Consider the following 57,671-nt stretch of genomic DNA (forward strand, 5'->3'; position numbering starts at 1 on the left):
CCCTGCAAGCTGAGACTCCACAAAAATCTGAATGGCTTTACCGGTTGTAAGTTTGCGAGTGCGATGGTCGGCAAGCAGGCCGCGGTATTCTCCGACATTCAGCAAATTTAGGCATTTACAAATGACTGATTTTGAGTTATTGTTACCCATGCTATGGTCTCCTTCTGTTATGGAGTGGGTAACATGCCTACACCTTAACAATAGGAGATTTTTTTATGAGCAACCAGAAGAATACCAGTAATANCAACCATATTTAGGATATTTTACAAACAATTTTTCTGTAATTTCTCATGTCAGGTTTGGTGCAAGGCTAGTGGTGAAATGGGGCAAATCGGGTGTTTTAGCGCAAAAAGCCTGCACTTTTACAGTTATTTTACGCAAAACAGCAATTCGATTCCCAAATAACATTTTTGCAGGAATCGTATCAAAGGGCACACGCGTTGGATCCGAAAATGCTATGATATATAAAAATTCTGATCCTACCGCGTATCGTTCCTTCCGAAAAATACGTTTATACCGTTGAGTAAGCATTCAGCTTATTCCGGGTTGGTCGAAGGCTGGTTTGTAGGACATAACATAAGATGGCTCTTCGAAGAGAGTGCGATCTTACATTACAGAGGGAGGTGGGTTCCGGTGCCAATAGCAGCTAGAGAGCGAAATCCGCGGAGACCTGTGTCTGCACCGTCCCGTTCTGGAGAGGGCAACTTTCATTCATGGGTCCAATTGTATGGTAGCGAACTGCGTAACTACTGCCGTTCTATCACCGGTTCCGTGTGGGAAGGGGACGATTTGGCGCAGGATACGTGGCTCAAGATATGGTCGGCGACGCAAGGGAAAGGGGAAAACGTACAACTCACACGAACCTATCTCTACCGTGCAGCCCAACATGCTTGGATCGACTGCAATCGCAAAAGGAAGCTTCCGGCCGAATCGCTCCCCCTGGACGAATATCTGCAAGCGCCGGAACCAACCGATCCCGCTGCAGTGTGGGCTGCGATGGAGACGTTGGTCACCGAGCTTTCGCCTCTTCAGCGCACCACGCTGTTGATGATTGATATTTTAAAATATACAGCTGGCGAAACAGCGCAGTTGATCGGGTCGACTGAAGGGGCCGTCAAAGCATCTTTGCACAGAGCGCGGGTCCGACTGCGGAATGCAGTGGAGGGTTCCAGCCGAGCAGTTACAGCGCCCCGGCAGGATAAGGTTCAGTCCATGGAGGAGGACTTCTTACCAGGATCGTTAAGCGACGACGTACTGGTTCTTGCCTATATGGATGCGATTCGCCGAGAAGACGCCGCTGCGCTGGCGATGCTGTATAACGACGCGCGGCCTCAGGATGTGGTTCCGGTAGTCACGCTTCAATCGTACCGTCGCAGCTCTTTACGGAGCAAGGCAGTAGACACTTCTGCGGCCGTTCCGGTGCACAACCATCTGATGTTGATGTCTTACGGTCTTGCCGCCTGATTTTGAAGGAGGGTAAGCCATGAGTTCAGTTATTCCTTACGTCATTGAGCAAACTGCTCGGGGAGAGCGGTCATATGACATTTATTCACGTTTGCTGAAGGATCGGATTGTGTTCCTTGGTTCGGCGATTGATGATCAGGTAGCGAATAGTATAATGGCGCAAATGCTGTTTCTGGCAGCGGAAGATCCAGAGAAAGATATTTACTTCTACATCAACAGTCCAGGCGGTTCGACATCAGCGGGCTTCGCGATCTACGATACGATGCAGTATGTAAAACCTGATGTGCAGACGATCTGCTCCGGGATGGCAGCCTCTTTTGCTGCGATTCTGTTAATGGCCGGGGCCAAAGGCAAACGCTTCGCACTTCCGAACAGCGAAATTATGATTCACCAACCGCATGGTGGTGCCCAAGGGCAGGCCAGCGACATTGCGATCAGTGCCAATCGGATATTGCGAACCCGGTCTGTGCTGAATACCATTGCTGCGGATTGCACTGGTCAACCCTTGGAGCGGATTGAAAAAGACATGGACCGCGATTATTTCATGAGTGCAGACGAAGCGCGCGAGTACGGGATCATCGATCAGGTGATTACGCACAATAAGCGCGTTAGCTGATTGAAGTGCATACCAAGGAAAATCCAAGGACGGCAGAAGGCGCACAGCCCTCTCCGTCCTCTTTCTTTTTGCAGAATCAAACGAAGGGGATTGGGGCAGGATTAGCATCAGGATCCCTGCAAATTCTTAGTCAATGTACGCGTAATAAAGACACTCGTATCCGCTGGGAAGCCGCCTGTTTTTTTGCTTAAGCTTGTCCTTGACAGCCTAGAGGGGCTTTGCTAAGATGGGAACAATATATTTTCGTAAGCGGCTATACGGTCTTGATATATAGGGTTGTGTCTTCATAGGAATGACAGCGGTAGTCGTTTTTTTTAAGATATCAGAAAGTATAAACTGCGGGGGATTGGCATCCTGATATCGCAAGAAAAACATCCGCTAAACGCGGTCTGTCTACTTTGAATTTACGTCGATAGACGTTTTTCTTATACCCGGATTTCAGGAATGAAGCCCAACAAATCAACAAATTCGAAGGAGGATTCATCACGGTGTGGGAAAGTAAATTTGACAAGGAAGGCTTAACGTTTGACGATGTGCTTCTGATTCCCCGTAAATCGGAGGTATTGCCTAAAGAGGTGGATGTGTCCACTCGGCTTAGCGACAAGGTGAAGCTGAACATCCCATTGATCAGTGCGGGCATGGACACAGTCACAGAAGCGGCGTTGGCGATTGCCATCGCACGGGAAGGCGGCATTGGGATCATCCACAAAAATATGCCGGTCGAACAACAAGCTGAAGAGGTCGATCGGGTGAAACGCTCCGAGAGCGGCGTAATCACCAATCCTTTCTCGCTGACTCCAGATCATCTCGTATCCGACGCAGAGCAGGTTATGGCCAAGTTCCGTATTTCCGGCGTACCGATTGTAAATGAGGAGCAGAAGCTGGTGGGGATTTTGACCAACCGCGACCTGCGTTTTGTTCATGATTACAATATCAAAATCAGCGACGTCATGACGAGAGACAACCTGATTACCGCTCCGGTGGGAACCTCGTTGCAAGAAGCTGAAATTATTTTGCAGAAGCATAAAATCGAGAAGCTTCCGCTCGTTGACGAGAATAATATCCTGAAAGGCCTTATCACAATCAAAGATATTGAAAAAGCAATCCAATTCCCGAACGCCGCCAAGGATGCCCAAGGGCGCTTGCTTGTAGGCGCGGCGGTGGGGATCTCCAAGGATACGTTTGAACGGACGGAGGCTTTGGTGAAAGCCGGCGTTGACGTCATTACGGTGGATTCGGCGCATGGACACCACATTAACATTATTGATGCAGTGGCCGAGCTTCGCAGACGGTATCCGGATTTGACGATTATCGCAGGTAACGTAGCGACAGGTGAAGGAACGAGAGCTTTGATTGAAGCGGGAGCTTCCGTCGTGAAAGTAGGGATTGGACCGGGTTCGATCTGTACCACCCGCGTCGTTGCCGGGATCGGTGTACCGCAAATTACAGCGGTTTATGATTGTGCGACAGTTGCCCGTGAATACGGGATTCCGATCATCGCGGACGGCGGTATCAAATATTCTGGCGAAATCACCAAAGCAATCGCGGCTGGTGCGCATGCGGTCATGTTGGGCAGCTTGTTTGCCGGAACGGAAGAAAGCCCTGGGGACTCGGAAATCTATCAAGGGCGTCGGTATAAGGTATACAGAGGCATGGGCTCGATGGGGGCCATGAAGCAAGGTAGTAAGGACCGCTACTTCCAGGACGATGACAAGAAGCTCGTGCCGGAAGGGATTGAAGGTCGCGTAGCGTATAAGGGACCGCTCTCGGATACGATCCACCAACTTATTGGTGGTCTGCGTTCCGGGATGGGATATTGCGGCACGAAGACGCTCGACGAGTTGCGCAACGATACGCAATTTGTCCGCATTACGGGCGCCGGCCTGCGCGAAAGCCATCCGCATGACGTGCAAATCACCAAAGAAGCGCCTAACTACTCGATTCAATAAACTGATAAATTTTGATAGAAATGGGCTGACCATTTTATTCCATCACTGGCAGGGCGTTTTCCGCCCTGCTTGTCTTTTTTTACAGATACCCCTGTGATAGAATAGATAAAGCAAAATGAAAGAATATGAGGGGAGCTTTAAGGGCATTGAAACTCAAACAACCACAACGCAAATCGACAACTAAACGGCATGTCTTGCGCAAAAGCGTTGCTTCTGTGCTGCTGGTGAATGCGCTAGTATTCTCTCTTGCGCCGGCGATGGCGCTGGCAGAAGGGGAACAGACGGAATCTACTAATGCCGGAACAACATCAACCGAAACGACGACAGTGCAAACAACGGCTACCTCAATTCCTTCCGTGGAGTCTTTAGATTTGGAAGTCAGCGCTGCGATCTTGCTCGAGCCTGTCTCTGGCCAAATCTTATTGAACGTTAATGGGGAACAACCGCTGCCTCCGGCCAGCATGACCAAGATGATGACCGAATATATCGTAGCGGAACTTGTGAAACAAGGAAAGTTTAGCTGGGATGACGTAGTGACAGTACAGAAAAATGCAGCCCAAACAATCGGTTCACGGATTTTTCTGGCCGAAGGGGATCAACATACTGTAGAAGAACTCTATACGGCGATGGCGATTGCCTCTGCCAATGATGCGACGGTGGCTCTGGCGGAATACGTAGCCGGCTCCGAACAGGCTTTCGTGAAAATGATGAACGATGAAGCGAAGCGAATGGGGATGAAGACCGCTCACTTTGCCAACTCAACTGGTTTGGATATTGCAGATATGCCAGCGGAATTCCGGCCAACCGATGGGAAAGAGACCGTAATGTCCGCGCTGGATGCTGCGATTTTGGCCAAATATATTGTTACGGATCATCCTGACTTTGCTCGCTTTACCACAATTCAAAGCAAGAAGTTCCGTGAACGCGATGCCGCGCCGATGGTGAACTTGAACTGGATGCTGGAAGCGAATAAGAACGTCACGAATTTTAAACAATTTGCTTACGAGGGTCTGGACGGTCTGAAGACGGGACACACCTCCAATGCCGGAAACTGCTTTACAGGTACCGCGGTGCGTAACGGCATGCGTCTCATCAGCGTCGTTATGGGGACCGCCTCGGACAAAGCTCGCTTTGTGGAAACGCGGAAAGTCTTAGACTACGGGTTCAACAACTTTGAAACGAAGCAAATTGTACCGCCGAAGACGACAGTGACTGGAACCGAAACCGTTACGGTGAAGAAAGCGAAACATACGGAAGTTCCGGTGGTAACCGATCAAGCGGTTAGCTTCGTTGTGCCGAAAGGTGCAGATACCAACGCGGTTCAAGCTAAAGTGACACTGGCTGATGAAGGCACTCTGACAGCGCCGCTGAAGCAAGGAACGAAGGTTGGGACGGTAACTTATACATTTAAAGCGCCGGGTATGGACCAAACGCTGGAGAAGACGGTCAATCTGATCACAGCCGAGGATGCGGAGAAAGCCGGCTGGTTTACCTTGGTGATGCGTGCAATTGGCGATTTCTTCAGCGATCTGTTTAACGGGATCAAAAATCTTTTCTAAGGTCCATTCAAATCCGAGTAAACGGGTTGTGTATTTAAGTCGTATCTTGTAAAATATTTAGTTAGATTATTATCGGGAGGATTGGACATGGAAACAGGAACATCGCGTGTTAAAAGAGGTATGGCTGAGATGCAAAAAGGTGGCGTCATTATGGACGTCATGAATGCGGAACAAGCCAAAATTGCCGAAGCGGCCGGGGCTACCGCCGTTATGGCGCTGGAGCGTGTGCCTTCCGATATCCGGGCGGCTGGCGGCGTTGCCCGCATGGCGGATCCAACGATTATTGAGGAAGTCATGAAGGTTGTCTCCATCCCGGTTATGGCCAAAGCACGTATTGGTCATTACGTGGAAGCGAAAGTTCTGGAATCGCTTGGGGTAGACTATTTGGACGAGAGTGAAGTACTGACCCCGGCGGATGAAGTGTTCCATATCGATAAACGGGATTTCACGGTGCCGTTCGTGTGCGGCGCGAAGGACTTGGGTGAAGCGTTGCGCCGGATCAGCGAAGGTGCATCGATGATCCGGACGAAAGGCGAACCAGGAACGGGGAACATCGTTGAAGCGGTCCGCCATATGCGTCTGATCAACAGCCAAATCCGTAAAGTACAAAACATGTCGAAGGATGAACTGTACGCAGAAGCGAAGAACCTCGGCGTTTCTTACGATCTGCTGCTCGAAGTTCATGAGAAGGGTAAATTGCCAGTCGTTAACTTCGCGGCAGGCGGGGTAGCGACGCCGGCGGATGCTGCCCTGATGATGCATTTGGGTGCAGACGGGGTGTTCGTGGGATCCGGTATTTTTAAATCGGATAATCCAGAGAAATTTGCCCGGGCGATCGTTGAAGCGACGACGCACTACACGGATTACAAACTGATTGCTGAAGTATCCAAGAACTTGGGTACACCGATGAAAGGCATTGAAATTTCCAAGTTGGCCGCTGCCGAGCGGATGTCGGATCGCGGCTGGTAATCCAGATCGCGGAATAACCGCTGGAATCAAAGGCAAGTCTTTCACCCCGGCTGTCCCTTGGGATGGTCGGGGTACATCTTAGTAAACTGGGGTTTTGCCTGAATGTTCGAAGCCCTCTAGAGAAAGAAGGTTTGTCATGAGAGTAGGGGTGTTGGCGCTGCAAGGCGCAGTTGCGGAGCATATCCGCAGCCTGGAGAAGACCGGAGTTGAAGGCGTAACCGTAAAGCATGTCGAGCAGCTTGCTGACTTGGATGGATTGATTATCCCTGGCGGCGAGAGCACGACGATCGGCAAGCTCATGCGGAAATACGGCTTTATTGAAGCTATTCGCGATTTTTCTGGACAAGGGAAACCGATCTTTGGGACCTGTGCAGGATTGATCGTCATGGCGAAGGAGATCGAGGGCGGCGAGGAGCCTCATCTCGCTCTGATGGATATTAAAGTATCGCGTAATGCGTTTGGACGTCAGCGTGAAAGCTTCGAGACCGACCTTGACGTGAAGGGACTTGAGGCACCGTTGCGGGCCGTATTTATTCGTGCTCCGCTGATTACGGCGGTTGGAGACGGAGTCGAGGTGTTGTCGACCTACAAGGACGAGATCGTGACCGCACGACAAGGGCACTTGCTCGTATCGTCGTTTCACCCGGAACTGACCGACGACTTCTCGCTACATACGTATTTTGTGGAGATGATCAAGCAAGCCAAGCAGCCGTAAGCAGGCCTTGACTCCTTTGCGGGTTGAGGTTTTGTCTGTTTTACCGGCGTTTTGAAATTCCGTTATGCAGCCTTTCCGTCCGCGGGTCTCCCCAGATGAAGGTCGGCAGGTCTGTGCGGGATCATTCTAGGAGGGACTACTCATGTTAGATGTGAAAATCTTACGAAATGACTATGCGCGTGTTGAGGAAGCGCTGAAAAATCGGGGGAAATCGTTGGAGCTGATCTCCGGTTTTGCCCCGCTGGATGAGAAACGCCGGGAGCTGCTTCAAGAGAGCGAAGCGCTTAAGAACCGTCGGAACACGGTGTCTGCAGAAGTGGCCAAGCGTAAGAAAAATAAAGAGGACGCCGACGAGCTGATCGTGGAGATGCGCGAAGTCGGGGATCGCATCAAGGAGCTGGACGAAGAGGTACGGACGTTGGAAGCCCAAATTGACCAGCTGATGCTCTCGATTCCAAACATTCCGCACGAAAGTGTACCGGTGGGGGCTTCTGAAGAAGATAACGTTGAAGTCCGCCGCTGGAGCGAACCGCGTAAATTTGATTTTACACCGAAGGCGCATTGGGATATTGCCGCTGACCTCGGCATCCTTGACTTCGAGGCTGCCGCTAAGGTAACCGGCTCGCGGTTTACGTTTTACAAAGGGCTGGGAGCCCGTCTTGAGCGTGCGCTCATCAACTTTATGATGGATCTGCACAGCAACGAGCACGGCTATGAGGAAATGCTTCCACCATACATCGTGAATCAAGACAGCTTATACGGTACAGGACAACTTCCGAAGTTCGAAGAGGATTTGTTCAAGCTCACCGGCAGCAACGACTACTATCTGATCCCAACCGCTGAGGTTCCGGTGACCAACTATCATCGTGACGAAATTTTAACTGCGGAAGATTTGCCGCGTTATTATGTGGCATACAGCTCCTGCTTCCGTTCGGAAGCCGGTGCAGCGGGCCGCGATACCCGTGGTTTGATTCGTCAGCACCAGTTCAATAAGGTGGAAATGATCAAAATTGTGCATCCGGACACTTCCTATGACGAGCTGGAGAAAATGACGGAGAACGCGGAACGCGTGCTGCAGCTGTTGGGCCTGCCTTACCGTGTACTTGCCTTGTGTACGGGGGATATGGGCTTTACGGCGGCCAAAACCTATGACCTAGAGGTGTGGCTCCCGGAAAGCGGCGTCTATCGCGAAATCTCCTCTTGCTCGAACGTGGAGGACTTCCAAGCTCGCCGGGCCAACATTCGCTTCCGTCCGGAGCCGAAGGCGAAGCCGGAGTTCGTGCATACGCTGAATGGTTCAGGGCTGGCTGTCGGTCGGACCGTCGCGGCCATTCTTGAGAATTACCAACAAGAGGACGGCAGTGTAGTTATTCCAGAAGTTCTGCGTCCGTATATGGGCAATTTACAGAAGATTACCAAGCGGAATTAACTTGCACGCTTGCGGACGATATGGTAGAATCTGATTTGTTACGCGAATCGGATTTTTCCTTGGAGAGGTACCGAAGCGGTCATAACGGGGCGGTCTTGAAAACCGTTAGGGTGCAAGCCCACGTGGGTTCGAATCCCACCCTCTCCGCCATACATATTGCACATTTAGAGAGCAGAGATGCTCTCTTTTTTCGTGTATAAGGCCAGCTATTTCTTCGCAAATTAACCTTGTTGATTAAATCAAGGGAGGCTTTATCTGTTATGACGAAACCGCAGACCTATCAAACCTCTGGATCCGATAATATCCAAGACCAGGATCATCGGCGTGATAAGGGGAAAAGAGGCCCAGAACCGTTATCCGGGTCCAAAAAGGTGAAAATGCGTAAACAAGATGGTCATTACAATCCGGAAGGGTAAGCCTAATCCATTGAAAACATTCGCTGTTCCGCAGCCCCAGCTTCTGCTGGGGCTTTTGTATTGAAGGGACTTATGAATTAGAACAAGACAACAAGACAAGAAAATGTCATAATAAAGGTAAGGGTATGTCCTTTAAAGGGGAGCATGAATACTAGAGAAAGCCTGGTGAGAGGGAAGAATTGAGCAAACCAACTTGAAAGGATCGTGATGCCATTTGAACGCAGTTAATCCAAACCATCTGATTCCACCGAATGCAACCCAAGTACGCCAACATAAACAGCGGACGCTGAAAAGTACTTTATTCAGATCGATGTTTATTGTCATTGGAGCGGTGATCGTCTCTGTTGCACTGGAGCTGTTCTTGGTACCAAATAAAATTACGGACGGCGGGATAACCGGTATTTCCGTAATGACCTCTTATTTATCGGGACTCCCGCTTGGGGTATTCCTCTTCCTTTTCAACCTCCCGTTTCTAATTGTCGGTTATAAACAAATCGGCAAGACTTTTGCAATATCCACCCTTTTGGGCATTACTGTTATGTCGGCCGGTACAACACTGCTGCACCATGCTGAACCGTTTGTAACGGATACCTTGCTGGCTTTCGTGTTTGGCGGTATTTTGTTAGGGTTAGGTACCGGTTTAGTCATCCGCTTTGGAGGCTCTTTGGATGGTACCGAAATTGTAGCCATTCTGATTTCGCGCAGAACTCCGTTTTCGGTTGGCGAGATCATTATGTTTTTTAACTTCTTTATTTTGCTTAGCGCAGGCTTTGTGTTTGGCTGGGAGCGCGCCTTATTTTCGCTGTTAGCTTATTATATTGCCTACAAATCGATTGATATCGTGGTAGATGGCTTAAACGAGTCGAAATCGGTATGGATCATCAGCGATCAAATCGATGAGATCGGAGATGCTATTCTAAGCCGTTTGGGCCGCGGCGTTACGTACTTAACTGGAGAAGGCGGTTTTTCCGGGGATCCGAAGAAAGTTATCTTCTGTGTAATTACCCGCTTGGAAGAAGCTAAGCTGAAGGAAATCGTTAATCATTACGATGAAAATGCATTTTTGGCAGTCGGAAACATTCATGACGTCAAAGGCGGACGTTTCAAGAAAAAGGCGATCCATTAATTTGGAGAAATGAATTCCGTCCTATTGGCGTATGGTTTATGATATGTGAGAAGTGTTCAGAAAAAGGAATGCTTTAGAATGAGGTTAGGGCAGGAGAGAGGAGACTGTAATGTCTAGGAAATGGTTCACGTCGATGATGCTGGTGATGCTGTCTGTCGTGCTGGTATTGTCCGGCTGCAGCAGTAAGAAAGAACCGAAGGAAGCCTTGAGCAGCGCAGCGATGAAGGCGCTGGAGATGGATTCCTACGTGGTGGAGAATCAAATTAAGATCTTGGATTTCTCCGTAGAAGGGACAGAAGAGGCAGAGTCTGCGGAAGTAGGCGCGGTGTTTTCCATGCTCAAGAACGCAGAGATCAACATCAAGCAAATTTACCAGAAGGAACCGATGCAAACGGAAGCAACGCTGGAAGTCAAACTGACAGGGGATATGACAACCACCATTACTATCCCGTTGGTGATGACAGCCGAGAAGCTGTATGTGAAAATCCCAAGCATTCCGTTCTTGCCATTGCCGGAGTCAGTGACAGGGAAATTCCTGGTACTGGACTTGAAAGAGCTGGCAGAGCAAGCGGGCGAGGAATTTAATCCGGATCTATTCAACCCGGAGAAGAGTCAGAAGCTGAGTATGGAATTGATGGGGGCATTATTTGCCGAATATGAGTCGGGGGCTTACTTCAGCAACATCGATCCTAAGGAGGCATCGCTGCCGGCGGGCTTCAAGGCGAAGCAAGTTGTGCAGTTTGCCATTACGAATGACAATGTAAAAGAAGCGGTGACCATTCTGGTAAACCAGGCATTGCCGAAGATGCTGGATATCCTGGCGAAAGAAGAATACCGTTCGATGCTGCAGCTGACGCCGGAGGAAATCGAGCAGGCGAAGCAGGAGCTGCAGGAAGGCAACCAGGATGAATTGGGCGAGGCGCTGGATGAGATGAAGAATCATCTGCAAATCAACAAGTTCACTGTGGATACCGCCATCGACGAGAACAATTACCCAGCGTACTACAATGTTCAGGTGGACGTCGCCGTGAACGATCCGGATACGCAGACGAACGTTAAGGCAGCGGTGCAAATGACCAGCCACTTTACCCAAATCAACGAGAAGCCAGCCTTTGAAATTGGCATCCCGACAGACACGTTGACTTTGGAACAGCTGCAAGAGGAAATGAGCCAGTTTGGCTATTAGGCGTTAGGACTTATCCAACAGTTTATACTTACACTCGAAAAAAACCTCCAGTCCCATGTTTCTTAAGGGGCTGGAGGTTTTAATGTTTTATGAGAAGTTATTTCTTGCGAAGCCGGCGGAAGAACTCGGTTAACAGCGAGGCGCATTCCTCTTGAAGTATGCCAGAGGTAATATCGGTCCGGTGGTTAAACCGCGGCTCCTGCAGCAGGTTCATCAGCGTGCCGGCACATCCTGCCTTTGGGTCCGGTGCTCCGTAGATCACATGGGGGACACGACACTGTACGATCGCTCCGGCGCACATGGGGCAAGGCTCTAGCGTGACATAGAGTCGACAGTGGAGAAGCCGCCAGGCACCCAGCCGCTCGCTCGCTTCGCGGATGGCAATCATCTCGGCATGGGCGGTTCCATCGAGCGAGCTTTCCCGCAGGTTGTGGCCGCGTCCAACGATTTCGTCGCCTCGGACGATCACCGCACCGATGGGGACTTCGCCGATGGCTTCTGCTTTTCGAGCTTCCCGAATTGCCTCGGCCATCCAATATTCATGGGGATAAGTTGAGGCAGGAGGTTCGGGGATCAAAGGGGATGAAGAAGGCATAGATCAAATCAACTCCTTAATGAACGTAACCATTCGTTTTGTCCAACGAACAGGCATTCGTTGTTAACATGTTGTGAATAACATTGTGTATAACTGCAAGAATATCCCCATTTTTATACACATATTATCCAGAACATTGTGAGTATGTTGATAATTTGTGGATAACTCAACAGAACATCACGTCTCATAGATAAGACTCAAGAACTGGCTTTGTAGGCATTTCTACATATTGTAAGGATACGATCTGGGAAATTCAACGTCTTTGCAAAACATGTCGTAAAAGGTATGATGTATGTAGAAATTGTGAATCCCATAAATATCCATAAATTAGTTCCAGAGGTGGGATAAACACTTGACTATAAAAACCAAGCTCGCTTTGATTATATCTTGTTTTGCGCTGATTATCCTCTCTCTGAATATCGTTTTAAGTTATTTTACGGTACGGGACAATCTGCGCAGGGACAGCGAAGCGAACATGATGCTGACCGCGAATCAAATTGCTATTGCTGTCGAACAAAGTCGTTCGTTGTATAATTATGTCAAGCTCACGTTGGGCGGAAAAATGAGCAGCGACATGACGGATGCGATCCTGATCATGACCAGCCCGGATCGTATTGCGCAAAAATCGATGAGTACGAACCGCAGTCTGTTGGAGATTACAGGAATTGACCCGAATCATTTTGATGAGAACCATCGGCTGTTCGGTACCTATAACTATAAAAATGATGAAGGCTTGAGACAATCGGTCGCAGAGGCCATTTCGCAAAATCGCAGCCTGGTAGTGGATACTCGGATTAACGGCGAACGTGTGCTGGAGTGCTATGTTCCCATTTCGAATTACAGGGAGAATCCTTACGTCATTCGTGTTGTGTCTAGTTATTCCCCGATTGCCGATGCGATCAACAAGCAGATGATCGGTCAGCTTATCGTTTCCGTTAGTCTGTTGGCATTAATGGTGACGGGGAGCTATTGGATGGCTGGCGGGCTGATCCGACCGATTCGCCATATTTTAGACCAGGTGAATGTGTTGGCTTCAGGCCGGCTGGATACTCGTTTAAAAGTCAGCAGCTTTGACGAGCTTGGACTCCTTGCCCACAAAATTAACATCATGGCGGACAACTTGGGCCGGTATACGACCGAGCTGAGGCAAAAAAGCGAAGAGAACCGGTCCATGAAGGAGTATCTGGAATCGATCATAAGCCAGACGGCGGATGCGATCCATATTACGGATGTCAAAGGGCGGGTGTTGCAAGTCAATGCCGCCTTCGAAAGGCTGTACGGCTGGAGCAGCGAAGAAATTGTCGGGAAGTATCTCGAGTATCTTCCGGAGTTCGAGTTAGATGGGCGGACCATTTGGCGTCCGGAGGCGGAAGTGATTGAAACCGCTGAATCGGTATTGGCGGAGACGGTTCGATTGCGCAAGGACGGCAGCCAAGTTGAGGTGAGTATCAGCGTATCACCGATCTTCGACCAAGCGGGCAAAATTACCGCATTGATCAGCATTTCCCGCGACATGACGGAGCACAATAAAATGGAAGACCTGTTGCGTCGGTCTGAGAAGCTCACCACGGTAGGGCAGCTCGCCGCCGGGGTTGCACATGAAATCCGCAATCCGTTGACGACGCTTCGCGGGTTTCTGCAAATGCAGCAGCGCACCCGGACGGTGAACGTGATGCATACCGATGTGATGCTGGCGGAGCTGGACCGAATTAATCTGATCGTCAGCGAATTTCTGATTTTAGCCAAGCCTCAGGCAGTGCAGTTTCAGATCAAGGACGTCCGCTTCACGATGGGGGACGTCGTCTCTTTGTTGGATAGCGAAGCCCATTTACATAATATTGAATTTGAAGTGCATTTCTCGCCAAGCCCGGTTCTGGTACACTGTGAAGAGAACCAATTGAAGCAGGTATTCATCAACTTGTTGAAAAATGCCATGGAGGCCATGCCCAAAGGAGGTAAGATCCTGCTTCAAGTGGAAGAGGACGACAGTGGCTTTGCTGTGCTCCGCGTCATCGACGAAGGCGAAGGGATTGCTAAAGATCGGCTTCAGAAGTTGGGCGAGCCTTTTTACACGAACAAGGAGAAAGGAACCGGTCTCGGTCTCATGATCAGCCAGCGGATCATTGAGGGACACCGCGGGACGCTGAAGATCGAAAGCGAGCTTGGCAAAGGAACGGCTGTAACTATTACCCTCCCGCTTGTACAGGAGGAAGAAGAACATAACAAAGGGCAAGCGGATCTCGCGAATTAAAGCGAACTGCTAGGCTATGCGGAGGGACCAAAGACAGCACCATGAGAATTAATAAATTCATTAGTGAAACGGGATTTTGCTCCCGACGAGAGGCGGACAAGCTGGTCGAGTCGGGCCAAGTGACCATTAACGGCGTCAAGGCGATTCTAGGCAGCCAGGCGGAGCCAGGAGACGATGTCCGGGTCAACGGGAGGGCGATTGCGGCCAAGCGTTCTAAACACGTGTACATCGCTTTAAATAAGCCGGTGGGGATCACCTGCACAACGGAAACGCATGTGAAAGGCAATATTGTGGATTTCGTTGGGCATTCGGAGCGGATTTTTCCGATTGGGCGCTTGGATAAAGATTCCGAGGGATTGATCCTGCTCACCAGCGATGGCGATATCGTCAATAAAATTTTGCGGGCGGAAGGCAAGCACGAGAAGGAATATATCGTGACCGTGGATCGGCCGATTACCCCTAGCTTTGTGAAAGCGATGAGCGAAGGCGTCAAAATTCTCGGGGAGATGACGTTGCCGTGCAAGGTGACGCGGGTTTCGGATCGGGTGTTCCGAATTATTCTGACCGAGGGGAAGAACCGGCAGATTCGCCGGATGTGCAGCGCTCTCGGCTATGAAGTACGCAGATTGCAGCGCATCCGGATTATGAACATTCATCTCGGTCAGCAGAAGGTAGGCACTTGGCGCGACTTAACTGAACAAGAGAAGCGGGAGTTGGGCTTGGCCCTGAATTACCAGCTTTCCTAACGTAACATGGACAAAAGATAAAGGACAGGTTGCCTTACATCTAAGGCGCCTGTCCTTTGCTTCTTTATTCATGGGCAGCTGTTACACCAAGCTGCTCGGTGCTATCCGTGTACTTGCGGATGATTGACACTTCGACCCGGCGGTTCTGTGCGCGGCCCACAGCCGTATCGTTGCTGGCAACGGGGTGATATTCCCCGTATCCGATGGCGCTGAACTTCTTCGGATCCAAGTTCGTGTTCAGCAGGAGAATTTTCATGAAATTGAGCGCCCGTACCGAGCTTAAATCCCAGTTCGACGGGAATTCATAGGTTGAGATCGGCACGTTGTCGGTATGGCCGGATACGATAACCTCATAATCCGGAAATTGCTGAAGCATGTTGGAGATCGCCTTAGCTAACTGACGAGCTTCCGGTTTCACCACGGCTTCTCCTGAAGCGAAAAGCGCCTTGTCGCTAATCGTGATCATCAGCTGGGATTGATTGAGTTTCGTTTCCAGGTCATCCGTTAATCCATTTTCCTTGATATAGGTGTCTAGCTGCTTCTTCAAAGCTTCCAGGTTCTGCTGTTCTTGACGCTTCAGCTCGTTCTTCTTCGTCATTAAGCCATCCTGGGTGGATTTTGGCGTCTCGATTTCGCTGAGCGAAGTCTTGTTGTTGCTGATCATGGCGTTTTGATCGAGGACACTGGTGCCTCCGGTCAGCACGCTCTTAAATGCTTCGCTCATCTCTTGGAACTTCATCGCATCCACTGTGCTCATCCCATAGAGGACGATAAACAGCGCCAGCATCAGCGTCATCAGGTCAGAATAAGGGAGCAGCCAGCTCTCGTCGGCATGTTCCTCGTGATCTTGGTGTTTCTTATTCTTTTTGCTCACCATCACCGGCCCCCTTTTCAAAGATTTCCGCACGTTCCGCAGGGGTTAAGAACACGGCAAGTTTCTGTTGAATTGCAATCGTAGACACACCCGATTGAATGGACAGCAGGCCTTCCACCATCATCAACCGGATCTCCATCTCTTTCTTCGAGAGACGTTTCAGTTTATTGGCGATCGGGTGCCACAGCACATAACCGGTGAAAATACCGAATACCGTCGCAATAAATGCACCTGAAATGGCATGAGCCAGAATCTCCATATCGCTCATGTCGGACAGTGCGGCGATCAGACCGACAACCGCACCAAGCACCCCGAGTGTCGGAGCGTACATCCCCGCCTGAGAGAACATCAGAGCACCTGCTTTGTGGCGCTCCTCGGTGGCCGCAATATCCTCAGTCAGGACATCCTGCACGAATTCTTGATCGTTGCCGTCGATGATCATCCGCATCCCACCGCGCAGGAAGTCATCGTTGATCTCTTCAACCTTCGCTTCCAGCGCCAGCAAGCCTTCGCGGCGGGTAATGGTCGCCCATTCCGTAAACAGGGTGATCAACTCCGCTTTGCTGATCATTTTCGGTTTGACGATCGTCATTTTGATCAAGGTCGGAAACTTCTTCAACTCCGATAACGGGAAGCCCATAAACAGCGTTGCCGCCGTTCCGACAAAGATGATGACGAAGGCCGCAGGGTTCTGGACCAAGCTTTCTACGGGTGCGCCTTTTAGGAACATACCTAAAATCAGGGCAATCAATCCGAGAATCAAACCAATAATTGTTGAAAATTCCATTGTACACCTCGTCCTTGAGAGAAATTGATACCAACTTGCCCTTCCGCGTCCTTGCGGAAGAGGCTGACACACCAGTCTGAAACGATTAACTATTTTATCGACAGATTTCCCTTTTTTTTTAAGTGGTTTTTTCCGGTATAATAAGATTACGGTCAGAATGGAGAAGACCGAAAGGGAGGATATCGCAGTGGGCGTAAAACACGGCAGGGATTATGAATTTATTTTGGCTGATTTGACGAACGCGGTTGGCCGGATTCAAGATAGCTATCTTTTCTTCGAAATGGAGCCCTCGGAATGGGAAGGGTTATCGGATACGGATCGAGGCGAGGTGCTTGAAGCTCTGGCGGAGGATTTATTCTTTGGGTTGGGCTCGGAGCCGATGATTGAGGTAGGCAGTGCGATCGTGATCTATGATCCCGAAGGACATCGCATCAATATCCTGATCGGGGATTCCGAATTAACCTCCGTATCCTTGATATAACCGCATCTGTTGCTGCCGCTGTACCGTCCAATGGCGATAAGCATGAAGGCAGGGGTTCGAGAATACAATAGTTGGAGACGAGGCTAGGACAAATCAAACTTCAGATCCTGGTGCGTGACGAGGAAACTTACATATACAGGAGTTCTTGAAGAGAACGGGAGGAAGAATAATGCCGTTTACACCGCAAGAAGTAGAAGCGCATTTGGAAAAACTGGAAGGATGGGAACTAGAGGAAGGACGATGGATTTTTCGTAAATATACGTTTTCCAACTTTATGAAGGGGATCGCATTTGTAGATGAGGTAGCTGCGATCTCGGAAGCATTTAACCACCATCCCTTTATCACAATCGACTATAAAACGGTAACGCTCCGTTTGACCTCTTGGGAGGAAGGCGGCATTACAGCCGTTGACATCAAGGAGGCGCAGCAATATAACGAGGCCTACGAAAAGATGCGGTCAGGGGATTAGCCAAGTCAGCTCATGATCGGATTTATAGAGGTATCAAAACAACCGCCGGGAATTTACATTCCCGGCGGTTGTGCTTTTTTCGCGTGTTTNTTTTTNCNCCGCAAGCCATAAGGCGACGTTCGCAATTTCCTCTTCCTTTAAGCGATCCTTAAAAGAAGGCATCATGCCGCCCTTCCCTTTGGTGATAATGGAGAACAGTTGGTCTGCCGTCAATTCCGATCCAATCTTCTGCAGATTTGGGCCCGCGCCGCCTTGCAATGTATCACCGTGGCAGGAGATGCAATTTGCTTTGACGATGGCTTCGGCTTGTTCTGCGTTCATGGTGATTTCAGGCATTTGCGGCTTGGCTTCTTGCGCAGCCTCTTCCCGGCTTGGCAAGGTGAACATCAATACAAGGGCTAAAGCGCCTGCGATGACGAACAAACCGCTCATGATCCACTTTTGCATTTCAATCGCCCCTCCTATGTATGCTACCTATCCATTATAACGGAACACACGGGTTGATCATAGTCTTTGTGTCCAAATTAGGAACAAAAATTATCCGTTTCCATTAAATTGTGTGCCATAAGTCATAGTCTTAATCAAAACAAGACATAAAAAAGAGCGTGCCCTTATTCAGGCAGCCCTTTATGAACCATACAATAGAACGGTTTGGACACCCCGCCAGGTGTCATCTTCTCATACAGATCGGTAATGACAAACCCCGCCTTCTGGTAAGCCCGGATCGCTCGGGTGTTCCAGGTCAGCACTTCCAGGTCAATCTGATGATCCGGCTTACGACGCCAGGCTTCCTCCACGATGGTCCTCACAAACAGCTTGCCCAGCCCGTGGCCGCATAGCTCGGGCTTCATACCGATGCCAAGCCGGGTGACTCCTTCCATCGGGAAGTACTGAGCGAAGCCGGCAAGCTCCCCCTTCTCATCCAACACGGAGACATACTGTTCGGCGCGGATCGCCGGGTTCCCAAACTCCACGTCGAGCGCTTTCATTTGCTCCCATGGCAGCCAACTGTAGATGTCATAAGGAGAATCGTAACGCCAGGTGCAAATTTCCGCGCCATGGGCTTCTTCCATCGGTACGATACGAAACGGAGACATCGTTTGGTCCATATTGCCCCCTCCTTAATTAAAGGAAAGTCCGTCGTAATTGTTCCATTATCCTCACAATAGCCGGAATTACGCAGCTTGTAAAGGTTTTTGCCTACCCTTCGGGAAATTAAAATTGTGGGATTTCTCCTGGATATTTAGCTTTGCGGCAACCTTTTTCCCGGTTGTTTCGTTATATAGATAAGAGTACAGATAAAAAAAGACCGCAAGGCGGTTCCAACGAGAACCCGGCCCAGCGGCGAATTAGTGATGATGAACAGGATGAAACCGATAGATCAATGGATTACGATTCCGCAGCGTAGACGGAATAACCGTACTTACTGAGAACACGCTTCGCGCCAACGTAGCGGTTCTGGTAATAACTGTTGCTTAGCTTGTCGATCCGGATGCCCTTGGATGAGGATGCATGGGCGAATTCACCGTCGCCGACGTAAACACCAACATGGGATACTTTGCCCGTCCCCGTCGTCTTGAAGAAGACGAGATCCCCAGCTTGAAGCTCGCTCTTCGGTACCGGTGTGCCTTGCTTATACTGAGCGGCAGACACACGTGCTAACTTGATACCCATCTTGCTGAAGACGTACCGGGTAAATCCAGAGCAATCAAATCCCGCTGTCGTGGTGCCGCCAAATTTATAAGGCGTCCCGTACACGGAATCGACGATACTGGATAGCGTCGTTGTCTCGGCTTTTGCGGAGTCGGCAAAGGCGCTACCTGCCCCCAAGGTGAATAGGAGGGCTAAACTCGTTACCGCTGCTGTCAAAGTCTTTCTCAAGATGTCTTACTCCTTCCAAGGCCTACGAGGTTAGCTTATGGATTCGGTTGAAGGTTCCCTATGATCTGCTATAGCGGTAAGTTAAAAAGTCATCTTCGGATCACGAAGTAACTCAGGATGGAGATTCTAACCTTGATTGAAATGGTAAGTTAAAAAGTCATCTTCGGATCACGAAGGATGAGACTGTTACCTTTTATAGCGAAATCAATTCACCCTTTGGTGGGTCCCCCGCTTCCCGGGTGCGTGGGAATTCGGCAGTTTCATTGTAGATGGCACCCAAGATCTTGCATAGAAATAGTTACAACAATAATTACAAAGTTGTTACCATTTACGTTCTTCATTTTACCAAAGCCGTCCAGAGATGACAAGTTTGTCGAAAAAAACGCTTCTATTGGCCTGTGTTCGCGAAGGGATTCGTGGGTAATGGTTCCTAAGAGACTAGGGCTAAAGAAAAGAGTAGGAGAAAGAAAGGGGATCCAAGGAAAAAACCCGCAGAGACGTTGTAATCAACATCCCCACGGGCTTCGTAGCGAGTTCTTATTGAACATCATCGTGATCAGCAATTTCACCGGTTACATCTTCATACTTGTCGTTGCTCATGATTCGTTTCGCGCCAACGTAACGCTCGACGTAGTACTTCTCGCTTAATTTGCTGATGACTACACCTTTGGAGGAGGAGGCATGAGCAAATTTGCCGTCGCCGACATAGATGCCGACATGAGAAACGCCTTTGCCGGAAGTATTAAAGAAGACCAAATCGCCTTCGATCAGTTCGCTCTTGTCAACCTCCGTACCCATTTTGTATTGGGATGCGGACTGATGAGGCAGCTTGATGCCGATCTTCGAGAAGACGTACATCGTAAATCCAGAACAGTCGAATCCGGAGGTTGTGGTTCCGCCTGCAACGTAGCTGCTACCAAGCGCGCCGTCGATGACACTGTCCAGTTTGGAATCGGCGAAAACGCTGCCAGTTCCAATGGTGAAAAGCATGGCAAAACTTACTGCTGCTACCGTCAAACGCTTCTTCAAGAAGTTATGCTCCTTCCAATGCCTACGAGGTTAGCTTAAGGATTCGGTTGAAGGTTCCCTATGATCCCTCTCAAACGAGATCAATTCACCCAAAGTGGTTCCCCCGTTTCCCTGGTGAAGGGAATTCGGCTTTGTTTTTCACACCTGTCATTTCTAATTTGACATCCGGCACGAATCTCCTGCCAAAGATGACAAAAATAATTACAAAACTGTTACTGAAATTGCGTTGCTGTTATTGTAACAAAGGTAGGTATCTTTTGGCAATGCTTAATTCACAAGATTAAGAGGGGAAATAGGACGGAAGGCCTTCGCCGAACGGCGAAGGCCTTGATGTTACAGGGTTTTGAGGAGTTAAAAAATTTTAACTTTTTTGTGCCTTGGACTGCCAAAGATGAAATTGAGAGGCGATCTTCCAGACCTTAAATGTGCAGCGAAAGAGAGGATAAGCCTGCTGCAGGATGAGGGCCAGCATCCCCGTCCAAATCCAAGATGCGGTGCCGAAGAGAAGGAAGAGGATCAGGCCAAAAGCCCCGAGAATTAGCGAGATAGAGATGCCCTGCAACAGGGTTCGGAAGCAAGCTAGCAGGGAATTCCAAACTCCGGCTTTAAACAAGTAGCCGAACTGGACAAACAATAGGCATTGCCGGATAAACCAACCGTAAATGAACCAGCCCAGGATCAGCCCAAGCCCAGTGAGCCAGGTTGCCATCGGAAGTTCCATCCCGGTCAACCCCGGCCAAAGCGACAGTAGTCTCGGCACAATCCAGAAGGCGGGCAACAAGGTAAGCACGAGCTCCATCGCGTAGAACAAAATTACCGGTTTACCAAATTCCTTCATTCCTCGGAACAGGGGGAAGCCGGGGTTGCGATTTTCCGCCGGTGTGAAGCCGTAGAAGATTCCCGCCTGGATCAACGGAGTCAAGATCATGCGCAGGACGATCATCCCTGCCAGCAGCCAGCAATACAACCGAACCTCGGGATTGCTCCATAAATTCATCTGTCCCTCAAGCAAGAACAGGAGTTTCGATAGCGCCGTGGGCGGCGGGTCAGGATATCTTTGCAGCAGCGCCGTTACGGCAGTATCGACCAACCGGTACAAGAACAATCCCCACAGCAGCTGGTACAGGAACAAGATGATGACCGAGGGAAATTGGCTTTTCAGGGCAGTCCACCCTAAACGAACGAAACTCATTTCTTTCCCTCCTTATAGAAGTATGGACCTAGGGTTACCACAGAAGTCCTCCAAGGATCGCTTCAAGCAGCTTGGTGACGCTCATATTGGAGCGAGACAACGTGGTTTCAGGGACTTCTGCTTTCAGATAGTTGTTGATGTGAAGGTTCTCCACCGTTAAGGTGTAGTCCGGGTCGATCTGAACCCATGCCAGCGGTGCTTTATATTGCAGCTTGATCTCGAGGCGAGAATCTTCCCCGTTCCATTGCTTGCGTACGGTGTGCCCATCGGTGAAGGTGAACAGCAGCGGAACCTTCGGATGGGTTGCCCCTTTGCGGGTAAAGACCACTTTCGACTCGTATATCTGACCGCTTTCCTGGTTGATTGGAGTGATTTGAATGTTGTCTACTGCAAAATCCGCCATTTTCCCATCATAGACGTATTGTTGAAAATACGCTTTCCAACTGCGGCCGGTCACTTGCTCAACTACCCGTTGGAAATCAGCGGTCGTTGGGTGCTTAAACCGATATTTCTGGCTGTATGTGCTCAGAATCCGCCTCATCGTCTTGCTGCCGACCTGCCGCTCGATATCCAGCAGGATTAATTTGCCGCGGTAGTACGCATTCTTGGCATAGCCATCCCCGGGACCGTATTTCCAGGCGTTCTGGGTCAAGGAAGCCGGTGAAGTAATCATGGCCGATTGGATCGGCAAATTCGGGGTGATGCCGAACTCCTGCTCCATGAGCTTATCCTCTGCATAGGAGGCAAAGGCTTCATCCAACCAAGCTTCCTCGAGTTCATTGTTGGCGATCATCCCGTAGAAGAACTGATGGGCGATTTCGTGGATGACCGTGCGCTCCAGATCATCGTATCCAGGGGAATCGCTGACGGCCCCAAACGCGGTAACTAGAGTCGGATATTCCATGCCGCCGGCCCCGTTTGCGTTCGCCGGTGGAACGACCACGGACAGCGTGGAATACGGGTACCGGCCATACCACTTACTGTAGTTTGCCAGAGCGACCTTGGCGGCATAGAAGTAGCGTTCCTTCAGATCCTTATGTGCGGGATCGAGATACAGCTTAATGCGCACGCCGGGAACTTCTGCTGAGGAGAAGGGCTCTTCCATGTAGATGAAGTTCGGCGAAGCCGCCCAAGCGAAATCGTGGACATCGTCGGCGTAGAATTGCAAGGTTTTCCGTCCGTTCTTCAAGACTGCCTTTTTGGTCTGAAAACCAGTGGCTGCCACGGTGTACGTCTCGGGCACATTGATCCTTACACTGTAAATCCCGAAGTCGGAGTAAAATTCCGAGTTCCCGTGATACTGATGGAGGTTCCAGCCTTCGGACGTCCGCCCCCGAGTCCCCACCGGCTCGTACACACTCATCTTAGGAAACCATTGCCCTGCCATGACGAAATCGTCGGCAATGCCCATACGGGCAAAAATCTTCGGCAGCTTGACGGTGAATTTCATCCGCAGCGTCAGGCTTTCACCGCCCTGGACCGGCACGGGCAGCCGAACCTTGGCTAAGGTTTGATCTTTCGTATTGCCATCGTCAGGCTGAACGTACTGGATCCGATGCAGTAAGGAGATGCCGTCGGTCGTTTTCAGTTCGGTGATCTCCATGGATCCCCAGCCGTCCTTAGGCATGACGTCGTTCCGCAGTTTTCCGCCCGATTCTTTCATAAACGTCGTATCCTCGGAAGCAAACGCGTTCGGATATAAGTGCAAGTACACCTCGTTGATCGTCTTCTTGCCGGGATGGGTCCAAGTCAGCGTCTCTGAGCCGGTTAACGTCCCCTCTTGCTCGTTCAGCGTGACGTCGATGTGATATTCGGCGACCCGATTGCTGAGCACTTCGGCGGTCGGTTGCTGAATGGTTTCAGTTTGCGGCGGCGTTGGGGTTTGTCCGGTTTTTTGGACCGCTTTAGGCTCCGCCTTGGCCGGGACGAACGAAGCCAGCGATTCCCCACCTTCCCGCAGGGTCACCCAGGCGGCTCCGAGGGTGAGGCACAAGGCAAGGATAGAAATGCCGTAGACAATAGTACGTCGGGTCATACAATGGATACCTCCCGTTGACAAGCATCTACAGCATGTATATGTTTGCATTTGGAAGATTATTAGTTAAAATTGAGAGGTAGTTAAAAAGCCATTTTTTGAACTAGGATTGAGATGTAAGGATAACGATAGAAGCTGCCTTGCTTATGAGAACGAGGCGGCAGGTATGCGAAATATGGAGGGAATTATGGATCAGACACCGAAATCGGGTAAAAAGATTTTTGCCCTCAACATTATCAGCAACGATGAGAAGAGCAAACATAAAGGCTTTGGTGCAGGTTCCATCGATTTGAACAGCATGTCTCCGGTCATCATCGACGGGGATGAGGTGTACATTGATGTTGGTGCCATGCATGCGAAAAGCAAGGTGGAGAAAGGCATCAAATTCTCGACCAACCGGGAGGACGTACCCAATGGCCGGCAGGTCTGGATCGTTTGGGTTGCGGTAGACCGCGGGCCGGAAGGCCAATTTTACGGCGGCATGACGGCTTGCGAAATGTTGATTGACACGGAAGCACGCCGCGGCTGGAAAATTCTTGCCGACCATGTCAACAAAATGGATTATGCGTTAAAACGCAGAGTGATTTTGGACGGGTTGAGCAAAGAGCAGAAGGCTGGGCTGAAGCAGCTGCTGATCGAGACCAACGCGGAATGGTGGGATCGCTCGCCGGAAGAGCTGAAGGCGGCCTTGGACGCGTGAACTGAAGAAATGAGGCATAAAAGAAACGCCCCTATCCGGTTGAACTCCCGGAAGGGGCGTTTTGCTTGGCAAGGGAAGTTAGCGCTGGGGGCTGACTTGAATCTTCGGCGAACCCGCCGCCGTTTGCGGGTCCTTACCGAGTAAAATGGTCAGTCCGAGCAGCGTGACGAGAATGGTCGCGCCCATATCGGACATGACGGCGACCCACAAGGTGAGCCAGCCGGGGATCGTCAGCAGCAGGGCGATCAGCTTCAGCGCAAGCGAGAGGCTGATATTCCAGGCGACGATCCGTTTGGCCTGCCTTGCGATGCGGATGGCGCGGGGAAGATGACCGAGATGATCCTGCATCAGGACGATGTCGGCGGTCTCTACGGCGCTGTCCGTGCCTTGGCCCATGGCGATCCCGAGATCGGCGGCAGCCAAGGCCGGAGCGTCGTTGATCCCGTCGCCGACCATCGCCACGCTCCCGCGGCCGGCCAGTGCTTGGATCTGCGCGACCTTCTGCTCTGGCAGCAGGCCGGCATGCCATTCGCTGACACCGCTGCGGTCAGCGATCGCTTGGGCCGCCGCGGCGTGGTCGCCCGTCAGCATGACGGTGCGGGCGACTCCGGCGCGGTGCAAGGCGCGGACGACGTCCGGAGCTTCCGGACGGAGTTCATCGGCGAGGCCGAACAGGCCCAACACGCGCGCGGATTCCGCGGCGAGCACCACGGTGAGGCCCTCCGCCTTCAGGCGCGCGAGGTCTGCGGCAACGCGCGCCCGCTCCTCGCCGCCGAGGGAGAGCTGCGCGAGCAGCGCTTCGCTGCCGACATAGCAGCGAACGCCGTCGACCTCGGCGCTCACGCCCACGCCGGGCAAGGTCGTGAGCCCGGCGGGATGCGCCCAGCCGTCATCGCGCTGGGCGCCATCGGCGCGAGCTCCGTGAGCGCCGCGGCCATGCCCGCTGCTGGCGGGTTCGCAGTAGCAAGCCACGTCGCTGTTGCCGCCGGTGCGGGCGGCAACGTAACGCACCACCGCAGCGGCCAGCGGGTGCAGGGAGCCGCGCTCCAGTGCGGCGGCTACCGTGTAAAACCGCTGCGGCACATACGCGATCTCGCGCTGCACCTCCGGCTGCCCCTTCGTCAGGGTGCCGGTCTTATCGAACGCGATCGCGTTCAGCTTCCCGAGCTGCTCCAGATGTACACCGCCCTTGACGAGTACGCCGAGCCGCGCGCAGCGGGTCATTCCGCTGACCAGCGCGATCGGCGAGCTCAGCACAAGGGCGCACGGGCAGCCAACGATCAGAATGGCTAGACCTTCGTAGATCCATTTCATCCACGGCTGCCCGAACAGCAGCGGCGGAGCCAGCATCACCAGCGCCGCCAGAATCATGATGGCCGGCGTGTACCATTTAGCGAACTGATCGATGAACAGTTCGGTTGGCGTTTTCTTATCCTGCGCCTCCTGGACAAGATGCATGATTTTGGCCAGCGACGAGTCCTCGTACGGTTTATCGATCCGGACTTGAAGCAGGCCTTCCGTATTGATGCTGCCGCCGAATACCGGCATGCCGGGCTGTTTCGTGACCGGAATCGATTCGCCGGTAATGGCTGCTTCGTTGACGGCGCTCGTCCCTTCCAGGACCGTGCCGTCTGAAGGGATCTTCTCCCCGGCTCGGACGAGCACAATATCGTTTGCCTTCAACCGCGCGATCGGGACGATCATTTCCCGTCCGTCTTGAATGACAATCGCTTCCTTTGGAGCAGCATCCAATAGCGCCGATAGCGAGCGGCGGGCGCGGTTCATGCCATAACCCTCCAATAGCTCGTTCAGACCAAACAATATCGCGACCAACGTCGCCTCTTTCCATTCCCCGATCATCACCGCACCGGTTAAGGCTACGGTCATCAACGTATCCATGTTGAATTTCAATCGGAGCAAGTTCCGCAAACCGCGCAGGAACGTAGTGTACCCACTGAGGACAATGGCTGTCAGATAACTTGCAATCTGTACGGCATTGGGTACGTCGAGCAGAAACGTCCCCCCGTAGAGCACGGCGGAAATGACCAGTAGCCAGATCCCCAGGCGACTTTCATGTTCATGCGGTTCACTGGAGTTTCCGAGTTCTGCCGACTTCTGGGAGACGGCTTTCGAAGCAGCCTTAGCAGCCGTACCGTCAGCGGAGCTGGGACCCGGTAAGATTAGGGTGGCTCCGTCTCTTTTCAAAATCCGCTCCACCTGCTTCAAATCCACTGCAGGATGGAGGAGCAGGCGCCCGCTATTATATAGAAGAGAGGCATCCTCCCCGTAATCCAGGCGCTGAATTTCCTCCTGCATCTCCCGGGCACAGTTCGCACAGGACAATCCCAGCACACGATACTCGATGCGATGGCTCTCGCCGGACGTTTGATTTTTTGCCACTGTTGAGTTCATTCGTTCATCTGCTCCTTCTGATGCTCCAGCGTCATGGCTACCAGCGTCTGAATATGATGGTCGCTTAACGCATAGTAGACGTTCTTGCCTTCCTTGCGCGATTTGGCGATATGCAGTGCCTTCAGCTGGCGCAGATGATGGGAAGCCGTCGCCACGGAGACATCGAGTAAATCGGCGATATCGCAGACGCATAGCTCTTGGTGTTGCAAATAATAAGCAATCTTCACCCGATTCGGATCGGACAAAGCCTTAAAGATCTGGACCATCCCGTTCACGTCCCGTTCCTCCAGACTTTCTCGAAGCCTGTTCGTACGTGTAGGTTCGGTGCAATACTGCTCGCACACATCTGCGGTCTCTACCGTGTCGGCCATGGAACGTCGACCTCCTTTATTCAAATCAACGTTTGAATGATATAGTTCAAGTATAAGCGATCTTATAGCATATTCAAAGGTACTTTTGAATGTGTATGGCAACGATTTAGAGGCTCTGCTGCCCCTTCGGGCTCTTGTCGTGCCTTTTTGCGGGATTATCCCTTTCATTCAGATGGGTGTAGGGGAAGGAATGCTAAGAAGGTCTCCCTAGAAAGTGATCTTGTAAGGAGACCCCATGCTTGAACGGAGTCATTAGGCAAAATAGACAGGAGCACGGATTTTCATCCCATGCTTCTAAAGTGAGGCGGGCTGCATCGAGAGAGAAGCGGATATACTGTCGTCATCGCTGACTGCATCGAAGCGAACTGAAGCGAACTATTGAAGCGAACAACTGGGCTCGCAAACCGCAGCCAAACCGCTTCGTCTCTTCCTGATGCAACGGGATAATGGTCTAAAAGGATCGGACAGCAGCCTAGATATCGGCAACGCCGGCGTCTCCTGACCAAACCTTGGCTTGCTTGTCAATGACCGACACATAGGGGTTGCCGCGAATATAAAACCGCCACGGCTTTGCCGCATATTCCTCCGCATACGCAATGCCGATACGCGGTGCCTGGACGATCACTTCATCCGCTCCAGATCCCTCCGACATCGATCCGCCTTCGATCCAAAGCGGACCACCGGGATGTTCGAGCGGCAAACCGTTCAGCGCTTTCGTGATGTCCAGTGCACGGCACAGCTTGCCGGGGCCGCCTGATACATCCGCGGGCTTGCGGGCAGCCGTCCCACGATAGCGGCGCATCGCCGCTTCGTCTGCCGAGGATAGAGGCTCGACCGCGCGGATTAGCACGGCTTGCGGGTCGCCTTCCGTACCGGTGACGACGTTCAGGCAGTTATACATGCCATAAATCAGATAGATGTAAGCCGTTCCGCCGGGTCCAAACATAATATCCGTCCGCGCGGTACGGCGTCCTCCGTAGGCGTGGCTGCCTTTGTCCTCTATGCCGCCGTAGCTTTCCGTTTCGACGATGCGGCAGCGGATGTCGCCTTCTTCCGTACGTCGGACCAGCGTCTGTCCGAGCAGACGGGGGGCGGCCTCCAGGGCCGTCAATCGATAAAAAGCCGGGGGCAACGGCGCCCCCGGTTTGATTTGCTTCAAGATCGGGTCCATTGATAAGGAAGTCTCCTTGAACATTTTTTACTAGCGATTGCTTCCTTTATCGTAAGAACTTTTTCATGTCTTGTCCAACTCCCAACCCCAAACTCCAACTCCAGCCACAGCCAGCCTCTAATCCATCCACCAGCGTTTCAGATCTTCCCACCAGGAGTGGCTCTCCTTCTTCTCCACCTCGGCTGGAGGCGGTACGGGTTCGACTTCGCCTTCTCCATGCGTGGTGCAGTACTCTGTGGGCTCCGTGCCCTCAATGAACACCTCCAGTTTCTTGTCTGGGCAATCCTTCGTGGCGAGCAGCCCCGTATCCGGATCGATGTATACGCTGACCACCCCGTCCGGGATGGGAAAAATCTTCGGAGGTACTTTTTCCAACGCCTTTTCCGTGTATTTGGCGAAGATCGGGGCGGCTTTTCGCGACTCCGTGGTGCCAAGCGTCTTGCCCTTGTCATAGCCAACCCAAACGGCTGTCGACAGCTCCGGCGTAAAGCCGACAAGCCAGGCGTCCGTACTAGTCGTTCCGGTTTTCCCGGCGACTGGTCGTTTGATTTCGTTGGAGACGCGGTTGCCCGTCCCTCCGGTCTCAAATACGCTCTCCATCAAATGCGTCAGTACGTAGGCGGCAGAAGCTTCTACCACTTGTTCGCTTTTGGCCGGTTTGGCCTCGTATAACACGCGCCCGCTGGCATCGGTAATTTTTAGCACCGCCACGGGTTCCACGCTGCGGCCCTGGTTGCTGATCACCGCAAACGCCGTAGCCATTTCGAACGGGCTGACCGGAGACGTCCCCAGCGCCAGCGAAGGAACGGCTTGCAACGGGCTGGTAATGCCCATTTTTCGCCCCATTTCGATGACCTGCTCGGCTCCTACTGTGAGAATCGTATTGACCGCATAGATATTGTCCGAAGCCGCTATCGCTTGTCGCATATCGATGTCGCCCAAGTATTTGTCACCGAAGTTTTTCGGGCTATAGGTTTTGCGGTTGTCGTCGTAATGGAACAGCGTTGGTTGACTGCTGAACTTGCTGGCACTGGTTAATTTTCTCGAAGACAGCGCGGTGAGATACATGATCGGCTTAAAGCTGGAGCCGGGCTGCCGCGTTGTGGCGAAGACATGGTTATACTGACTCTTCTTGTAATTGACACCGCCAACCATCGCTTTGATGTAGCCGTTGCGCGGATCGATGGAAATGAGAGCAGCTTCCAGATCCGGCGAGTTTGCGAGCTCCGCAGCCACCGCCTCTTCGGCTGCTTTCTGCGCATCCGGATCCAGTGTCGTGTAGATGTTCAGCCCGCCGTGCTCAAGCAGCGTCTCGTCAAAGCCAAGCTCGCCGACTACCACATTGCGAATATAATCGCGGAAATAAGGAGCTTTATCGGTGGGACTTGGCTGCTTCGGCGATTGGAAATTCAGGATCGCCTCATATGCCTCATCGGCTTCCTGCTGCGTGATCTCGCCCGTGGCGACCATCGCCGACAGCACGGTACGCTGACGATCTTTGGCGTTCTTCATATGATTAAACGGCGAATAATAGGTGGGGCCTTTCGGAACCCCGGCTAACATCGCACTTTCGGCCAGACTTAACTCCTTTGCGGGTTTTCCGAAATACATCTGAGCGGCGGCTTCAATTCCGTACGCGCCATGCCCGTAATAAATTTCGTTAAGGTACATTCGCAAAATATCATCTTTGGAGTACTTCATCTCCAGCTGGGCGGTGTACATCGCCTCCTTAATTTTGCGAGACCAGGTCCGTTCATGCGACAGATACAAATTCCGCGCCAGCTGCTGGGTTAAGGTGCTCGCTCCTTGGACGGTGCCCATTTCTTTGATATTCACCAGGGTTGCTCGGGCCATCCCTTTCAAATCAAAGCCAAAATGGTTGTAAAACTGCCGGTCTTCGGTCGCCAGCGTCGCCTTGATCAGCCAAGGCGAGATCTCTTGCAGCTCCACGCTTTCCCGGTTCTTCCCGCCATCCGAAAACACCGCGAACGTCTCTCCCCGGCTGTTGATCAGCTGCGAGTTCCGATCTGATCCGGCGAGGGGCAGTTCGGCTTGGGACAAGTAGAGGAGCAGGAGGCCGACAGCGCATAGACCAAGGAGCCCCGTGCCGACCATCAGCTTGAACAGCAAAAGCCACGGACGGCGAGGTTTACGTTTATGATAATGTCGATCACTGCGAACGAGTTTCTGCACGAGAGGACTCTCCTTTCCGATCCTATAGCAAATCCGTGCTGCGAACGTCTAAAGTTCAGTATGGGAAAGTTTGGGAGAGATCATTCACGTCAGAAGCTGTGCTTGCGCCGTTAATTTGGGAGATGTGTTATTATTTTTTCGTTTGGTACAATATAGGAAATGATGTTTTGGGCTGACCTGCACGATTTGATCATAAGGAAAGAAGGTTGATCGCATGGAATTATGGTTTACGGAGAAGCAAACCCCCGTGTTTGGGATTACGGCAAAAATACGCGAAACGCTGGTTACGGAAAAAACGGAGTTCCAGGACTTGGCGATGTTAGATACGGAGGAATTTGGCCGGATGCTCGTCTTGGACGGCATGGTGATGACCACCATCAAAGATGAGTTCGTTTATCACGAAATGGTGGCGCATCCAGCGCTGTTCACCCATCCGAATCCGAAGCGGGTGCTCGTTGTAGGCGGCGGGGACGGCGGGGTTATTCGCGAGGTGATCAAGCATCCCGAAGTGGAGCAGGCAGTGCTGGTCGAGATCGACGGCAAGGTTATTGAATATTCCAAGAAATACTTGCCGGAGATTGCCGGGGAGCTGGATAATCCGCGGGTGGACGTGCAGGTCGCAGACGGCTATATGCATATTATTGAAAGCAAAAATCAATACGACGTCATCATGGTCGATTCTACCGAACCAGTGGGGCCGGCGGCGCCTTTATTTGAGCGCGGATTTTATCAAGGGATTTATGAGGCGTTAAAAGACGATGGCATCTTCGTTGCCCAGACTGATAACCCTTGGTTCAAAGCGGATTTGATTCAAAAGGTGAACAAAGACGTGAAAGAGATCTTCCCCATCGTTCGCGTTTACGGTGCGAACATCCCAACTTATCCAAGCGGGTTGTGGACGTTCACAATGGGCAGCAAAGTTTATGATCCACTGCAGGTGGACGAGACGAACATCCCTGAACTGGACACCAAGTACTACACGCCGCGTCTTCATAAGGCCGCATTTGTGCTGCCCAAGTTCGTGGAAGACCTCGTGAAGTAAAATACGTCGTTCGGACTATAAATGGCCTGTCTAAAGTGTGATAGTATGATTTATATCACCACTTTCACATGGGACAAGGCGGGATTTTTATCAGAAGAAATAACCCAGCCCGAAGCATGCTTGCGGGCCTTACGATGATTGTTGTAGTGATGGTAGTCGGCTGGATCTTTTACGGCCGTCCGGATGCACCACCTTCTGGCGACTCCATTGAAACGCCGGTACAAGCTCCGACGACGGTTACAGGAGAAGCTTCAGACGTTGCGAATAACGATCTTGCTGTCGAGTCGCCGTATTTGCTAGACCATCTTCCTTTCAAGGATGAGGAGGTTCTTGCGATCACGGTTGGCGGAAACGGGAAAAATACCCGCATTCCAGCGCAGCGGCAATTTGTCCTGTTGGAATCGCTGCGTTATACGGATATGAAAAGTGCGCTTGCGGGTTCGGTACCGGCGGCTTCCCGGAAGCCGGTTGTTCTGCAGTTTAAGTTGGCAAACACGCACTATGAGCTAACCTATGATTTAACCAGTAACGCTTTTGAGTATCAAGGGAATTATTACTACGCTGACGACCGGGTGCTGCTGTTGATGCAAGGTCTGTTCCGCGAGCGGGAGGAGCTGGCTTCGTTGGATGCCCTGCAGGAGCAAGCAAGGGTGGAGCAAGAGAAGGAATCCTCCGTGAACCTGGATACGGCTCCTGCAGCTCCGTTGGACGGGGAAGCCGCGCAGGTGGATGGCCTGGACTTCGATGGATGGGAGCAGCGGCTAACCCAATATCCGCCCGAGGAGATCGTTTGGGCCAAGCCATACTATGATGACGGTACCGGTCAGGTGAAGGAAGCCCGTTTATTTAGAGACGGGGTGCTGGAGCTGAATCGGATGATCGTTTTTACGCGGCCGGTTCACCAGTGCGCAGCTGGCGTAAAGACGGGGATCAGCACGGCTGACGTTACGGAGAAATTAGGGACAAAGGCACTGAAGCTGGATAGCCGCTGGAGCTATAAAGTCGGGGATTATTTCCGGTTTCATGTGTATTTCCAGGATGACAAAGTGAAATACCTCGCATTAAGTCAACCCTTGTAGGCCGTATCTGGTCATGAAGGGAGGGAAGGAGCCGCTGAAGCAACGGCTCCTTTTTTTGCCTATGGGGGGCGTTGTACCGTATATGTATTGAATTGCCGGGGCGAACTGGCTATAGTAGTACAGTAAGGATCGATGTCGGAAGGAGTTTTGACCTATGCCGGAAACCAAGCCGGTAAGCCTTGTGCTGACAAGCCGACAGGGAACGGAAGAAACGGTGCAGCACCTGCGGGGAGATCTCATCCGCCGGAGCGACACCTTATATATCCGCTACGAAGAACCAGACCCGGGACCGGATGGTGCGAAGACGCGAACGATGATCAAACTATCTAGGAACGAGCTGAAAATCATCCGCCACGGAGGCGTAGAAGCCGAGCAAACCTTCCGCAGCGGCAGTCGAACACCAGGGTTTTACCGCTCACCCTTTACTCGGTTTAATCTTTCTACCGACACGGTGAAGCTGGAATCCCGATGGGACGGGGCGGTTGGTCAGGTGATCTGGGAGTATGATTTGTACGTATTTGAAGAACTATCAGGACGTTTTGAACTCAGTCTACATATACAGGAGGACGTTTAAATGCCACACAATCCGTTGGAACAAATGAACCAGGCGCTGAAGGAAGCGATCCTGGATGCGATCGTATCCGCTGGTCTTGCGCAGCGTGAGGAAATCCCGGCGATCGTCTTAGAAGTGCCGAAGGACAAGGCACACGGGGATTTTGCGACCAATGCGGCAATGCAACTGACGCGAATCGCCAAGAAGAATCCGCGCCAAATCGCGGAAGAAATTCTCGGGCAACTGGACTATGGAAAGGCTGGGATCGAGAAGGCAGAGGTTGCCGGTCCCGGGTTTATCAATTTTACGTTAAGCAAGAGTTATTTGTATCCGATTCTGCTGCAGGTCTACCGTGAAGGTGAGAACTATGGCCGCACTTCATTAGGTAATGGGAAAAAGGTGCAAGTCGAATTCGTCAGCGCTAACCCGACAGGCAGCTTGCACCTCGGTCATGCCCGGGGCGCAGCTGTAGGTGATGCGCTGTGCAACGTGCTGGATTTCGCCGGTTACGACGTGACGCGCGAATACTATATCAATGACGCCGGGAACCAGATCGTCAATCTGATCAAATCCATTGAGGCTCGCTATCGCCAAGAGCTTGGACAAGACGTAGAGATGCCGGAAGACGGATATCATGGCGAAGACATCAAGGGATTCGCCAAAGAGCTTGTTGCCGAACAGGGGGACAAGCTGCTGGGAATGCCAGAAGAAGAACGGACCGCGTTCCTGCGTAAATTCGGACTGGAGAAAGAGCTGTCCAAAATCCAGCGCGACCTGGAACGGTTCCGGGTTCGCTTTGACGTCTGGTTTAGCGAAACGTCCCTGTATCAGGATGGCCAAGTTGAAGCATCGCTGTCCGAGCTGCGTGAAAAGGGGCAGACGTATGAGCAAGACGGAGCAACCTGGTTGAAAACGACGGCTTACGGAGATGACAAGGACCGTGTATTGGTGAAAAATGACGGGACCTACACCTATTTGACGCCGGACATCGCATACCATCGCAATAAATATGATCGCGGCTTCGATCGGATCATCAATATTTGGGGCGCTGATCACCACGGTTATATTCCTCGGGTGAAGGCCGCCATGCAGGCGATCGGGAAAGATCCGGAGAAACTGACCGTATTGATTGCGCAAATGGTCAGCCTGTTCCAAGACGGCGAGAAGGTGAAAATGTCCAAACGGACCGGTAAAGCGGTCACTATGGTGGATTTGATGGATGAGGTTGGGGTAGACCCGATCCGTTACTTCTTTACAATGCGCAGCATGGATTCACATCTGGATTTCGATATGGATCTGGCAATTTCCACCTCCAATGAAAACCCGGTGTACTACGTGCAATATGCCCATGCCCGGATCTGCAGTATCTTCCGCCAGGCGGAAGAGCAGGGCATTCAGATTCCGGCGGCAGAGAACGTGAATCTCAGCAAGCTGACCGCTGAGCATGAATACGATCTGTTGCGGAAGCTCGGCGAGCTGCCGGAGGAAATTAACGTAGCTGCTGAGAACTACGCACCGCACCGATTGGTCCGCTATGTCTATGAACTGGCAGCGCTGTTCCACAGCTATTACCGGGCGGAGCGCGTCATTACAGAAGACGCGGAACAAACGGCAGCACGGCTGGTGCTGCTCGGCGGGGTACGCACGGTGCTCGCCAACGTACTTCGTCTGATCGGTGTATCCGCGCCAGAAAAAATGTAATTCGCGGAAGCTGTTACGCGAGTTGCTTTAGTTGAGTGTCTCTTTGCATGATTATCCCGCTTAATCAGATGAAGGCTTGATTTGAATATCCACCTTAGACGAGGGCTTACCAAAAGGGATAATCGTGCAAAATGAGCCGCAAAGAGACCTGTACCACCTATATCAAGATTCAGTGTGCCTGCTTCGTGTTGAACTGCTGTATCCCAGCAATGCACGGAGCAGGCACATTGCGATTAGATCAGTCCGCAAAGGGAAGCAGCGGGCGGCGGGCATTAGCTTCTGCTACGCCCCAATTTGGTGCGCAGCAGGCGCACTGCGCTCAGCTCGCCAGCGCCTCCGCCTTTGGCTCTGGCCGCTGTGCTGGCTAGCGGCTTAGCGGTACGGCGCAGCCGGCGCTTGACCTCGCTTGGCTTCATGTCCGGCTTCATGGCCAGCAGCAAGGCCACGGCACCGCTCACATGGGAAGTTGCCATGGAGGTGCCGCTCATTTCGCGGTAACCTCCGCCCAGCCAGGCGGAGCTGATTTTTTCACCGGGGGCATAAATATCGATATTCGGACCGTAGTTGCTGAAGGAGGCGATTTTGCCGTCCTTGCCGGTTGCACCTACAGAGATCGTTTGCGGGTAACGGGCCGGGTAATCGCAGCCGTGTCCCTTTTTGTCGTTCCCCGAGGACGCGACCACCACGATGCCTGCGTTATAGGCTTTGCGAATAATATTTTGCAAAGAGGCGCTGTTGCTCTTCATACCAAAGCTCATATTTACGATGTGCATCCGGTTGCGTACGCACCAGTCGATGCCCAAAATGATGTCAGAAACGAAGGCGGAGCCATTATGATCAAACGCCTTCACCGGAAATATCAAAGAACGCGGGGCTACGCCCATCATCCCTTGAGATCCGCCGGAGGCCGCGATGGTTCCGGCGATATGCGTGCCGTGTCCGTTATCATCGTATGGTAAGCTGAGTCGATTCAAGAGATTAATCCCGCGAGCCAAGGAATGGCGAAGATCCGGATGGTTGAAATCGGCACCCGTATCAATCACGCCGATACGAACCCTGTAGCCTGTGGACACGGACCAGGTTTCCGGGGCGCCGATTCGCCGTACCCCCCAAGGGATGGATGGAGCTTGCCCCTTGCCTGTCGGGGCCGGGCTATGGACGCTGACAAGGCTGTCGTCTTCGACCCACAGGCCGAAACGGGAGCGGGCCACTTCCCCACGTAAACCGAGGGGACAGATCAGCGCCTGCAGCAGCGAGGATGTGCGGATGTGCCGCAGTGCGGGATGCTGGCGCTTGTGCTTAAGCAATTGGCGGACGCATTCTGCAAATTCTGCCGGGTGTGCAAAGCGGATAATGATGCGACCGTTTTTTCCGGAGGCGTCGACATGATCGTTCAAAAACCTGAGGAATCCGGAGTAGTCCATGTATGAGTAGCCCCTCCTACGAAGCGTGTTGCAGTATAGTATGACGTTCCTTTTTTCATTGAATGGGGAAGCGGCCCTGTTTTAATGGAAATGGGCCCGGATTGCTGGATTTCGCGCGAATCCGGCGTGTCAAAGTGCAAATCTGGACATAGGATGAAGGGAAGGCCTTGCGGCTTTCGCCAACCCAAGAGAGGGCAAGGCCTTCTTTTGGGGAAGGATACAGTCAAGGAGCGGGGGACTAGGGGGTTCTCCGCTCCTTCCCTTTTGGCGGCGGGGCTTTGGTGTGTTTTTAAAACTTGCAATTTGATGCCAAATAGGTTTTACTAATGTGTGATATGGATATGTTAGTGAAAGAAACCGGCTCTAACGATAAGGTTTCATCATTGCTTTATAGTGAACTTTTGCGTGAGAGGAAGTGTCCGTAACGTGAGTACCCCGCTGAATTTGAAAATCGACCCGGAGAAAGTCCAAGAAATTCCTATGGTCGATTTGGCCTTTATGATTTTGAAGGCGGCAAACACGCCATATTACTACCGTGATTTGATGAATGAGGTCGCTAAGCTTCGCGGTATGAACGAGGAGCAAATTAACGAGGCGATTGCACAGCTTTATACGGAGATCAACATCGACGGCCGGTTTGCCTGCGTTGGCACCAACCTGTGGGGCCTGAAACGCTGGTATCCGATCGAGCGGTCGGAAGATCCGGTCGGCAACTCCAAGCGTCCGCGCATCATTAACGACGACGACGACGATCTGGAAGATGACGATTTTGTGGAAGAGGACGATACATACGTATCCGATGACGAAGAGGATTACGATGTACTCGACGAGGATTCCGAAGACGAGTTGTTCCCAGATGATGACGATGACGACGTGGAAGATGTGGACGACGAAGAGTTGCTTCCAGATGAGGAACTTGAAGACGAGGAAGACCTTAGCGAAGAGGACGACGATCTGGACACCGATGAGGATTTCGACGATAGCGACGAGGATTAATTAGCCTTGAGGCAGGGGCCTCGCGATATCTGAAGGGCTTATGAAGGACGGCGATGGCCGTCCTTTTTCATTCCTTATTTTGTTCATAAGATGCGCTCTGACTTGACTTGACACGAACTAGGGTAACGGGTAAACTATTGCATGGGCTTATGATTCAAACCTATATAACATGTGAATTTTATTAAAAAGTGCCCCGACCATTTCGGGTGTCACTTTTTATTTTTTTATGCCTTTTTGGCTATGTTTTACCGGATAATAGGTTACGCTAATGATCTAAGTTACCTGAATTTCTGGAATCTGATGGGTTTGTGAACACGTACTACTTTAGGAGGTTTTTGGCTGTGGCAAAATACATTTTCGTGACAGGCGGGGTCGTTTCCTCATTGGGGAAGGGGATTACGGCGGCTTCGTTGGGAAGGCTGTTGAAGAACAGGGGATTAAAGGTAACGATCCAGAAATTCGACCCTTATATTAATGTCGATCCGGGCACGATGAGCCCGTATCAGCACGGAGAAGTGTTCGTCACGGACGATGGCGCCGAGACCGACTTGGATCTGGGCCATTATGAACGTTTTATCGATATCAATCTTTCTAAGAACAGCAATGTGACGACTGGGAAAATCTATTCCTCCGTTATTGGCAAAGAACGTCGCGGCGAGTATCTGGGCGGCACGGTTCAGGTCATTCCGCATATTACCAACGAAATTAAAGAGCGTGTCTTCCGCGCTGGGCGTGAAGCAGGATCGGATGTGGTCATCACCGAGATCGGGGGAACCGTCGGTGACATTGAGAGCTTGCCGTTCCTGGAAGCGATTCGTCAAATCAAGAGCGACATCGGACGCGAGAATGTGATGTATATTCACGTCACGCTCATTCCATATATCAAAGCGGCTGGCGAAGTGAAAACCAAGCCGACCCAGCACAGCGTCAAAGAACTGCGCAGCATCGGGATTCAACCGAACGTGATCGTCTGCCGTACGGAGCATGAGCTGTCGGACGATATCAAAGCGAAAATCGCACAGTTCTGCGATGTGGATCCAAGCGCGGTTGTGGAGTGCCGGGATGCCAATACGCTGTACGAAGTGCCGCTGAACCTGCGTGATGAAGGGCTGGACGAGATCGTTGTCAACCATCTGAAGCTGACGACGCCGGCTCCGGATATGCGTGAATGGGAAGGCCTCGTGGATCGCATTAACAAGCTGGAGAAGACGGTGGAAATCGCCATCGTCGGGAAATATGTGGCGTTGCATGACGCTTACCTCAGTGTGGTAGAATCGTTATCCCACGCCGGCTTTGATGCGAATGCCGATGTGAAGATCCGCTGGGTGAACGCAGAGGAAGTTACGGAAGAGAATGTGGATGAGCTGCTGCAAGGCGTCGGCGGGATTTTGGTTCCAGGCGGCTTCGGCGATCGCGGTATTGAAGGCAAAATTACAACGATCAAATATGCTCGCGAGAAGCGGATTCCGTTCTTCGGCATTTGCTTGGGGATGCAGGTTGCGGTGATCGAATACGCTCGTTCGCTGGCCGGACTTCAAGGCGCGAACAGCTCGGAGATCAACCCTTCCACCGAGTATCCGGTAATCGACCTGTTGCCGGAGCAGAAGGATATCGAAGATCTTGGCGGTACGATGCGACTCGGGTTATACCCTTGTAAGCTGGTACCGGGATCGCTTGCAATGCAATGTTATAACGATGAACTGATTTACGAGCGTCATCGCCATCGGTATGAGTTCAACAATGCGTACCGTGAGACATTGGAGCGCGTGGGCCTGCGCATTTCCGGGACTTCGCCGGACGGCCGATTGGTGGAAATCGTTGAGCTTCCGGATCATCCTTGGTTCCTGGCGGTGCAGTTCCATCCGGAATTCACCTCCCGTCCGAACCGTCCGCAGCCGTTGTTCCGCGAGTTCGTGAAAGCTTCGATCGCGCACCTGTCCTAAACGGATTCATCGAAAATTCCAATCTCAAGGCACCTGTAATTTTGGGGCAACTGATTTTTTAAGGCTCTTTTTTCCAGTGGAGAAGGGTTTTGCAAATCGGGAGCGAAGTATTTACTTATGACCAGGATTACATGGTGGACTTGTGGGAGGGCTTTTCGGTGGAAGAGAAGAAAGTATTAATTGTCGATGATCAGAACGGTATCCGCATTTTATTGATGGAAGTGTTTAGCAGCGAAGGGTATAAAACGTTTCAGGCAGCCAACGGTAAGATGGCTTTGGAAATCGTCCGCAGCGACTCGCCGGATTTAGTGCTTCTCGACATGAAAATCCCGGGCATGGACGGTTTGGAAATCCTTAAGCATATCAAGGAGGTCAATCCTGAGATCAAGGTGATCATGATGACCGCTTACGGCGAGCTTGACATGATCAAGGAAGCGACGGACCTTGGGGCGCTGATGCATTTTACGAAACCCTTTGACATTGATGAAATGCGCGCAGCAGTTAATTTACAGCTGAAAAGTGGAAATGTACTTTAAACCAAGAGATGTTCTAAATAATAAACCTCCTGAGGATTATGGCGTGTTTTCCACGCGGATCCTTGGGAGGTCCTTTTTTTATTTTTTTATTGGCCTTCTGCACCATTAAGTAACCGATTCTACGTATATCCGGCACAGTTGCTTCAGTTCTTCCTCGGGCATAGGCTCCGGCGCGGAGGCTCCACAGATCAGACCATTGAAGAAGGCGTGGCCAATAAGCGGCCCGATGAACATTCTCATCGACATTTCCTCATCTCCGTCCTCCAGCTTCACCACCCCCGTTTCCCTGCACTTCTTCAGCAGATTCGTCAATACTTCGGTACTTTTAGGAAAGGATTCGAGAAGCAGCTCCCCGAGCTCAGGAAAGCGGACTGATTCCGCAAAAACGATGCGAAGAATGGATAGATAAAGCGGGTCGCTTAGCTTTACGGCGATGACTCGGGCCATCATCAGTATAGTATCGTAGAACTGTTCCCGGTTTTCGGGCAGGGGCATGCTCGCTAGTGACGGATGCTTCTCCTCCGTAAGCTCGTGGATCACTTGGCACAGCAGGTCGGAGAACAGCGCTTCCTTAGTGGAGTAATAGCGATACAGCGTCTGTTTGGATATGCCGGCTTCCGAGGTGACGAGATCCATGCTCGTTCCAGCGTACCCTCGGGTTAGGAAGAGGCTGCGGGCAGCCGTCAAAATTTGCTTACGCTTTGCCGCTTCCCGCGGCGACAGGTTTGTCATAGGTCCAGATCGCTCCTCCATGCTCTGTATTACTTGTTCAAATTATTTCATATCGTACAAGATGGGTCAATGAGCGCAAAAGCTTCACCTTGACAGATGGTGCGAGCCATCATCAAACTGTACAGTACAGTATGATTTTAAATTCTGTTGTAGCAGGCGATGGACCAGAAAAATCCGGAAGTACGATACATGCTAACCGGAGTACAGAATGCGGGGTATCTATTATGTTCTATTTTAAAAGTCGAAAGCTCATTTCCATTACTCTGACTTTCGTGTTGTTGCTGATTGTGGCGGTTCCATACGGTTCCGGGTCGGCGCATGCGGCGCAAGCGGGCAAGGGAAGCAGGTATGTGAAAGTCTCGGGGGGAGTGGATCATTCGCTGGCGCTTAGAGCGAACGGCACTGTCGTCGTCTGGGGATCGAATGCCCTTGGTCAATTGAATGTGCCGGCCGGGCTTGATGGGGTTGTGGCCATCGCGGCGGGTGGATATCATTCACTGGCTTTAAAGTCGGACGGATCCATCGTCACTTGGGGACGCAATAACTATGGTCAATTGAATGTGCCGGCTGGGCTTGACGGGGTTGTAGCCATCTCAGCTGGGATAGATCATTCGCTGGCGCTTAGAGCGGACGGCACCGTCGTCGCCTGGGGTCTGAATGGCCATGGTCAGACGAACGTGCCGACCGGTCTTGACGGGGTTGTGGCCATCGCGGCGGGTGGATATCATTCACTGGCTTTAAAATCGGACGGATCCATCGTCGCCTGGGGAATCAATAACTATGGTCAGACGAGCGTGCCGGCCGGTCTTGACGGGGTTATAGCCATCGCGGCCGGAATGAATCATTCGCTGGCGCTGAAATCGGATGGCACTGTCGTCGCCTGGGGAGATAATAGTGAAGGTAAAACAAGCGTGCCGGCCGGTCTTAACGGGGTAGTGGCCATCGCGGCGGACGGGTATCATTCGCTGGCTTTAAAGTCGGACGGAACCGTCGTTGCCTGGGGAGAGAATAGGTATGGTCAATCGAACGTGCCGGCCGGACTTGACGGGGTGGCAGCGATCGCCGCGGGATATCGGTATTCATTGGCTGTAAAGTCAGATGGATCCATCGTCGCTTGGGGAATCAATAACTATGGTCAGACGAACGTGCCTGCAGGGACTGCGATGCCTGTCAAGGGAATCGAGATCGCGGCGGGAGTGGTTCACTCGCTGGCGCTGAAGTCAGACGGCACCGTGGTTGCCTGGGGAGGCAACCCGGGAGATTTCTTTGAGGACGACGACCCGGATCTTGGTGAATTGACCCCGCCTGACGGGCTTACCGGAGTGAAGGCAATTGCCGCGGGATTGCATCATTCGCTGGCGCTGAAATCGGATGGTACCGTGGTTGCCTGGGGAAGAAAAGACACCGGCCAATCGACCGTACCTGCCGGACTGACCGAGGTGGTAGCGATCGCAGGGGGAGATCTTCACTCGCTGGCGCTGAAGTCAGACGGCACTGTCGTTACCTGGGGAGATTGGTTAAATGATGGAAGTGATGATCAAACGGAGGTTCCACCTGGGCTGACCGGGGTCGTGGCAATCGCAGCGGGAGTTATGCATTCGCTGGCGCTGAAGTCAGACGGCACTGTCGTTGCCTGGGGAAGTAATGGAGCTGGTCAAAGAGAGGTGCCGGACGATCTTAAGGCGCCGGGGGCCGTGGTGGCGATCTCGGCGGGATCCTTGCATTCGCTGGCGCTGAAGTCAGACGGTACCGTCAAAGCCTGGGGGGATAATTCTTTCGGTCAATCGGACGTGCCGCCGGGTCTCTCTGATGTGGTGGCGATCTCCGCAGGCGCAATGCATTCGCTGGCGTTGAAGTCAGACGGCACTGTCGTTGCCTGGGGAAGTGATATTTATAATCAAACGAACGTGCCGGCCGGACTCTCTGATGTGGTGGCAATCTCGGCGGGCGGAACCGTTTCGTTGGCGCTGAAGTCAGACGGCACCGTCATCGCCTGGGGGATCGACTCGGGAGATAACAAAGATTATGGTCAAACGGACGTGCCGGGCAATGACCTTCTGAGCGACCTGACGGTGCAGGAAGGCGATATCGACCCCGCGTTCTCTCCTTCGGTCACCGATTATACCTTCGACGACCTGTTGGTATCGAGCGTGCATATCAAGGCAACGCTCGCCGACTCGACTTACGCCCAGCTATATGTCGACAACCAGCCAATAGCGAGCGGCAGCACGGCGACCGTAAGCCTCTCGGGAGCGACGACGGTCATCCCTGTTCGGGTGGAACCGTATTTGAAACCGCCTCGGACATATACGATCACCGTGCAGAGGGACGCTGTGCCTCCCAACGTTCAATTTGATCCGAACGGCAAAAAGACGCCTGCGAAAACGGCGGAAAGCATCGTGACCGTGAATGATTCGGGGAGTGGTGTTGACGCCGACTCCCTGCAATACGCCTGGACGCAAAGCACGGCTGTTCCCGCGAGCGGCTGGACTGCTTTTGCGAGCGGCGATATGTTGCAGAAGACAAGCGGAGACGGCGACTGGTACTTGCATGTCCGCGCGCAAGATCTAGCTGGGAATGTCGCTGACGCCGTATCGAACGTGTTTCGACTGGACAACACGGCGCCGATACTTACGCTGAACGGCAGCAATCCGATGAACATCCCGCAAGGCGAGTCGTATGTGGAACCGGGGGCGGTGGCAACCGATGCGATCGATGGCGAGATTTCCGAAATCGCGATTACAGGCGTCGTGGACACGTCGCAACTTGGCAATTATCCGGTCCAATATACGGTCACGGACCGTGCAGGGAATACCGCGACGGTCACCCGCAATGTGTACGTGTACGACGGAGATGAGCCGACGATTTATTTGAACGGACCGAATCCGATGACGGTGGAAGCGAACAGTCGGTTTATCGATCCCGGAGCAACGGCGCAGGATCTGCAGGACGGTGACCTCACCGCATCGATCGTGGTAACGGGAACAGTGGATACCTCGACCCTTGGCACTTATACGCTTGCCTATGACGTTTCCGATACCGAAGGCAATGCGGCTGTGACTGTGACGCGTACGGTTTATGTGAAGGATACGCAGCCTCCAGTTCTCACATTGGTCGGCGATCCCGTGATGAGCGTACCGTTTGGTGCAGCGTTTACCGATCCCGGAGCACAAGCGACCGATGCCTATTACGGCGACGTCACCCATCTTATTGTCGTAAGCGGAGCCGTAGATACAAACAGGGCGGGCGAGTATACGCTCCGTTACAATGTGGCGGATCCGTCCGGCAACGCCGCCTCGGAAGTGACACGCACGGTGACGGTCTCCGCTCCTGCTGGATCCGGCGGCTCTAGTGGCTCTGGGGGTTCCGGAAATTCGGGGTACTCGGGAACGGGAGGCGGGTCTGCGGCGTTCCATCAGGTGATCATCAAAATCAACGGCGAGGTCAAACGGGTCGACGCATCGTACGAATCGTCCGACGGGCAACGTATAACTCGGATTTTCCCGACGGCGGGGCAATTGTCCGAAGCGTTGACAGTTCAGCAGGACTATATTCGGATCGAAGCACAAGACATTGGAGAGGCGGTCAAAATGGACCTTCCGGCCGCCCCGCTGCTGCATGCGGTAGAGCTTCAACAGGACGCTTGGTTGGAATGGAGCGTCGATGGAAATAGGCTGCGCCTTCCGCTCCACGTCCTGCAGGGCGTTCCAAAGGAGGCAACCGTAACCTTTGGGATCGCTGCGGCAGTCGGTTCCCTCAGTGATACCGCGAACGGAGCAATTGCTAGTGTCGGTGGGGAGCAGCTGCTCCCTCAACCGGTCGTTTATTCGCTGGAGGACCATGACGGCAGCAGCGTGGATTGGGGCCGAACATACGCAACCTTGACGGCCGTTCTGCCCGAACCTGCCAATCCGGATCAAGCGACGGCTGTACGCATCGACAATCACGGGCACCTTCGGTTCGCCCCTTCCGTTTTCAGCAACGACGGTCTAGTGACGATCCGTTCGCCTTACGACGGTGCGTATACGGTGATCGCATCGGATCAATCGTTTGCGGATGTGAATGGGCATTGGGCGAAAGAGGATATCGTCCTGATGGCGAACAAGCTGCTGGTTGAAGGAAGAGGTCGGGACCGGTTTGTACCGGACGATAACATCAGCCGTGCTGAATTTGCCGCCATGCTCGTGCGGGCCCTAGGGCTGGACGATGAACCGAACGGAGCGACGCCTTTCCGGGACGTGACGCCGGGTACATGGTATGAAGGAGCTGTCCGGGCGGCAAATGAGGCGCAGCTGATTGACGGCTTCGAGGACGGGACGTTCCGTCCGGCGCAACTCATAACCCGTGAACAGATGGCGGTCATGCTCGTCAGGGCGATGGAGTACGCGGGATCTGCGCCTACTGCCAACGGGACGTCGAAAACGTTCGACGACGCAGCAGACATCGCGCCATGGGCGGACGCAGCGGTGGATGGACTGACGGGAGCCTCCATCATCCACGGTTTGAGTGAGACGACGTTTGGTCCCCGGGAACATGCGACCCGCGCACAAAGCGCTGCCCTGCTGAAGCGGATGTTGCAGGCGATGCAATTCATCAATCCGTAAGATCGTACGATGATTCAGGATTACAGGAGCTTCTCCAACTGGGTTAGCCAGGGGAGAAGCTCTTTTTTCTTTATATGGGAATTTTGCAAAAACGGGGTTTTCGTCAGCACAACACAAGGCGTTCACAAATGAAAGGAAAGCATGAATAGTATTTTTGCAAGGTTGTGGTATAATAAAAAAGTGTGTGAATGTCGGCTAAAAAGATAATATCCCACATCCTTAGGAGGATTGAAACCCATGCCATTAGTATCGATGACAGATATGTTGAACAAAGCCCTTGCCGGCAAATATGCCGTAGGCCAGTACAACATCAATAACCTGGAATGGACCCAAGCCATTCTTGCTGCAGCAGAAGAAGAGAAATCCCCAGTCATTCTGGGCGTTTCCGAAGGTGCTGCCCGTCACATGGGCGGTTTCTACACCGTTGTTAAAATGGTGGAAGGCTTGCTGCATGACATGAAAATCACTGTACCTGTTGCGATTCACCTCGACCACGGTTCGAGCTTTGATAAATGTAAAGAGGCGATTGACGCTGGCTTTACTTCCGTTATGATCGACGGCTCCCATCATCCAATTGATGAGAACATTGCCATGACGAAGAAAGTGGTTGAATACGCACATGCCAAAGGCGTTTCGGTTGAAGCTGAAGTAGGTACTGTCGGCGGTCAAGAAGATGACGTTGTTGGCGGTATTCAATACGCTAAACTGGACGAGTGCGTCCGTATCGTTAACGAAACTGGCATCGATACGCTGGCTCCTGCGTTGGGTTCCGTTCATGGTCCTTACAAAGGTGAACCTAACCTGGGCTTTAAAGAAATGGAAGAAATCCGCGATGCTGTTAAAATCCCGCTCGTTCTTCACGGTGGGACAGGCATCCCAACGCATGATATCGCTAAAGCGATCTCGCTCGGTACTTCCAAAATCAACGTGAACACGGAGAACCAAATCGCGTTTACGAAGGCTGTTCGCGAAGTATTGGCTGCGAAACCGGATGTATACGATCCTCGTAAATACATCGTTCCTGGCCGTGACGCGATCAAAGCCACGGTTGTTGGAAAAATCCGTGAATTCGGCTCCAACAACAAAGCTTAAGAATCAACATCAAGCGTGTGCGCCGTACTCCTGTCTTAGGCGGGTTGCGGCGCAAACTTTAGGACGGACAAGGGATTGGACCGTTCAGCTGAATAAGGTGACTTGGAGAGCACACCGCCTAGACGGTGTCTTTCCATTTCTGCCGCTAAAAATCATGGGCTTGTGTACCGACGCAAATACGTAGGGGGATCCTGGACTTATGGAGAAATTAATGATTCGTGGCGGACGTCCGCTGCGCGGAAGCGTTTCGATCAGCGGCGCCAAAAACAGCGCGATAGCGTTGATTCCAGCTGCGATCTTGGCAGAATCCGAGGTGGTTCTGGATAACTTGCCGATATTAAGTGACGTGGCGGTATACTCGGAGATTTTGGAGGAGCTGGGTGCCCGCGTCCTGTGGGATGGCAATCAGATGCGCATCGATCCCACCCATATTCGTTCCATTCCGATGCCCAACGGGCCGGTAAAGAAGCTGCGAGCTTCCTATTATATGATGGGGGCTTTGCTAGGACGTTTCAAAGAAGCGACCATCGGTTTGCCAGGGGGTTGCAACTTTGAACCTCGTCCAATTGATCAGCATATCAAAGGATTTGAAGCTTTAGGGGCGACCGTGACGAATGAACACGGCGCGATTCATTTGCATGCAAAAGAGCTGCGCGGGGCGAAGGTATACCTGGATGTCAGCAGCGTTGGAGCAACCATTAACATTATGCTGGCGGCCACAAGAGCCAAAGGCGCTACAATTATCGAAAATGCGGCGAAAGAGCCTGAAATTATAGATGTGGCCACTTTGTTAAACTCCATGGGTGCAGTAATTAAAGGGGCTGGTACGGAGACGATCCGAATCGAAGGCGTTACGGAGCTGAAAGGCTGCCGTCATTCTATCATTCCTGACCGGATCCAAGCCGGGACTTACATGATTGCTGCTGCAGCAACCCGGGGCGATGTCTTGATCGACGGCGTGATTCCGAAACATCTGGAGGCGTTGACGGCCAAGCTGCTGGAAATGGGTGCTCATGTGGAAGAGCTCGATGAAAGCATTCGAGTGATTGGACAACCAGAATACCAACATGTTGATGTCAAGGCATTAGTCTACCCGGGGTTTCCGACGGATATTCAATCGCCGATGACCAGTTTGTTGACGCAGGCGAAAGGGGTCAGCGTGCTGAGCGATTTTGTCTACAGCAATCGATTTAAGCACGTGCCGGAGCTGGTACGGATGGGCGCGAAAATCCGCGTCGAAGGCCGTTCTGCTATCATCGAAGGCGGACCGCTGAATGCGGCGAAAGTGAAGGCGGCGGATTTGCGCGCCGGGGCCGCGCTGGTTGTAGCTGGACTTACGGTGCCGGAAGGTACGACAGAAGTCTTTGGCGTGGAGTTAATTGACCGAGGATATGACCATCTGGTGCCCAACTTACGGGCATTGGGTGCAGATGTATGGCGGGAGATGGAAGAATAACTTTCCGTTTTTGCGCATAAGTTGCCAAGGATAGGGCATAATAGGCGAGTAAGTCTATCATTACGCCATACTTCATAGTTTTCAATAAAATTGAATAGGTGGTTATTTTAATATGGATCTTCAAATCGCCGATTTGGAAGGGATGAAGCTTACCGAGCTGTACAAGCTGGCAAAGCAATATCAGATCCCTTATTACGGCCAATTAAAGAAGAAAGAATTGATTTTTGCTATTTTAAGGGCACAGGCTGAACAAAGCGGTCTGATGTTTATGGAAGGCGTGCTCGAGATTTTGCCGGAAGGGTACGGTTTCCTCAGACCGATCAATTATCTGCCCAGCACGGAGGATATTTACATTTCCGCATCGCAAATCCGCAAGTTTGATCTGCGCACCGGAGACCTGGTCTCCGGGAAGTGCCGTACACCGAAGGAAAATGAGAGATATTTCGGCCTCCTGCAAGTCAACGCCGTCAACGGTGAGAACCCGGCCATTGCGGCGGAACGTCTGCATTTTCCAGCGCTGACTCCACTCTATCCGCAGACCAAATTGGTGCTTGAAACTTCCCCAAATCATTTATCCACCCGCATTATGGATTTGCTTGCCCCGGTCGGACTCGGCCAACGCGGTTTGATCGTGGCACCGCCTAAAGCAGGGAAGACTTTGCTGCTGAAGGAAATTGCCAACAGCATCTCCACCAACAATCCCGACATTGAGTTATTCGTACTGTTGATCGACGAACGTCCGGAAGAGGTTACCGATATGCAGCGTTCGGTCAAAGGCGAAGTGATCGCTTCTACGTTTGACGAGCTGCCGGAGAACCATATCAAGGTGGCGGAGCTTGTGCTGCAGCGCGCTTTACGGCTGGTGGAGCACAAGAAGGACGTTGTGATTTTGCTTGATAGCATTACGCGTCTTGCACGTGCCTATAACTTGGTGGTTCCGCCGTCAGGGCGTACGCTCAGCGGGGGGATTGATCCGGCCGCGTTCCATCGTCCGAAGCGGTTCTTTGGCTCAGCCCGGAATGTGGAAGAGGGCGGCAGCTTGACGATTTTGGCAACGGCTTTGGTGGATACCGGTTCGCGGATGGACGATATTATTTATGAAGAATTTAAAGGTACGGGGAATATGGAGCTGCACCTGGACCGGAAATTGGCGGAACGCCGGATCTTCCCGGCAATCGATATTCGCCGCTCCGGTACACGGCGTGAGGAAGTGCTCCTGAGCAAAGAAGAGCTGGATACGATCTGGTCGATCCGGAAGAACATGAACGACTCTTACGACTTTGTGGAAGGCTTCCTCAAAAAGCTGCGCGAATGCAAGACGAATGCCGAATTCCTGGCTTCTTTTGATGTGTCCGGGAACAATTCGGGCGGCAGCAATGGCGGTGCACGTCGTCCGGTGCGGTCGGGCTCTACTTCCTCGCGGTCGAGTTCGGCTTCTACGAGCGCTGGCACTACGCAAAATACTACGGTTTAAAGAGATCTCTCGGGAGGGCTTGCTTGGCTTCCCGCGATGAATACAAAGAGGAGAACAACATGTACTTAGTGTATGCAGATGAACAAGGACAGGTCTATGATCATCCGTCGCTGTACGGCTTAGCTCGCAGTGCGGATATGATCGTAGAGATTATGGAGGATGAGCTGATTCCGCTTCCTGAAGGGGCGACGTTGGTGGGCTTGCCGTCCACCCGACCAATCGGAATGGACCCGGAAACGGGCGAAATGAAGCCGCTCCCTGGGAATGTTCAGGCGGTCGGCGCTCTGCTCCCGCAAGGCTATACCCGTCTTTGTTTGCCGGGGTATGTGAAGACGGACAGAGATTATAAGCTGCCTTTGTTCGGGTATTCTGCGGTGGTTTGGAAGGACGGTCAGTTTTACGTGACCGCGCGCCTGTCGGATGATCCCGAGAAGTGGAATCCGCTCAATTGTGATCCTCTTGAACTCAAAAGTCAGGTGAAAGCCTACACCTCCCGTTATCCAGAGAATCGGCTGTACGAACATTTATCGAATTGTGCGTTAGGTTATGAGTGCCTGACCGCATCCAATACGTTTTTGAATCGCTGGGAAGGGGCCGTTCCCGTTTCCTATTCTTGTAATGCGGGCTGCTTCGGTTGTATTTCCGAGCAACCGGATGACAGCGGATTTGTCTCCCCGCAGACGCGGATGAACTTCCGCCCGCGTGTCGAAGAGCTGGTGGAAGTGATGCTGGAGCATCTGAAGACGCCGGAGTCGATTATCAGCTTCGGCCAGGGGTGTGAAGGAGAACCGTCCACTCAGGCCAAGCTGATTATTGAGGCGATACGTGAAGTGCGGCGCCAGACGGATATGGGGTATATTAATATCAACACTAACGCGGGGCTCACGGATCATATCCGCGGGATTGTGGATGCCGGTTTGGATCTGATGCGGGTCAGCACGATCAGCGCGCTGGACGATCATTACAACGCTTATTACAGACCGCGTGGCTATACGCTTGCGAATGTGGAGAAATCGTTGAAGTATGCGGCGGATCAAGGGGTGTATACTTCGATCAACTATTTGATTTTCCCTGGTGTTACGGACCGGGAGGAAGAAATCGAAGCGATGATCGACTTCTGCCGCCGTACCAAGCTGAAGTTGATTCAATTGCGCAACCTGAATATTGACCCGGAAAGCTACCTGGAATTGATTCCGAAGGCCAAAGGGGAGATACTTGGGATGAAGCAGGCAATTGAGATTTTTCAGGAGGAGCTGCCAGACGTGGTCATCGGATCGTATACGCATGTGCCGCCGGCGGAATTGGCTCGGGTTAAGGTACGAGGATAAAACAGGCAATTGCGCGAAAGGTTGCCCCATGCTATAATGCGTTTGTGTGTCATATAACTCTGGGCACGACTGAGGCTCAGGGCGGAAAGAGGTGAAAGAAGATGAAAGAAGCAGTTCAACCGAAATATTACGTGACTACTGTAACTTGCGCTTGCGGTAACACGTTTGAGACGGGTTCCGTGAAACAAGACCTGCGCGTTGAAATTTGCTCCAACTGCCATCCATTCTTCACCGGGAAGCAGAAATTCCTGGATGCTGGTGGACGTGTGGATAGATTCAAAAAGAAATACGGTATCTAAGATACCCTTGCACAACAAGCGAAATGACGAAGAACGTCTCTGCCGATCTGATGATGGGCGGGGGCGTTTTTTATTTTTTTAAAGTTAAGTTTCAAGAGTGGGAGGGGACGGCAGTGGACTTTGATCAGGCGCATCGCTTGTGGTTGGACACGCATCGTAAACGCCGTTCGGGTGAGCGAAAAGACCGCTTAGAACGAGGGCATGGGCATGGCGAGCAGTTGTTTTTGCGTAATGTATGGTGGCCTTTGCGGGGGGATTTGGATCATCTTCATCCGGAGTATGAGATTTCGGATTGGCGGGGGCGCCCGTATTTTGCGGATTTCGCTTGGTTAACAGAGGCTGTGAAGCTCATTATCGAGGTGAAAGGCTTTGGACCGCATGTTCGCGATATGGATCGTACAATGTATAGCCGGGAGCTGAACAGGGAGGTTTTTCTGCAAGCTATAGGGTACCGGGTGGTTTCCCTGTCCTATGACGATGTGGAACGGCAGCCGGAAATTTGCATCATGCTGCTTCGCATGCTATTGAGCCGATTTGAGGTGTCTGGGCAACAGGCGGATCTTCCCAAGCTGGCGCTGAAATCAACATTATTGCAGGCCGTTCAGTTAGGCAGACCCATTCGTCCGAAGGATGTTGAGGCGCAACTTGGTGTAAATCATCGAACGGCGGTGCGATATTTACAGCAGTTGTGTGAGCTGGGAGCGGTGGTCAGGGGCGGCGCGGTGTACCTTTTGGCTGGTTCACTGTTGCGATAGAGATCGGATGACGGAAGGTGGCGTATAATCAGCCGGTTGGTGATTGTGACCGGGGGTGGCGACGAGCGTACAAACTAAAAAAAGGTCGGAGACGATAGCCGACAACGGTCCGCTCTTCATCTCCAACCTGCCTAATGAGGAATAACTTACTTCTTAAACTCCACAGTTTCCTTCAAACCATTCCATTCTTCGCTCTTGATGATGCCGAGGCGCCATAGGGCGATGCCCTTCAGATCATAGCGTTTCGCCAGTCCGATCAGCGTTTTGACGGTGTTCTGGTCCTCGCTGTCCATATTTAGCCCCAGGAGCAGCTTGCTGGCGCTTGTCTCTTTCAGAGCCAGGCGGATCGCTTCGTCCACTTTGTCTGCGGGTTGCGGCCGGCCGCTATTGTTTCCTTGGAGATAATCGTAAGCCATGATCACGATTTCGTCCGTCAGCGCTCCCAGCGTTTTGTAGTCATAACCTTGATAGGATGAGTTCAGCGGGTGAAGCGCCAAGGACAACTTGAGGCCAGCCGCCCGGGTTTGTTTTGACAATTCTTTGACGAAGTTGTTAAAAGCTTGCCGCGTTGCCGTCTTCTCTGTCGTTAAGCCAAGCCCCTCGAAATCGAGCATAATCCCTTGAAATGACTTCGCAGTAGCAGCATTCACCATATCGGTTATCGCCTGCTGCTGTAGGGCTGGATCCTCCAAGATCCGGGTCAATTCGCCTTTTCCATCGCTGGCGAAGACCATCAAATAAGGCAAGGTACGTGCCGATGCCGCTTCATTTACGAGGCTATCTGCCGTCACGTTGCCCGCGGGTTGCGGAAGTCTAAACACATCCCCCGTTTGCGTAAACTCTCCTTTCTCGTTGATCCGGCTCCAGCCGAAAGCAACAGCGTCCAGACTCGGAATCATTCCAACATCTGAGAAGGAGGAAATAGCATAGAACCCCAGCGTATACATCCGTTTTTGCGGGGAGGCGATGGATACGGTCCGAGAAGATTGGTCCCACCCGACCTGGGCCCCAAACTGCTGACTGAAGAAGCTAAGCGGAATCAGGGTATTGCCTCCAACGGACCGGGGCGCAACTGCCAGTGGCACGGAGGTGCTGTTCACTTTGGCCGTTTTGTTGTTCAGCGTTAACTGAACATGAATAGCTTCAGCGCCTGTGCCTTTAATCGCGGTAATCGTTTTGGAAGCTTGGTTCCAAGTGACGTTGATGCCAAGCGCTTCGGATATGGAGCGGAATGGAACCAGCGTCGTGCCGTTTACAATCATGGGTTCACCTGCAAAATCCAGCGGGTATCCGTCCAGCAAAATTCGAACCGGGGATGCCGCTTCAACCCGGGATGATTGCAAGCCGACCAAGCCGCCAGCTAGCAGGGCGATGCTCAGCAAGAGCTTCCCAATTATTTTCATTTGTTTCCCCTCTCTCACTCACTTCAATTTTCCCATTTCCTTATTCTATTAATATAGCAAAATATAACTAGAGTTGCATGAGAGAGCGCGCACAACTCAGTGATAGTCGAGGCATAAGCAAGGCAAATCCGCCAACTTCTTCCCTCCGGTTGCATTTTAGACAGGCATGAGCTATACTTAGTTTCACCGTGCTAGATGGGGAGGTAGCGGTGCCCTGTAACTCGCAATCCGCTATAGCGAGGTTGAAGTCCTGTTAGAGGTCTTGCCGATGTGAGGCCGGTCTTTACGGCAGACGTTGACGGACGGGTCCTCCGCAAGGAGTACCTGTGAACCTGGTCAGGTCCGGAAGGAAGCAGCCATAAGCAGTCCTACTCCTGTGCCGGAGGGCAGCCTGTCCCGAGTCTTGCCGTAAAGGTGCCGCTCGGATCGCAATGATCGATAACAGGTGCACGGTACATATTGGATCAGAATACATCTTTGTCTGCGGACAGGGGTGTTTTTTTTGTACATAGACCAAAAGGCTATAGTATAATAAGGGAACGACAACCGTCGTTTAAGGAAAGAAAGAGGTGCCGCAGAATGGAGCATATTGCGCTGTACCGGGCTTGGCGGCCGCAGTCGTTTCAAGACATGGTGGGGCAGCAGCATATCATTCGCACATTGCAGAATGCGATCCGTGAACAGCGGCTGTCGCACGCTTATTTGTTCAGCGGTCCGCGTGGAACCGGGAAGACCAGTGCGGCCAAAATTTTGGCCAAGGCGGTCAACTGTGAAAAAGGACCCGCAGCAGAACCCTGCAACGAGTGTGATGCATGCCGGAGAATCACGGCCGGTGCTGTCATGGATGTACTTGAGATTGACGCCGCTTCCAACCGGGGGGTTGAAGAAATCCGCGATTTGCGCGAGAAAGTGAAATATGCCCCTACGGAAGTGCGGCAGAAAGTTTATATTATCGATGAAGTCCATATGTTAACGACGGAAGCGTTTAACGCGTTGCTGAAGACTTTGGAGGAGCCGCCTCCACACGTCATGTTTATTCTGGCAACCACTGAACCGCATCGTTTGCCGGCTACGGTGATATCGCGTTGTCAGCGTTTTGACTTCCGCCGGGTATCGTTGGAAGAGCAAAGCGAACGGCTGCAGATGATCTGTGAGCAAGAAGGCATCGAAGCGGAGAAGGAAGCCATCGAGTATATCGCCCGATTGTCTGACGGCGGGATGCGGGATGCGTTAAGCATCTTGGATCAAATTGCTTCCTTCTCGGGGCGCAAGGTCTCTTATCAGCAGGTGCTGGACATGACCGGCGGCATCGCCTCCCGGCAGTTTGCAGAGCTGGCCAAAACGCTGCTTGACGGCGATATCGGCGGGATGCTGCAGATGATTGACGGCTTCATGCAGGAAGGCAAAAGCGCAGACAAGTGCATGGAGAACCTGCTTTACTATTTCCGTGACTTGCTGATGGTCAAAATGGTGCCGCAAGCGGACAAGTTGACGGAACGTGTGCTGGATCCACAGGATTTTGCGGAGATTGCCGAGGGCTTCTCCAAATCGCAGTTGTTCCGAATCATCGATACGCTGAACCACTATCAGACCGAAATGAAATATGCCGTGCAGCCCCAAACCTTGTTTGAGGTTGCTCTGTTGAAGATCTGTACGTTTGGCAAAGACGGCGCCGAAGAGCACCCAGCAGGGGCTCGCAGTGCTGGAACGGGAGGCGGAGCATCCGCTGATGCTGCTGAGGTCCAACAACTGCGGCGCCAGCTTGCAGACTTGGAGGCGAAGCTGGAGCGAGCGTTGCAAGGCGGGCTTGCCGCCGGTGGTTCCGCCTCGGGAGCGGGGGCTGGAGGCCATCGTCCATCGCGAAGCCCTGCGCCGCGCGTCGCCTCGAAAGCCAAAATCCCCGCAGGGATGGATCATTATCTAGCCAACCGCAATAGTCCGGAGTTCTTTGACATCCAGCAAAAATGGAATCAAGTACTCCAGGCTGTCAAGGATGCTAAAATTACAGTCCATGCGTGGTTCGTGAACGGAGAGCCTGTATCCATTCTGGAGGATAATGTGCTGGTGGCGTTTAAGAATGATATTCACCGGGAGACCACCGAGAAGCCGGCCAATAAACAAGTCATTGAAGCGGTCCTGGAGCGTCAACTGGGCAGACCGTATCACTTGGTCACCATGATGCTGAAGGATTGGAACGATGCGCTGCAAGGGGCGGGCGAACGGTCAGACGGTGAACCGTTCGAGCTGGAGCATCCGCTGGAGGAAGGCGCGTCTGGATCCGGGAAGGAACCTTGGGTGGACGAAGCGCTAAATATGTTTGGGGATGATCTGGTCGTCATCAAGGAATAACCCAACGAATGGCTTGGGATAGGCACCAGATTGTGGTTATATTTTTCCAATTATTGCATGATGTGCATGTAGACCAAATTAAGGAGATGTGAAGCAGATGAACAATATGAATCAAATGATGAAACAAGTGAAAAAAATGCAGGAGCAAATGCTCAAAGCACAGGAAGAACTGGCCAACAAAACCGTAGAAGGCAGTGCGGGCGGCGGAGTCGTTACCGTGCAGGTGAACGGTCACAAAAAAGTACTGAACCTGACGATCAAACCGGAAGCAGTAGATCCGGACGACGTGGAAATGCTGCAAGACTTGGTGTTGACTGCGGTGAATGACGCTTTGACGAAGGCGGAAGAATTGGCAAACCAAGATATGGGCAAATTTACAGGCGGAATCAAAATTCCAGGCCTGTTCTAATTCTAGGAACTGAAGGAGAAGGCCCCATTGTATTATCCCGAACCGATCGCGAAGCTGATCGATGCTTTTACTCATTTGCCTGGTATTGGGCCGAAGACGGCAGCCAGATTGGCCTTTCATGTGCTGAACATGAAGGAAGATGATGTCATTGATTTCGCTAAAGCGCTGGTCAGCGTGAAGCGGAACCTTCATTACTGCTCTATCTGCTGTAACATCACGGATACGGATCCGTGCCGGATTTGTCAGGATAAGACGCGGGACGCTTCCGTGATTTGCGTTGTGCAGGAATCTAAGGACCTGGTCGCCATGGAGCGGACGAAGGAGTTTGATGGCTACTATCATGTGCTGCAAGGGGCAATCTCGCCGATGGAAGGCCTGGGTCCGGATGATATCCGGCTGAAGGAGCTGCTGAATCGCTTAAGTGATGAACGAGTGAAGGAGCTTATCTTGGCAACTAACCCGAACATTGAAGGGGAAGCGACGGCGATGTATATCTCCCGTCTTGTGAAGCCCTTTGACATCCGCGTCACCCGGATTGCCCACGGGTTGCCGGTCGGCGGCGACTTGGAGTATGCGGATGAAGTGACATTATCCAAGGCGTTAGAAGGACGCCGAGAAATTAATTAGTCTTTTTTCTATCGCTTGAAACGAAAGAACTTTAAGCCCTGAATTCCGTTGGGGCTTAAGGTTCTTTTTGCTTTTTTCGACGATGCGAAGGTTCTAAGTTTGTCCTTTCCCCGATACACATGAAGTAAAAAACGGATGGGGAGGCGATTGGCTTGAAGATCTTGAAGCGCTGGGGAGTAGGGCGCTCGAACCTGGCTCACAGGAAAGATGCGATGGCATATAAGCGAGAACTGTATGAAGAAGTGATCAACGCATTAAAAGAGTGGGAGCGGGCCAGCATCGCTTTTCAGGAGGCGGTAGGGCATGATGAAGTGGACGTGGCGATCTACACCCTGGAGGCGGCTGAACGCAGGTATCAAATTCAACTGAAGGCGGCGAAGCAGGCAAAGGTCGATTGGGATGCCTTTCGGAATGGTTCATATTTTGGCTAAGCTCAAGACCATTTGATTATGAGGTGAGTGAAAATGAAGCTGTTACTGATCGGTACGTTAGTTGTGTCATCGGCATTGTTACTGTACATTTTATTTTCGCGTAAGATCGGTTTAGCATGGCTTTCCCGTTTGGGGTTACATGTTGTGCTTGCGGCGCTTGGCCTTTATGTGATTAATTTCTCCGGTTTATTAACCGAAGTGTATATCCCGTTAAATCCGGTGACGTTAAGCACGGTATTGGTTCTTGGACTTCCCGGCGTCGCGCTGTTGGTTGGCCTAAAATTAACCATGATCTAGGAGTTGACGGAGCTTCAATTTCTGTGGTACATTATAAATCGCTTCTCCGAGAGGACAAGCTGGACAAGACCTTCCGATGATGATTTTTAAAAAAAGGTCTTGACTAAAGAAAAGACACTGTGATATATTATAAAGGTCGCTGCTGAAACAAAGAACGGCGACGAAATGAAAGTTTGATCTTTGAAAACTGAACAACGAGTGAGTAATTAAACTGAGATTTTTAATCTCGTCAGTTTATCTAAATGAGCAAGTCAAACACTACTTTATTGGAGAGTTTGATCCTGGCTCAGGACGAACGCTGGCGGCGTGCCTAATACATGCAAGTCGAGCGGAGTTTATCGGGAGCTTGCTCCTGATNAACTTAGCGGCGGACGGGTGAGTAACACGTAGGCAACCTGCCCGTAAGACTGGGATAACTACCGGAAACGGTAGCTAATACCGGATACGCAAGTCTCTCGCATGAGGGGCTTGGGAAAGGCGGAGCAATCTGTCACTTACGGATGGGCCTGCGGCGCATTAGCTAGT

Annotated in this window: 49 protein-coding genes, 1 tRNA gene, 1 rRNA gene, 1 other RNA gene and 2 riboswitches (1 of these 54 running past the window's edge); of the genes, 36 read left to right on the top strand and 16 right to left on the bottom strand. The window is 52.0% G+C overall.

The genetic code is table 11. The annotated features are described in order from the left end of the window. The first annotated feature begins 633 nt into the window (after nt 1–633). The 10 genes from M891_RS24660 (at nt 634) to M891_RS0112500 (ending at nt 11,429) form a co-directional block, all read left to right on the top strand. On the top strand, nt 634–1,464 hold the full coding sequence (locus tag M891_RS24660) for an RNA polymerase sigma factor (RefSeq protein ID WP_198032036.1): 831 nt from the start codon (nt 634–636) through the stop codon (nt 1,462–1,464). 19 nt (nt 1,465–1,483) lie between these two features. Continuing rightward, nucleotides 1,484–2,080, top strand: a complete 597-nt coding sequence (gene clpP, locus M891_RS0112455) for an ATP-dependent Clp endopeptidase proteolytic subunit ClpP (RefSeq protein WP_028539076.1) — start codon at nt 1,484–1,486, stop codon at nt 2,078–2,080. Between the two features lie 488 nt (nt 2,081–2,568). Further along, complete coding sequence (gene guaB, locus M891_RS0112460) at nt 2,569–4,029, top strand: IMP dehydrogenase (protein WP_016314648.1); 1,461 nt, start codon at nt 2,569–2,571, stop codon at nt 4,027–4,029. A gap of 125 nt (nt 4,030–4,154) precedes the next feature. Further along, complete coding sequence (locus M891_RS0112465; RefSeq protein ID WP_036626288.1) at nt 4,155–5,588, top strand: D-alanyl-D-alanine carboxypeptidase family protein; 1,434 nt, start codon at nt 4,155–4,157, stop codon at nt 5,586–5,588. Between the two features lie 87 nt (nt 5,589–5,675). Then, nucleotides 5,676–6,557: a pyridoxal 5'-phosphate synthase lyase subunit PdxS gene (gene pdxS, locus M891_RS0112470; RefSeq protein WP_009226788.1), complete on the top strand. Its 882-nt coding sequence runs from the start codon at nt 5,676–5,678 to the stop codon at nt 6,555–6,557. Nucleotides 6,558–6,693: 136 nt separating this feature from the next. Further along, on the top strand, nt 6,694–7,272 hold the full coding sequence (gene pdxT / locus M891_RS0112475) for a pyridoxal 5'-phosphate synthase glutaminase subunit PdxT (RefSeq protein WP_016314646.1): 579 nt from the start codon (nt 6,694–6,696) through the stop codon (nt 7,270–7,272). A gap of 142 nt (nt 7,273–7,414) precedes the next feature. Beyond that, on the top strand, nt 7,415–8,701 hold the full coding sequence (gene serS / locus M891_RS0112480) for a serine--tRNA ligase (RefSeq protein ID WP_028539077.1): 1,287 nt from the start codon (nt 7,415–7,417) through the stop codon (nt 8,699–8,701). A gap of 61 nt (nt 8,702–8,762) precedes the next feature. Then, nucleotides 8,763–8,851 (top strand) — tRNA-Ser (locus M891_RS0112485). 576 nt (nt 8,852–9,427) lie between these two features. Continuing rightward, nucleotides 9,428–10,243, top strand: a complete 816-nt coding sequence (locus M891_RS0112495; RefSeq protein ID WP_232228338.1) for a YitT family protein — start codon at nt 9,428–9,430, stop codon at nt 10,241–10,243. 109 nt (nt 10,244–10,352) lie between these two features. Then, nucleotides 10,353–11,429: a hypothetical protein gene (locus tag M891_RS0112500; RefSeq protein ID WP_028539079.1), complete on the top strand. Its 1,077-nt coding sequence runs from the start codon at nt 10,353–10,355 to the stop codon at nt 11,427–11,429. A 97-nt stretch (nt 11,430–11,526) separates the two neighbouring features. Here the strand turns inward: M891_RS0112500 and tadA are convergent, their stop codons facing one another. Next, nucleotides 11,527–12,024, bottom strand: coding sequence for a tRNA adenosine(34) deaminase TadA (gene tadA, locus M891_RS0112505; RefSeq protein ID WP_009226794.1), 498 nt, complete (start codon nt 12,022–12,024; stop codon nt 11,527–11,529). Nucleotides 12,025–12,376: 352 nt separating this feature from the next. Here tadA and M891_RS0112510 point away from each other — a divergent pair, with 352 nt between their 5' ends. Together M891_RS0112510 and rluF are read left to right on the top strand one after the other, a co-directional pair. Next, the gene (locus M891_RS0112510) at nt 12,377–14,275 is read left to right on the top strand and encodes an ATP-binding protein (protein WP_028539081.1); all 1,899 of its coding nucleotides are present in this window, start codon (nt 12,377–12,379) and stop codon (nt 14,273–14,275) included. Nucleotides 14,276–14,316: 41 nt separating this feature from the next. Next, the gene (rluF, locus tag M891_RS0112515) at nt 14,317–15,021 is read left to right on the top strand and encodes a 23S rRNA pseudouridine(2604) synthase RluF (protein WP_028539082.1); all 705 of its coding nucleotides are present in this window, start codon (nt 14,317–14,319) and stop codon (nt 15,019–15,021) included. 64 nt (nt 15,022–15,085) lie between these two features. Here rluF and motB read toward each other — a convergent pair whose 3' ends face one another. Further along, the gene (motB, locus tag M891_RS0112520) at nt 15,086–15,895 is read right to left on the bottom strand and encodes a flagellar motor protein MotB (protein WP_028539083.1); all 810 of its coding nucleotides are present in this window, start codon (nt 15,893–15,895) and stop codon (nt 15,086–15,088) included. Beyond that, nucleotides 15,879–16,682, bottom strand: coding sequence for a flagellar motor stator protein MotA (motA, locus tag M891_RS0112525; RefSeq protein ID WP_016314637.1), 804 nt, complete (start codon nt 16,680–16,682; stop codon nt 15,879–15,881). The genes motB and motA overlap by 17 nt, the downstream gene beginning before the upstream one ends. A gap of 187 nt (nt 16,683–16,869) precedes the next feature. Between motA and M891_RS0112530 the strand changes: the two genes are divergently transcribed. Both M891_RS0112530 and M891_RS0112535 read left to right on the top strand, forming a co-directional pair. Further along, nucleotides 16,870–17,163 carry a hypothetical protein gene (locus M891_RS0112530; protein ID WP_028539084.1) on the top strand — a complete coding sequence of 98 codons (294 nt, stop codon included), beginning with the start codon at nt 16,870–16,872 and terminating at the stop codon, nt 17,161–17,163. A 169-nt stretch (nt 17,164–17,332) separates the two neighbouring features. Then, complete coding sequence (locus tag M891_RS0112535) at nt 17,333–17,632, top strand: 4a-hydroxytetrahydrobiopterin dehydratase (RefSeq protein ID WP_016314635.1); 300 nt, start codon at nt 17,333–17,335, stop codon at nt 17,630–17,632. A 33-nt stretch (nt 17,633–17,665) separates the two neighbouring features. Here the strand turns inward: M891_RS0112535 and M891_RS23875 are convergent, their stop codons facing one another. The 6 genes from M891_RS23875 to M891_RS0112565 form a co-directional block, all read right to left on the bottom strand. Then, nucleotides 17,666–18,079, bottom strand: coding sequence for a c-type cytochrome (locus M891_RS23875; protein ID WP_157268804.1), 414 nt, complete (start codon nt 18,077–18,079; stop codon nt 17,666–17,668). A 164-nt stretch (nt 18,080–18,243) separates the two neighbouring features. Continuing rightward, nucleotides 18,244–18,741, bottom strand: coding sequence for a GNAT family N-acetyltransferase (locus tag M891_RS0112545; protein WP_028539085.1), 498 nt, complete (start codon nt 18,739–18,741; stop codon nt 18,244–18,246). 280 nt (nt 18,742–19,021) lie between these two features. Beyond that, nucleotides 19,022–19,513, bottom strand: a complete 492-nt coding sequence (locus tag M891_RS0112550) for a C40 family peptidase (protein WP_028539086.1) — start codon at nt 19,511–19,513, stop codon at nt 19,022–19,024. 4 nt (nt 19,514–19,517) lie between these two features. Further along, nucleotides 19,518–19,780, bottom strand: a riboswitch (cyclic di-AMP (ydaO/yuaA leader). 270 nt (nt 19,781–20,050) lie between these two features. Next, entirely contained in the window at nt 20,051–20,542 is a 492-nt protein-coding gene (locus tag M891_RS0112555; RefSeq protein ID WP_028539087.1) for a C40 family peptidase, read from the bottom strand. Between the two features lie 4 nt (nt 20,543–20,546). Further along, nucleotides 20,547–20,683, bottom strand: a riboswitch (cyclic di-AMP (ydaO/yuaA leader). A gap of 220 nt (nt 20,684–20,903) precedes the next feature. Then, complete coding sequence (locus M891_RS0112560) at nt 20,904–21,734, bottom strand: hypothetical protein (RefSeq protein WP_028539088.1); 831 nt, start codon at nt 21,732–21,734, stop codon at nt 20,904–20,906. A 34-nt stretch (nt 21,735–21,768) separates the two neighbouring features. Next, a complete protein-coding gene (locus tag M891_RS0112565; protein WP_016314628.1) occupies nt 21,769–23,769 on the bottom strand; it encodes a M1 family metallopeptidase in 2,001 nt (666 codons plus the stop codon). A 187-nt stretch (nt 23,770–23,956) separates the two neighbouring features. On the opposite strand from M891_RS0112565, the gene M891_RS0112570 reads away from it, so the two are divergent. Further along, nucleotides 23,957–24,469 carry a YwhD family protein gene (locus tag M891_RS0112570; protein WP_028539089.1) on the top strand — a complete coding sequence of 171 codons (513 nt, stop codon included), beginning with the start codon at nt 23,957–23,959 and terminating at the stop codon, nt 24,467–24,469. 78 nt (nt 24,470–24,547) lie between these two features. On the opposite strand, the gene M891_RS0112575 is transcribed toward M891_RS0112570, so the two are convergent. From M891_RS0112575 to M891_RS0112590, 4 genes are all read right to left on the bottom strand, one after another. After that, entirely contained in the window at nt 24,548–26,881 is a 2,334-nt protein-coding gene (locus M891_RS0112575; RefSeq protein WP_036700354.1) for a heavy metal translocating P-type ATPase, read from the bottom strand. Then, a complete protein-coding gene (locus tag M891_RS0112580; RefSeq protein WP_028539091.1) occupies nt 26,878–27,252 on the bottom strand; it encodes an ArsR/SmtB family transcription factor in 375 nt (124 codons plus the stop codon). Before M891_RS0112580 ends, M891_RS0112575 begins: the two co-directional genes overlap by 4 nt. A 472-nt stretch (nt 27,253–27,724) precedes the next feature. After that, nucleotides 27,725–28,423, bottom strand: coding sequence for a DNA-3-methyladenine glycosylase (locus M891_RS0112585; protein ID WP_028539092.1), 699 nt, complete (start codon nt 28,421–28,423; stop codon nt 27,725–27,727). Between the two features lie 117 nt (nt 28,424–28,540). Continuing rightward, a complete protein-coding gene (locus tag M891_RS0112590) occupies nt 28,541–30,616 on the bottom strand; it encodes a transglycosylase domain-containing protein (RefSeq protein ID WP_028539093.1) in 2,076 nt (691 codons plus the stop codon). Nucleotides 30,617–30,830: 214 nt separating this feature from the next. Between M891_RS0112590 and speE the strand changes: the two genes are divergently transcribed. From speE to argS, 4 genes are all read left to right on the top strand, one after another. After that, on the top strand, nt 30,831–31,658 hold the full coding sequence (gene speE, locus M891_RS0112595; protein ID WP_028539094.1) for a polyamine aminopropyltransferase: 828 nt from the start codon (nt 30,831–30,833) through the stop codon (nt 31,656–31,658). Between the two features lie 134 nt (nt 31,659–31,792). After that, nucleotides 31,793–32,737, top strand: coding sequence for a hypothetical protein (locus M891_RS0112600; RefSeq protein WP_232228337.1), 945 nt, complete (start codon nt 31,793–31,795; stop codon nt 32,735–32,737). A 154-nt stretch (nt 32,738–32,891) separates the two neighbouring features. Beyond that, complete coding sequence (locus tag M891_RS0112605) at nt 32,892–33,311, top strand: DUF1934 domain-containing protein (protein ID WP_028539096.1); 420 nt, start codon at nt 32,892–32,894, stop codon at nt 33,309–33,311. Further along, a complete protein-coding gene (gene argS, locus M891_RS0112610; RefSeq protein ID WP_028539097.1) occupies nt 33,312–34,991 on the top strand; it encodes an arginine--tRNA ligase in 1,680 nt (559 codons plus the stop codon). It abuts the gene before it with no gap. Nucleotides 34,992–35,263: 272 nt separating this feature from the next. On the opposite strand, the gene M891_RS0112615 is transcribed toward argS, so the two are convergent. Beyond that, nucleotides 35,264–36,415, bottom strand: a complete 1,152-nt coding sequence (locus tag M891_RS0112615; protein ID WP_028539098.1) for a S8 family peptidase — start codon at nt 36,413–36,415, stop codon at nt 35,264–35,266. A 426-nt stretch (nt 36,416–36,841) separates the two neighbouring features. Between M891_RS0112615 and rpoE the strand changes: the two genes are divergently transcribed. The 3 genes from rpoE to M891_RS0112630 all read left to right on the top strand — a co-directional run bounded on the left by rpoE (nt 36,842) and on the right by M891_RS0112630 (nt 39,890). Beyond that, nucleotides 36,842–37,411, top strand: a complete 570-nt coding sequence (rpoE, locus tag M891_RS0112620; protein ID WP_016314617.1) for a DNA-directed RNA polymerase subunit delta — start codon at nt 36,842–36,844, stop codon at nt 37,409–37,411. 341 nt (nt 37,412–37,752) lie between these two features. After that, nucleotides 37,753–39,354: a CTP synthase gene (locus M891_RS0112625; protein WP_028539099.1), complete on the top strand. Its 1,602-nt coding sequence runs from the start codon at nt 37,753–37,755 to the stop codon at nt 39,352–39,354. Between the two features lie 131 nt (nt 39,355–39,485). Beyond that, complete coding sequence (locus M891_RS0112630; RefSeq protein ID WP_036626312.1) at nt 39,486–39,890, top strand: response regulator; 405 nt, start codon at nt 39,486–39,488, stop codon at nt 39,888–39,890. A gap of 105 nt (nt 39,891–39,995) precedes the next feature. Here the strand turns inward: M891_RS0112630 and M891_RS0112635 are convergent, their stop codons facing one another. Further along, on the bottom strand, nt 39,996–40,622 hold the full coding sequence (locus M891_RS0112635) for a TetR/AcrR family transcriptional regulator (RefSeq protein ID WP_028539101.1): 627 nt from the start codon (nt 40,620–40,622) through the stop codon (nt 39,996–39,998). 224 nt (nt 40,623–40,846) lie between these two features. Between M891_RS0112635 and M891_RS24665 the strand changes: the two genes are divergently transcribed. The 7 genes from M891_RS24665 (at nt 40,847) to M891_RS23885 (ending at nt 51,630) form a co-directional block, all read left to right on the top strand. After that, nucleotides 40,847–45,226 (top strand): RCC1 domain-containing protein, encoded by a 4,380-nt coding sequence (locus M891_RS24665; RefSeq protein WP_051416979.1) that lies wholly within the window; start codon nt 40,847–40,849, stop codon nt 45,224–45,226. 237 nt (nt 45,227–45,463) lie between these two features. After that, the gene (gene fba, locus M891_RS0112645; RefSeq protein ID WP_009226822.1) at nt 45,464–46,318 is read left to right on the top strand and encodes a class II fructose-1,6-bisphosphate aldolase; all 855 of its coding nucleotides are present in this window, start codon (nt 45,464–45,466) and stop codon (nt 46,316–46,318) included. Nucleotides 46,319–46,517: 199 nt separating this feature from the next. Then, nucleotides 46,518–47,774: a UDP-N-acetylglucosamine 1-carboxyvinyltransferase gene (locus M891_RS0112650; protein WP_028539102.1), complete on the top strand. Its 1,257-nt coding sequence runs from the start codon at nt 46,518–46,520 to the stop codon at nt 47,772–47,774. 112 nt (nt 47,775–47,886) lie between these two features. Next, on the top strand, nt 47,887–49,248 hold the full coding sequence (gene rho / locus M891_RS0112655; RefSeq protein ID WP_028539103.1) for a transcription termination factor Rho: 1,362 nt from the start codon (nt 47,887–47,889) through the stop codon (nt 49,246–49,248). A gap of 59 nt (nt 49,249–49,307) precedes the next feature. Continuing rightward, the gene (locus tag M891_RS0112660) at nt 49,308–50,576 is read left to right on the top strand and encodes a radical SAM protein (RefSeq protein ID WP_028539104.1); all 1,269 of its coding nucleotides are present in this window, start codon (nt 49,308–49,310) and stop codon (nt 50,574–50,576) included. Nucleotides 50,577–50,677: 101 nt separating this feature from the next. After that, complete coding sequence (gene rpmE / locus M891_RS0112665; RefSeq protein ID WP_016314610.1) at nt 50,678–50,875, top strand: 50S ribosomal protein L31; 198 nt, start codon at nt 50,678–50,680, stop codon at nt 50,873–50,875. Nucleotides 50,876–50,988: 113 nt separating this feature from the next. Further along, on the top strand, nt 50,989–51,630 hold the full coding sequence (locus M891_RS23885) for a hypothetical protein (RefSeq protein ID WP_036700367.1): 642 nt from the start codon (nt 50,989–50,991) through the stop codon (nt 51,628–51,630). Between the two features lie 146 nt (nt 51,631–51,776). Here M891_RS23885 and M891_RS0112675 read toward each other — a convergent pair whose 3' ends face one another. After that, nucleotides 51,777–53,033, bottom strand: a complete 1,257-nt coding sequence (locus M891_RS0112675) for a stalk domain-containing protein (RefSeq protein WP_028539105.1) — start codon at nt 53,031–53,033, stop codon at nt 51,777–51,779. Between the two features lie 186 nt (nt 53,034–53,219). On the opposite strand from M891_RS0112675, the gene ffs reads away from it, so the two are divergent. The 7 genes from ffs to M891_RS0112705 all read left to right on the top strand — a co-directional run. Further along, an RNA gene (gene ffs, locus M891_RS24965) (signal recognition particle sRNA large type) lies at nt 53,220–53,486 on the top strand. 126 nt (nt 53,487–53,612) lie between these two features. Continuing rightward, nucleotides 53,613–55,382: a DNA polymerase III subunit gamma/tau gene (gene dnaX / locus M891_RS0112680; protein ID WP_028539106.1), complete on the top strand. Its 1,770-nt coding sequence runs from the start codon at nt 53,613–53,615 to the stop codon at nt 55,380–55,382. Between the two features lie 97 nt (nt 55,383–55,479). Then, nucleotides 55,480–55,791: a YbaB/EbfC family nucleoid-associated protein gene (locus M891_RS0112685; protein WP_009226830.1), complete on the top strand. Its 312-nt coding sequence runs from the start codon at nt 55,480–55,482 to the stop codon at nt 55,789–55,791. A 27-nt stretch (nt 55,792–55,818) separates the two neighbouring features. Beyond that, complete coding sequence (gene recR, locus M891_RS0112690) at nt 55,819–56,418, top strand: recombination mediator RecR (RefSeq protein WP_016314604.1); 600 nt, start codon at nt 55,819–55,821, stop codon at nt 56,416–56,418. 212 nt (nt 56,419–56,630) lie between these two features. Continuing rightward, nucleotides 56,631–56,849, top strand: a complete 219-nt coding sequence (locus tag M891_RS0112695) for a hypothetical protein (RefSeq protein WP_051135041.1) — start codon at nt 56,631–56,633, stop codon at nt 56,847–56,849. A gap of 33 nt (nt 56,850–56,882) precedes the next feature. Next, nucleotides 56,883–57,146, top strand: a complete 264-nt coding sequence (locus M891_RS0112700) for a pro-sigmaK processing inhibitor BofA family protein (RefSeq protein ID WP_028539107.1) — start codon at nt 56,883–56,885, stop codon at nt 57,144–57,146. Nucleotides 57,147–57,409: 263 nt separating this feature from the next. Further along, nucleotides 57,410–57,671, top strand: a 16S ribosomal RNA gene (locus tag M891_RS0112705) (its annotated part continues 31 nt past the right edge of the window); the annotation flags it as partial.

The sequence above is a fragment of the Paenibacillus sp. J14 genome (assembly GCF_000518465.1).
In the GTDB taxonomy this organism is placed as follows: Bacteria; Bacillota; Bacilli; order Paenibacillales; family Paenibacillaceae; genus Fontibacillus; species Fontibacillus barengoltzii.

What these genes read in the sequence shown, in the direction of transcription:
- rluF (WP_028539082.1), top strand. Translation starts at nt 14,317, where the DNA reads ATGAGAATTAATAAATTCATTAGTGAAACGGGATTTTGCTCCCGACGA.
- M891_RS0112565 (WP_016314628.1), bottom strand. Translation starts at nt 23,769, where the DNA reads ATGACCCGACGTACTATTGTCTACGGCATTTCTATCCTTGCCTTGTGC.
- M891_RS0112650 (WP_028539102.1), top strand. Translation starts at nt 46,518, where the DNA reads ATGGAGAAATTAATGATTCGTGGCGGACGTCCGCTGCGCGGAAGCGTT.
- M891_RS0112630 (WP_036626312.1), top strand. Translation starts at nt 39,486, where the DNA reads ATGGTGGACTTGTGGGAGGGCTTTTCGGTGGAAGAGAAGAAAGTATTA.
- pdxS (WP_009226788.1), top strand. Translation starts at nt 5,676, where the DNA reads ATGGAAACAGGAACATCGCGTGTTAAAAGAGGTATGGCTGAGATGCAA.
- M891_RS0112660 (WP_028539104.1), top strand. Translation starts at nt 49,308, where the DNA reads ATGTACTTAGTGTATGCAGATGAACAAGGACAGGTCTATGATCATCCG.
- serS (WP_028539077.1), top strand. Translation starts at nt 7,415, where the DNA reads ATGTTAGATGTGAAAATCTTACGAAATGACTATGCGCGTGTTGAGGAA.
- M891_RS0112635 (WP_028539101.1), bottom strand. Translation starts at nt 40,622, where the DNA reads ATGACAAACCTGTCGCCGCGGGAAGCGGCAAAGCGTAAGCAAATTTTG.
- M891_RS0112675 (WP_028539105.1), bottom strand. Translation starts at nt 53,033, where the DNA reads ATGAAAATAATTGGGAAGCTCTTGCTGAGCATCGCCCTGCTAGCTGGC.
- M891_RS0112560 (WP_028539088.1), bottom strand. Translation starts at nt 21,734, where the DNA reads ATGAGTTTCGTTCGTTTAGGGTGGACTGCCCTGAAAAGCCAATTTCCC.
- M891_RS0112570 (WP_028539089.1), top strand. Translation starts at nt 23,957, where the DNA reads ATGGATCAGACACCGAAATCGGGTAAAAAGATTTTTGCCCTCAACATT.
- clpP (WP_028539076.1), top strand. Translation starts at nt 1,484, where the DNA reads ATGAGTTCAGTTATTCCTTACGTCATTGAGCAAACTGCTCGGGGAGAG.
- M891_RS24665 (WP_051416979.1), top strand. Translation starts at nt 40,847, where the DNA reads ATGTTCTATTTTAAAAGTCGAAAGCTCATTTCCATTACTCTGACTTTC.
- M891_RS0112535 (WP_016314635.1), top strand. Translation starts at nt 17,333, where the DNA reads ATGCCGTTTACACCGCAAGAAGTAGAAGCGCATTTGGAAAAACTGGAA.
- M891_RS0112695 (WP_051135041.1), top strand. Translation starts at nt 56,631, where the DNA reads ATGGCATATAAGCGAGAACTGTATGAAGAAGTGATCAACGCATTAAAA.
- rpmE (WP_016314610.1), top strand. Translation starts at nt 50,678, where the DNA reads ATGAAAGAAGCAGTTCAACCGAAATATTACGTGACTACTGTAACTTGC.
- M891_RS0112580 (WP_028539091.1), bottom strand. Translation starts at nt 27,252, where the DNA reads ATGGCCGACACGGTAGAGACCGCAGATGTGTGCGAGCAGTATTGCACC.
- M891_RS0112700 (WP_028539107.1), top strand. Translation starts at nt 56,883, where the DNA reads ATGAAGCTGTTACTGATCGGTACGTTAGTTGTGTCATCGGCATTGTTA.
- M891_RS0112545 (WP_028539085.1), bottom strand. Translation starts at nt 18,741, where the DNA reads ATGGACCAAACGATGTCTCCGTTTCGTATCGTACCGATGGAAGAAGCC.
- M891_RS0112600 (WP_232228337.1), top strand. Translation starts at nt 31,793, where the DNA reads ATGATTGTTGTAGTGATGGTAGTCGGCTGGATCTTTTACGGCCGTCCG.
- M891_RS0112585 (WP_028539092.1), bottom strand. Translation starts at nt 28,423, where the DNA reads ATGGACCCGATCTTGAAGCAAATCAAACCGGGGGCGCCGTTGCCCCCG.
- motA (WP_016314637.1), bottom strand. Translation starts at nt 16,682, where the DNA reads ATGGAATTTTCAACAATTATTGGTTTGATTCTCGGATTGATTGCCCTG.
- M891_RS0112500 (WP_028539079.1), top strand. Translation starts at nt 10,353, where the DNA reads ATGTCTAGGAAATGGTTCACGTCGATGATGCTGGTGATGCTGTCTGTC.
- M891_RS0112605 (WP_028539096.1), top strand. Translation starts at nt 32,892, where the DNA reads ATGCCGGAAACCAAGCCGGTAAGCCTTGTGCTGACAAGCCGACAGGGA.
- dnaX (WP_028539106.1), top strand. Translation starts at nt 53,613, where the DNA reads ATGGAGCATATTGCGCTGTACCGGGCTTGGCGGCCGCAGTCGTTTCAA.
- M891_RS0112615 (WP_028539098.1), bottom strand. Translation starts at nt 36,415, where the DNA reads ATGGACTACTCCGGATTCCTCAGGTTTTTGAACGATCATGTCGACGCC.
- argS (WP_028539097.1), top strand. Translation starts at nt 33,312, where the DNA reads ATGCCACACAATCCGTTGGAACAAATGAACCAGGCGCTGAAGGAAGCG.
- M891_RS0112465 (WP_036626288.1), top strand. Translation starts at nt 4,155, where the DNA reads ATGAGGGGAGCTTTAAGGGCATTGAAACTCAAACAACCACAACGCAAA.
- fba (WP_009226822.1), top strand. Translation starts at nt 45,464, where the DNA reads ATGCCATTAGTATCGATGACAGATATGTTGAACAAAGCCCTTGCCGGC.
- pdxT (WP_016314646.1), top strand. Translation starts at nt 6,694, where the DNA reads ATGAGAGTAGGGGTGTTGGCGCTGCAAGGCGCAGTTGCGGAGCATATC.
- M891_RS0112575 (WP_036700354.1), bottom strand. Translation starts at nt 26,881, where the DNA reads ATGAACTCAACAGTGGCAAAAAATCAAACGTCCGGCGAGAGCCATCGC.
- speE (WP_028539094.1), top strand. Translation starts at nt 30,831, where the DNA reads ATGGAATTATGGTTTACGGAGAAGCAAACCCCCGTGTTTGGGATTACG.
- tadA (WP_009226794.1), bottom strand. Translation starts at nt 12,024, where the DNA reads ATGCCTTCTTCATCCCCTTTGATCCCCGAACCTCCTGCCTCAACTTAT.
- M891_RS0112495 (WP_232228338.1), top strand. Translation starts at nt 9,428, where the DNA reads ATGTTTATTGTCATTGGAGCGGTGATCGTCTCTGTTGCACTGGAGCTG.
- M891_RS0112685 (WP_009226830.1), top strand. Translation starts at nt 55,480, where the DNA reads ATGAACAATATGAATCAAATGATGAAACAAGTGAAAAAAATGCAGGAG.
- rho (WP_028539103.1), top strand. Translation starts at nt 47,887, where the DNA reads ATGGATCTTCAAATCGCCGATTTGGAAGGGATGAAGCTTACCGAGCTG.